The 57671-nt window shown below is 70.5% G+C and carries 37 protein-coding genes (2 of these 37 cut by a window edge); 21 read left to right on the top strand and 16 right to left on the bottom strand.

Going from position 1 to position 57671, the window contains the following annotated elements:
- The 5 genes in view from LXT23_RS35725 to LXT23_RS35705 are tightly spaced (at most 26 nt apart) and all read left to right on the top strand, a layout consistent with a single transcriptional unit that may run on beyond the window.
- A protein-coding gene (locus LXT23_RS35725; protein WP_253984872.1) for a DEAD/DEAH box helicase crosses the window boundary here: on the top strand, nucleotides 1–2870 show its 3' portion. Its footprint begins 82 nt before the window's first position; 2870 of the gene's 2952 nt are visible here — the last part of the coding sequence; its start codon lies off the left edge, out of view; it ends in the stop codon at nucleotides 2868–2870.
- Between the two features lie 9 nt (nucleotides 2871–2879).
- Complete coding sequence (ptsP, locus tag LXT23_RS35720; RefSeq protein WP_253984871.1) at nucleotides 2880–5387, top strand: phosphoenolpyruvate--protein phosphotransferase; 2508 nt, start codon at nucleotides 2880–2882, stop codon at nucleotides 5385–5387.
- Nucleotides 5384–6340, top strand: a complete 957-nt coding sequence (pfkB, locus tag LXT23_RS35715) for a 1-phosphofructokinase (protein WP_253984870.1) — start codon at nucleotides 5384–5386, stop codon at nucleotides 6338–6340. The genes ptsP and pfkB overlap by 4 nt, the downstream gene beginning before the upstream one ends.
- Nucleotides 6341–6366: 26 nt before the next feature.
- Nucleotides 6367–8193, top strand: coding sequence for a PTS fructose-like transporter subunit IIB (locus tag LXT23_RS35710; RefSeq protein ID WP_253984869.1), 1827 nt, complete (start codon nucleotides 6367–6369; stop codon nucleotides 8191–8193).
- 12 nt (nucleotides 8194–8205) lie between these two features.
- Nucleotides 8206–10020 (top strand): DUF885 domain-containing protein, encoded by a 1815-nt coding sequence (locus LXT23_RS35705; protein WP_253984868.1) that lies wholly within the window; start codon nucleotides 8206–8208, stop codon nucleotides 10018–10020.
- A gap of 13 nt (nucleotides 10021–10033) precedes the next feature.
- Here the strand turns inward: LXT23_RS35705 and LXT23_RS35700 are convergent, their stop codons facing one another.
- A complete protein-coding gene (locus tag LXT23_RS35700) occupies nucleotides 10034–11326 on the bottom strand; it encodes a DmpA family aminopeptidase (RefSeq protein WP_407692936.1) in 1293 nt (430 codons plus the stop codon).
- Between the two features lie 121 nt (nucleotides 11327–11447).
- Between LXT23_RS35700 and LXT23_RS35695 the strand changes: the two genes are divergently transcribed.
- The 4 genes from LXT23_RS35695 (at nucleotide 11448) to LXT23_RS35680 (ending at nucleotide 18328) form a co-directional block, all read left to right on the top strand.
- Complete coding sequence (locus LXT23_RS35695; protein WP_253984867.1) at nucleotides 11448–14459, top strand: hypothetical protein; 3012 nt, start codon at nucleotides 11448–11450, stop codon at nucleotides 14457–14459.
- A 107-nt stretch (nucleotides 14460–14566) separates the two neighbouring features.
- Nucleotides 14567–15370 (top strand): hypothetical protein, encoded by an 804-nt coding sequence (locus tag LXT23_RS35690; protein WP_253984866.1) that lies wholly within the window; start codon nucleotides 14567–14569, stop codon nucleotides 15368–15370.
- A 9-nt stretch (nucleotides 15371–15379) separates the two neighbouring features.
- On the top strand, nucleotides 15380–16657 hold the full coding sequence (locus LXT23_RS35685; RefSeq protein WP_253984865.1) for a PKD domain-containing protein: 1278 nt from the start codon (nucleotides 15380–15382) through the stop codon (nucleotides 16655–16657).
- 201 nt (nucleotides 16658–16858) lie between these two features.
- On the top strand, nucleotides 16859–18328 hold the full coding sequence (locus tag LXT23_RS35680; RefSeq protein WP_253984864.1) for a S28 family serine protease: 1470 nt from the start codon (nucleotides 16859–16861) through the stop codon (nucleotides 18326–18328).
- A 35-nt stretch (nucleotides 18329–18363) separates the two neighbouring features.
- Here LXT23_RS35680 and LXT23_RS35675 read toward each other — a convergent pair whose 3' ends face one another.
- Entirely contained in the window at nucleotides 18364–20997 is a 2634-nt protein-coding gene (locus LXT23_RS35675; RefSeq protein ID WP_253984863.1) for a putative Ig domain-containing protein, read from the bottom strand.
- A gap of 195 nt (nucleotides 20998–21192) precedes the next feature.
- Here LXT23_RS35675 and LXT23_RS35670 point away from each other — a divergent pair, with 195 nt between their 5' ends.
- From LXT23_RS35670 to LXT23_RS35655, 4 genes are read left to right on the top strand one after another with little or no spacing between them, the layout of a single operon-like run.
- Nucleotides 21193–22596 carry a 3' terminal RNA ribose 2'-O-methyltransferase Hen1 gene (locus tag LXT23_RS35670; RefSeq protein WP_253984862.1) on the top strand — a complete coding sequence of 468 codons (1404 nt, stop codon included), beginning with the start codon at nucleotides 21193–21195 and terminating at the stop codon, nucleotides 22594–22596.
- Nucleotides 22593–25148, top strand: a complete 2556-nt coding sequence (locus LXT23_RS35665) for a polynucleotide kinase-phosphatase (protein ID WP_253984861.1) — start codon at nucleotides 22593–22595, stop codon at nucleotides 25146–25148. Before LXT23_RS35670 ends, LXT23_RS35665 begins: the two co-directional genes overlap by 4 nt.
- Nucleotides 25149–25181: 33 nt before the next feature.
- Nucleotides 25182–27776, top strand: coding sequence for a hypothetical protein (locus LXT23_RS35660; protein WP_253984860.1), 2595 nt, complete (start codon nucleotides 25182–25184; stop codon nucleotides 27774–27776).
- 30 nt (nucleotides 27777–27806) lie between these two features.
- The gene (locus LXT23_RS35655) at nucleotides 27807–28301 is read left to right on the top strand and encodes a YciI family protein (RefSeq protein ID WP_253984859.1); all 495 of its coding nucleotides are present in this window, start codon (nucleotides 27807–27809) and stop codon (nucleotides 28299–28301) included.
- Between the two features lie 52 nt (nucleotides 28302–28353).
- Here the strand turns inward: LXT23_RS35655 and LXT23_RS35650 are convergent, their stop codons facing one another.
- The 5 genes from LXT23_RS35650 to LXT23_RS35630 all read right to left on the bottom strand — a co-directional run bounded on the left by LXT23_RS35650 (nucleotide 28354) and on the right by LXT23_RS35630 (nucleotide 31399).
- Nucleotides 28354–28704 (bottom strand): DUF2019 domain-containing protein, encoded by a 351-nt coding sequence (locus LXT23_RS35650; RefSeq protein ID WP_253984858.1) that lies wholly within the window; start codon nucleotides 28702–28704, stop codon nucleotides 28354–28356.
- Nucleotides 28705–28791: 87 nt separating this feature from the next.
- A complete protein-coding gene (locus LXT23_RS35645) occupies nucleotides 28792–29154 on the bottom strand; it encodes a DUF2019 domain-containing protein (protein WP_253984857.1) in 363 nt (120 codons plus the stop codon).
- The gene (gene sitA5 / locus LXT23_RS35640; protein ID WP_253984856.1) at nucleotides 29151–30437 is read right to left on the bottom strand and encodes a SitA5 family polymorphic toxin; all 1287 of its coding nucleotides are present in this window, start codon (nucleotides 30435–30437) and stop codon (nucleotides 29151–29153) included. Before sitA5 ends, LXT23_RS35645 begins: the two co-directional genes overlap by 4 nt.
- Nucleotides 30438–30536: 99 nt before the next feature.
- Nucleotides 30537–30953 (bottom strand): cupin domain-containing protein, encoded by a 417-nt coding sequence (locus LXT23_RS35635; protein ID WP_253984855.1) that lies wholly within the window; start codon nucleotides 30951–30953, stop codon nucleotides 30537–30539.
- A 62-nt stretch (nucleotides 30954–31015) separates the two neighbouring features.
- Nucleotides 31016–31399, bottom strand: coding sequence for a hypothetical protein (locus LXT23_RS35630; protein ID WP_253984854.1), 384 nt, complete (start codon nucleotides 31397–31399; stop codon nucleotides 31016–31018).
- Between the two features lie 251 nt (nucleotides 31400–31650).
- Here LXT23_RS35630 and LXT23_RS35625 point away from each other — a divergent pair, with 251 nt between their 5' ends.
- Nucleotides 31651–32865: an AI-2E family transporter gene (locus LXT23_RS35625; RefSeq protein ID WP_253984853.1), complete on the top strand. Its 1215-nt coding sequence runs from the start codon at nucleotides 31651–31653 to the stop codon at nucleotides 32863–32865.
- Between the two features lie 97 nt (nucleotides 32866–32962).
- On the opposite strand, the gene LXT23_RS35620 is transcribed toward LXT23_RS35625, so the two are convergent.
- From LXT23_RS35620 to LXT23_RS35605, 4 genes are all read right to left on the bottom strand, one after another.
- On the bottom strand, nucleotides 32963–36532 hold the full coding sequence (locus tag LXT23_RS35620; protein ID WP_253984852.1) for an endopeptidase: 3570 nt from the start codon (nucleotides 36530–36532) through the stop codon (nucleotides 32963–32965).
- Between the two features lie 264 nt (nucleotides 36533–36796).
- Nucleotides 36797–38293, bottom strand: a complete 1497-nt coding sequence (locus LXT23_RS35615) for an ArnT family glycosyltransferase (protein ID WP_253984851.1) — start codon at nucleotides 38291–38293, stop codon at nucleotides 36797–36799.
- 94 nt (nucleotides 38294–38387) lie between these two features.
- Complete coding sequence (locus LXT23_RS35610; protein ID WP_253984850.1) at nucleotides 38388–41285, bottom strand: hypothetical protein; 2898 nt, start codon at nucleotides 41283–41285, stop codon at nucleotides 38388–38390.
- A gap of 61 nt (nucleotides 41286–41346) precedes the next feature.
- Complete coding sequence (locus LXT23_RS35605) at nucleotides 41347–41856, bottom strand: hypothetical protein (protein WP_253984849.1); 510 nt, start codon at nucleotides 41854–41856, stop codon at nucleotides 41347–41349.
- Nucleotides 41857–42064: 208 nt separating this feature from the next.
- Here LXT23_RS35605 and LXT23_RS35600 point away from each other — a divergent pair, with 208 nt between their 5' ends.
- Both LXT23_RS35600 and LXT23_RS35595 read left to right on the top strand, forming a co-directional pair.
- Nucleotides 42065–43669 carry a xylulokinase gene (locus tag LXT23_RS35600; RefSeq protein WP_253984848.1) on the top strand — a complete coding sequence of 535 codons (1605 nt, stop codon included), beginning with the start codon at nucleotides 42065–42067 and terminating at the stop codon, nucleotides 43667–43669.
- A 20-nt stretch (nucleotides 43670–43689) separates the two neighbouring features.
- Nucleotides 43690–45219: a pyridoxal phosphate-dependent decarboxylase family protein gene (locus LXT23_RS35595; RefSeq protein ID WP_253984847.1), complete on the top strand. Its 1530-nt coding sequence runs from the start codon at nucleotides 43690–43692 to the stop codon at nucleotides 45217–45219.
- Nucleotides 45220–45227: 8 nt separating this feature from the next.
- Here the strand turns inward: LXT23_RS35595 and srmL are convergent, their stop codons facing one another.
- On the bottom strand, nucleotides 45228–46382 hold the full coding sequence (srmL, locus tag LXT23_RS35590; protein ID WP_253984846.1) for a PheS-related mystery ligase SrmL: 1155 nt from the start codon (nucleotides 46380–46382) through the stop codon (nucleotides 45228–45230).
- Between the two features lie 303 nt (nucleotides 46383–46685).
- A complete protein-coding gene (locus LXT23_RS35585) occupies nucleotides 46686–47501 on the bottom strand; it encodes an SDR family NAD(P)-dependent oxidoreductase (protein WP_253984845.1) in 816 nt (271 codons plus the stop codon).
- 99 nt (nucleotides 47502–47600) lie between these two features.
- On the opposite strand from LXT23_RS35585, the gene LXT23_RS35580 reads away from it, so the two are divergent.
- Together LXT23_RS35580 and LXT23_RS35575 are read left to right on the top strand one after the other, a co-directional pair.
- On the top strand, nucleotides 47601–48497 hold the full coding sequence (locus LXT23_RS35580) for a LysR family transcriptional regulator (protein ID WP_253984844.1): 897 nt from the start codon (nucleotides 47601–47603) through the stop codon (nucleotides 48495–48497).
- A 578-nt stretch (nucleotides 48498–49075) separates the two neighbouring features.
- On the top strand, nucleotides 49076–51343 hold the full coding sequence (locus tag LXT23_RS35575; protein ID WP_253984843.1) for a hypothetical protein: 2268 nt from the start codon (nucleotides 49076–49078) through the stop codon (nucleotides 51341–51343).
- Nucleotides 51344–51523: 180 nt separating this feature from the next.
- Here the strand turns inward: LXT23_RS35575 and LXT23_RS35570 are convergent, their stop codons facing one another.
- Entirely contained in the window at nucleotides 51524–52684 is a 1161-nt protein-coding gene (locus LXT23_RS35570; protein ID WP_253984842.1) for a serine/threonine protein kinase, read from the bottom strand.
- Between the two features lie 309 nt (nucleotides 52685–52993).
- On the opposite strand from LXT23_RS35570, the gene LXT23_RS35565 reads away from it, so the two are divergent.
- The 3 genes from LXT23_RS35565 to sitI6 all read left to right on the top strand — a co-directional run bounded on the left by LXT23_RS35565 (nucleotide 52994) and on the right by sitI6 (nucleotide 56657).
- The gene (locus LXT23_RS35565; protein WP_253984841.1) at nucleotides 52994–53923 is read left to right on the top strand and encodes a DUF2381 family protein; all 930 of its coding nucleotides are present in this window, start codon (nucleotides 52994–52996) and stop codon (nucleotides 53921–53923) included.
- Nucleotides 53920–55716 carry a serine/threonine protein kinase gene (locus tag LXT23_RS35560; protein WP_253984840.1) on the top strand — a complete coding sequence of 599 codons (1797 nt, stop codon included), beginning with the start codon at nucleotides 53920–53922 and terminating at the stop codon, nucleotides 55714–55716. The genes LXT23_RS35565 and LXT23_RS35560 overlap by 4 nt, the downstream gene beginning before the upstream one ends.
- A 131-nt stretch (nucleotides 55717–55847) precedes the next feature.
- Entirely contained in the window at nucleotides 55848–56657 is an 810-nt protein-coding gene (sitI6, locus tag LXT23_RS35555) for a SitI6 family double-CXXCG motif immunity protein (protein ID WP_253984839.1), read from the top strand.
- 31 nt (nucleotides 56658–56688) lie between these two features.
- Here sitI6 and LXT23_RS35550 read toward each other — a convergent pair whose 3' ends face one another.
- Both LXT23_RS35550 and LXT23_RS35545 read right to left on the bottom strand, forming a co-directional pair.
- The gene (locus tag LXT23_RS35550; RefSeq protein ID WP_253984838.1) at nucleotides 56689–57435 is read right to left on the bottom strand and encodes a dienelactone hydrolase family protein; all 747 of its coding nucleotides are present in this window, start codon (nucleotides 57433–57435) and stop codon (nucleotides 56689–56691) included.
- Nucleotides 57436–57481: 46 nt separating this feature from the next.
- Nucleotides 57482–57671, bottom strand: partial view of an iron-containing alcohol dehydrogenase gene (locus LXT23_RS35545; protein ID WP_253984837.1) — the final stretch only. The gene runs 977 nt beyond the window's last position; 190 of the gene's 1167 nt are visible here — the last part of the coding sequence; its start codon lies off the right edge, out of view; the stop codon is at nucleotides 57482–57484.

Raw genomic sequence — 57671 nt, 5'->3', positions numbered from 1 at the left:
GCACCGGCGCCGTCGTGCTCCAGGCCCAGAAGGCCGGGGAGCTGGAGCTGAGGGTGCGGGCCAAGGGCCGCCCGGTCGCCCTCACGGTCGTCCTGTATCCGAACGACGACGCCTGGGAATGCGACTGCCCCAGCCTGGTGGACCCGTGCGAGCACGTGGTGGCGGCGGCCATCTCCATCCAGCAGGCGGAGAAGCAGGAGACCCCGCTGGAGACGGCGGCCGCGCGCTGGTCCCGCGTCGTCTACCACTTCACCCGCGCGGACGGAGGGCTGCAGCTGCACCGCTCCCTCGCGCACGCGGACGGGAAGGAGGAGCCGCTGGAGGGGAGCCTGGCCTCCGTGGTGGCCCAGCCCGCGAAGGCCGCCACGCTCCAGGTGGAGCAGGCCGACCTGCTCACGGACCGCATCCTGGAGCAGCGCCGCACGCGCGGCACGCTGGCGCCGGAGACGCTGGAGGCGGTGCTGAAGGTGCTGGAGAACGCGCGCAACGTGCTGCTCGACGGGCGCCCGGTGGCCGTGTCGGACGAGGTCGTCGTCCCCCGGGCGCTGGTGGAGGACCGGAACGGGCAGCTCGTGGTGACGGTGACGAAGGACCCGCGCGTCGTCGAAGTCGTCAGCCCCGGCGTCGCGCTGTTCGGTGACGCGCTGGCCCGCCTGGGCGAGACGTCGATGACGGGCGCGTGGCTGCAGAACCTGCCCATCGTCCGCACGTACGCGTCCGAGCAGGTGGGGGAGCTGACGTCGAAGGTGCTCCCTGAGCTGGGCCGGCGCATGCCCGTGGACATGCGCAGCCGGCGCCTGCCGCCGCTGGACCGTGACCTGCGGCCGCGAATCCTCTTGGAGCTGAACCAGCTGGAGTCGGGGCTGTCCGTGCTGCCCACGCTCGTGTACGGCGCGCCGCCGTCGGTGCGAATCGACGCGGGCCGCATGGTGTACCTGCGCGGCGCGGTGCCGCTGCGCGACGAGGCCGCGGAGCAGCGGCTCATCCACCAGCTCCGGGACGAGCTGAACCTGGTGCCCGGCCGGCGACTGACGGTGCAGGGCCCGGAGATGGTGCGCTGGGCGGACAAGCTGCGGCGGTGGCGCGGCGACCTGGCCGGCGACGCGGCGGGCGTGGTGAGCCCGGACGTGCGGCTGAGGCCGTTGCTCCAGGTGGACTCCGCCGTCACCGGCAATGGCGTCCCCGACGTGCGCTTCACGCTGGAGTTCCAGGTGGAGGGCGCGAAGGGCGAGGTGAAGGCCGTGGACGCCGCTGCCGTCATCCGCGCGTGGACGGAGGGGCTGGGGCTGGTGCCGCTGGACGGCGGTGGCTGGGCGCCGCTGCCCCGCGCCTGGCTGGACAAGCATGGCCAGCGCGTGGCGGACCTGCTGGCCGCGCGGCAGTCGGATGGCAAGGTGTCCAACCACGCCCTGCCGGAGCTGACCGCACTGTGCGAGACGCTGGAGCAGCCGCCTCCGCCAGGGCTGGACCGGCTGGCGCCCCTGGTCCAGGGCTTCGAGAAGCTTCCGGCCCCCGTGCTTCCTGGGGACCTCGTCGCGACGCTGCGCCCCTACCAGCTGCAGGGCGTGAGCTGGCTGGGCTTCCTCCGGGGCGCGGGGCTGGGCGGAATCCTGGCCGACGACATGGGCCTCGGAAAGACGCTCCAGACAATCTGCGCGCTGGGACCGGGCTCGCTCGTGGTCTGCCCCACCAGCGTGCTGCCGAACTGGGCCGCGGAGCTCAAGCGCTTCCGCCCGTCGCTCAAGGTCTGCGTGTACCACGGGCCTGGGCGCGCGCTGGATGCGTCCGCCGACATCACCCTCACGACGTACGCCATCATGCGCCTGGATGCCGCGGTGCTCGGGGCGAAGACGTGGGACGCGCTGGTGCTGGACGAGGCGCAGGCCATCAAGAACCCGGACAGCCAGGTGGCGCGCGCGGCCTTCGGCCTGAAGGCCGGCTTCCGGCTGGCGCTGAGCGGCACCCCGCTGGAAAACCGGCTGGAGGAACTGTGGAGCCTGATGCACTTCACCAACCCCGGCCTGCTCGGCGGACGGCGCCACTTCGCGGACAAGGTGGCCCAGCCCATCTCCGAGGGCCGGCCCGGGGCCGCGGAGGGACTGCGCCGGCGCATCCGGCCCTTCGTCCTGCGCCGCCTCAAACGGGACGTGGCGCCCGAGCTGCCGCCGCGCATCGAGTCGGTGATGCACGTGCAGCTGGATGAGCGCGAGCGCGCCGTCTACGACTCGGTGATGGCGGCGACGCGCAAGGAAGTGGTCGCCCTGCTCAACGAGGGCGGCAGCGTGCTGAAGGCGCTGGAGGCGCTGCTCCGGCTCCGCCAGGCGGCCTGCCACCCGGCGCTCGTCCCGGGCCAGCGGGCCAACACGTCCTCCAAGGTGGAGACGCTGGTGGACGCGCTGGAGACGGCGGTGTCGGAGGGCCACAAGGCGCTGGTCTTCTCGCAGTGGACGTCGCTGCTGGACCTCATCGAGCCCCAGCTCAAGGCGACGGGCATCGCCTTCGAGCGGCTGGACGGGACGACGGTGAACCGCGGCGACGTGACGTCGCGCTTCCAGTCACAGGAGGGCGCACCCGTTCTGCTGATGTCGCTCAAGGCCGGCGGCACGGGCCTCAACCTCACCGCGGCGGACCACGTCTTCCTGGTGGACCCGTGGTGGAACCCGGCGGCGGAGGCCCAGGCGGCGGACCGGGCGCACCGCATCGGTCAGGAGCGGACGGTGATGGTGTACCGGCTCGTCTCGCAGGGGACAGTCGAGGAGCGAATCCTCGGACTCCAGGAGAAGAAGCGCGCCATCTTCGAGGCGGCCCTCAGTGACGCATCCGCCGCGACCGCCATCACCCGTGAGGACCTGCTCGAGCTGTTCTCCTGAGGAACGCCAATGCTGACACTCACCAAGACGCATGTCCGCCTGGGGCAGTCCGCCGCGAGCAAGGCGGAGGCCATCCGCCTCGTCGGGCAGACCATGGTGGAGGCGGGCTTCATCGAGCCGGGGTACATCGACAGCATGCTCCGGCGCGAGGGCGTCTCCGCCACGTACCTGGGCAACGGCATCGCCATCCCCCACGGCACGCCGGACGCGCGCGACCTGGTGAAGCGGACGGGCGTGGTCGTCGTCCAGTTCCCGCGCGGCGTGGACTGGGGCAAGGACGGCGCGGCCCGGGTGGTGGTGGGCATCGCCGCGCGGTCGGATGAGCACCTCCAGGTGCTCGCCAACCTCACGGGCGTGCTCGGGGACGCGGCGAAGGCGGAGGAGCTGGCGCGCACCCGCGACGCGGGCCTCATCGTCGTCACGCTCAATGGCGCCTCCGCCGCTCCGGAGCCCGTGGCCTCCACGTCCCCGCTGGCCACCGAGGGGCCCTTCATCCAGGTGACGTCGCCCGCGCCGCATGGCATGCACGCGCGACCGTCCACCGCGCTCGTCGAGGTGGCGAAGCGCTTCCGCTCGGACATCACCGTCCACTACGGGCAGAAGTCGGGCAGCGCGAAGAGCCTCATCTCCCTGCTCCAGCTCGGTGCCACGGGTGGGGCGCCGCTCATCATCACCGCATCGGGAGCGGACGCGGAGGCGGCGCTGGGTGCCATTCGCGCGGCGTTCGAGGCCGGCCTGGACGAGGAGGTGTCGCTCCGGCCCGCCGCGTCCGCCGCCGCTCCCGCCCCGGCGGCGCGGCTGGACTATGACGGGCAGATGGTGGCGGGCATCTCCGCCTCTCCGGGCATCGCCTCCGGGCCGGCGTGGCTCTTCCAGCACGAACGGCTGGTGGTGGCGGAGAAGGCGCCCGACCCGGCGCGCGAGCACGAGCGGCTGGCGCAGGCGCTGGCCGGCGCCATCGCGGAGCTCCACAACCTGCACCAGGAGTTCTTCAAGAAGGCCGGCGCCACCCGGGCCGCCATCTTCAAGGCCCACCAGGAGCTGCTGGACGACCCGGAGATGGTGACCGAGGCGGGCCGCCACATCGACGGTGGCGCGAGCGCCGGCTGGGCGTGGCGGCGCGTCTACGAGGAGCGGGCGGAGGCGCTCGCCCGGCTCCCGGACCCGCTGCTGGCCGGGCGCGCGGGCGACCTGCGCGACGTGGGCCGCCGCGTGCTGCGCATGCTGGCGGACGTGGTGGAGGGCGTGGCGACGCTGCCGGACCACCCGGTGGTGCTGCTGGCCGAGGACCTGGCCCCGTCCGACACCGCGAAGCTGGACCCGGCGATGGTGCTGGGGCTGTGCACCGTCGGGGGCGGGGCCACGTCGCACACGGCCATCATCGCCCGCTCGCTGGACATCCCCGCCGTCGTCGCCGCGGGGCCGGCGGTGCTGGACCTGGTCAACGGCGAGGACTGCATCCTCGACGGGGACGGGGGCGTCCTGGTGCTGAGGCCCTCCGCGAAGGACCAGGCGCGGGCTGCGACGTGGCGCGAGCGCGTCCGAGAGCAGCGCGACGCGGAGAAGCTGGACCGGTACAAGCCCGCGATTACGCGGGACGGGCGCCGCGTGGAGGTCGCCGCCAACATCGGGTCGGCGAAGGACGCGCAGAAGGCCGTGGACGCCGGTGGCGAGGGCGTGGGCCTGATGCGCACGGAGTTCCTCTTCCTCCAGCGCGAGGACCCGCCGGGAGAGGACGAGCAGTACGAGGCGTACCGCACCATGGTCCGCGCGCTGAACGGGCTGCCCATCATCCTGCGCACGCTGGACATCGGCGGCGACAAGCACGTGCCCTACCTGTCGCTGCCGGCGGAGGCCAACCCGTTCCTCGGCGTGCGCGGCATCCGCCTGTGCTTCGAGCGGGAGGACCTGTTCCGCACGCAGCTGCGCGCCATCCTCCGCGCGTCGAAGGAGGGGCCGGTGCGCATCATGTACCCGATGGTGGCCACGCTCGCCGAGCTGCGCAGGGCCAAGGCCATCACCGAGGACGTCCGCCGCGAGGTGGGCGCGGCCCCGGTGGAAACGGGCATCATGATCGAGGTCCCCTCGGCGGTGATGCTGGCCGACCAGCTCGCGAAGGAGGTGTCCTTCTTCTCCATCGGCACCAATGACCTGACGCAGTACGTGCTGGCCATGGACCGCGAGCACCCGGTGCTGGCGCCCCAGGCGGACGGCGTCCACCCGGCCGTCCTGCGCATGGTGGACCTGACGGTGAAGGCCGCGCGCGGGGCCGGCATCTGGGTGGGCGCGTGCGGCGGCGTGGCGGGAGACCCGGCGGGCGCCATCACCCTGTCCGGGCTGGGCGTCAGCGAGCTGAGCGTCGCCATCCCCACCATCCCCGCCATCAAGGCGCTGCTGCGGAGCGTGTCGATGAAGGACCTGGAGACGGTGGCACGGCAGGCGCTCGCCTGTGAGGGCGCGGCCGAGGTGCGGGCGCTGGTGCGAGGCCTGCTGGCCAGGGCCGGGGAGGGCGCATGACTCCCACGAGGCCCGGCATCGTGACGGTGAGCCTGAACTCCGCCATCGACCAGACGCTCGACTGTCCGGGCTTCACGGCGGGCACCGTCAACCGCGTCGTCTCCGAGACGCGCACCGCGGGCGGCAAGGCCATCAACGTCGCCGCCTTCCTCGCCGGAGGGCCCACCCCCGTCACCGTGGCGGGCATCCTGGGCCTGGACAACACCCACCTGTTCGACGCGCTCTTTCGCGAGCGCGGCATCCACGACCGGCTCCTGCGCCTGCCCGGCTCCAGTCGCGTCAACATCAAGGTGGTGGACCGGGAGGGGGGCGCAGTGACGGACCTCAACCTTCCCGGGCTGAAGGTCTCCGACGAGGCGCTGCAGCGACTGCTGGAGAAGCTGGAGGGGTTGGCCCGTGACAACGGCTGCTTCGTGCTGGCCGGCAGCCTGCCGTCCGGTGTGCCGGAGGACGTCTACGCCACGCTGACGGCGCGGCTGCGCGCCCGCGGATGCCTGGTGGTGGTGGACACCAGCGGCGCGCCGCTGCGCCACGCGGTGGGGGCGAAGCCGGACTTCGTGAAGCCCAACGCGCACGAGCTGTCGGAGCTGCTCGGGCGCCCGCTGCCTGACAGGGCGGATGTGGTCCGCGCGGCACGGGAGCTCCACGCGACGGGGATTGGCCTGGTGGTGGTGTCGCTGGGAGGGGAGGGCGCCATCTTCGTCGGGGCGGAGGGCGCGCTGCTGGCGGTGCCTCCGCGCGTGGAGGTCGCCAGCACGGTGGGGGCAGGGGACGCCATGGTGGCTGGCGTGCTGGCCGCGCGGCTGGCGGGGGGCTCGCTGGAGGCGTGCGCACGGCATGGCACCGCCTTCGCGGCGGGCAAGCTGGCCCAGGTGGGGCCGGTGCCGCCGTCCCCGGAGCGGGTCAAGGCGTTGAGGCGTGAGGTGGTCATCCATTCCCTGGGCAGCGGCTGAGCCCGGACGACGAGGACGCAAAGACCATGGCGAAACTGGTAGCCGTCACCGCCTGCCCCACGGGAATCGCCCACACGGTCATGGCGGCCGAGGCGCTGCGCCGCGTGGCGGCGCTCAAGGGACACGACATCGCCGTGGAGACGCGGGGCTCCGAGGGCGTGAGCGCGCCGCTGGACCCGGCGGCCGTGGCCGCGGCGGACGTGGTCATCGTCGCGGCCGACATCACCGTCGACGAGAGCCGCTTCCAGGGCAAGCAGATCATCCGGACCTCGACGGCGCTGGCCATCCGGGAGACGGGGCACATCATCGACGAGGCCGTGGCGCGCGCGGCACGTTCCCCGGCCTCCACGCCCCCCGTCGCCGCCTCGACGGAGCTGTCGGTGGCGACCGCCACGCCGGTGACGGTGCTCCCGAAGCCCGCGCCGGTGCCCGGTGGCTCCGGCCGGCTGGTGGCCATCACCGCCTGCCCCACGGGCATCGCCCACACCTTCATGGCCGCCGAGGCGCTCACGCGCGCCGCGAAGGCGAGGGGCTACGACATCAAGGTGGAGACGCAGGGCTCGGTGGGCGCGAAGAACACGCTGACGGCCGAGGAGATTGCCGCCGCCGACGCGGTCATCATCGGCGCGGACACGCACGTTTCCACCGATCGCTTCGCCGGCAAGCGGCTCCTGAAGACCTCGGTGGGAGAGGCGCTGAAGCAGGCGGACTCGGTGGTGACGCGGGCGCTGGCGCTGCCGGCCCCGCCCGCGGGCGCCAGCGCGGCGGAGGCGGTGGTGGAGTCCGGGGCCCGTCCGAAGGGGGAGCCCTCCGGGCCCTACAAGCACCTGCTGACGGGCGTGTCGTTCATGCTCCCGTTCGTGGTGGCGGGCGGGCTCGTCATCGCGCTGTCGTTCATCTTCGGCATCGAGGCCTTCAAGGAGGAGGGCACACTCCCCGCGGCGCTGATGCGCATCGGCCAGGCGGCCTTCTCGCTGATGGTGCCCGCGCTGGCGGGCTACATCGCCTACTCCATCGCGGACCGGCCGGGGCTGGCGCCGGGCTTCATCGGCGGCATGCTGGCGGGGCAGCTCGGCGCGGGCTTCCTGGGCGGCATCGTCGCGGGCTTCCTCGCGGGCTACGTGGCGCGCTGGCTCCGCGAGCACATCCGCCTGCCCGCCAACCTGGAGGGGCTCAAGCCCGTCCTCGTGCTCCCGCTGCTCGCCTCGCTCGTCGTCGGGCTGCTGATGGTCTACGTGATTGGCGCGCCGGCCGCGGCCATCATGAACGGGCTGACGGGGTTCCTCACGGGGCTGAGCGGGACGAATGCCATCCTGCTCGGCCTGCTGCTGGGGGCGATGGTGGCGGTGGACACGGGCGGGCCCGTCAACAAGGCGGCCTATGCCTTCGCGGTGGGCCTGCTGGGCTCCAACACCTTCACGCCGATGGCCGCGGTGATGGCCGCCGGCATGACGCCACCGCTGGGCCTGGCCCTGGCGACGGTGGTGGCCCGCAGCCGCTTCACGCTCCAGGAGCGCGAGGCCGGCAAGGCCGCCGCCGTGCTCGGCCTGGCGTTCATCACCGAAGGGGCCATTCCCTTCGCCGCCAAGGACCCGCTGCGGGTGATTCCCTCCATCGTGTTCGGCTCGGCGGTGACGGGGGCCCTGTCCATGTGGTTCGGCTGCGCGCTGCGGGCTCCCCACGGCGGCGTGTTCGTGCTCGCCATCCCCAACGCGGTGCAGCCGGTGGGCCTGTACCTGGTGGCCCTCCTCGCGGGCACGCTGGCGACGACGCTGGCGCTCATCGTGCTGAAGCGCCCGCTCCCCGAGGAGCCGGTGCTGGTCTCAGGTGAGCCCCCGCGCATCCCGGGGTAGAACGGGGCCCGAATGACTGGACTGCGCGCAGCACTGCTCCTTGCCCTGGGGTTCCTCGCGATGCTTCCTTCCACCACCGACGCCGCCCAGAAGCGCGACGCCACCGCCACCGCGCTGCACGCGCTCATCCAGCGCGAGTGGCAGTACCAGCTCGAGCACAGCCCCACCTACGCCTCCGTGCAGGGGGACCGCCGCTGGAACGACAAGTGGGATGACCTGAGCCTCGAGGCCATCGAGGCGGACCACCAGCACAACGTCCAGGTCGTCGCGCAGCTGAAGAAGCTGGACAGCAAGAAGCTCTCCGCCGCGGACCAGCTCAACTACGACCTGTTCCTGCGCGACTACGCGCTGTGGGTGGAGGAGCACCGCTTCAAGACGCACCTGATGCCGGTGACCCACATGGGCAGCCTCCCCGAGGGCATCAAGCAGCCCCCGGGCATCCAGACGGCGTACCAGCTCGCGGACACGCTGCGCTTCGACACCGTCCAGGACTACGAGGAGTGGACCACCCGGCTGAAGACCTTCGGCACGTACGTGGACCAGGTGATGGCGCTGATGCGCGAGGGTCTGCGCGAGGGGCACGTCCACCCGAAGGTCGTCCTGGGTCGGATGCCGCCGCAAATCGAGAAGCAGCTGGTGGACGACCCGGTGAAGAGCGGCTTCTACAGCCCCTTCAAGCGCTTCCCGTCCAGCATTCCCGCCGCCGAGCAGCAGCGGCTGGCCACCGCCGCCCGCGCCGCCATCTCCCAGGGCGTGCTGCCCGCGCTGAAGCGCTACCACCAGTTCCTCACAGGGGAGTACGTGCCGAAGGGCACGGAGCAGGTGGGCAGCTGGCAGCTCCCGGACGGCGGCGAGCGGTATGCCTTCCTCGCCCGCAAGTACACGACGACGGAGCTGACGCCCGAGCAGATCCACACGCTGGGGCTGGCCGAGGTGAAGCGCATCCGCGCGGAGATGGAGGCGGTGAAGACGAAGGCGGGCTTCCAGGGCACGCTGCCGGAGTTCTTCCGCTTCCTGCGCACGGACCCGCGCTTCTACTACCGCACCGGGGACGAGCTGCTGATGCGCTACCGCAGCCTCGCCAAGCGCATCGACCCGCTGCTGGTGAAGCTGTTCAAGACGCTGCCCCGGCAGCCGTACGGCGTGGAGCCCACCCCGGAGGCGATGGCGCCGGACGTGACGACGGGCTTCTACTACCCGGCCGCGACGGACGGCTCTCGCCCTGGCACGTACCTGGTGAATCTCTACCGCCCGGAGACGCGGCCGCGCTGGGAGATGGTGCCGCTGACGCTGCACGAGGCGGTGCCCGGCCACCACCTGCAGACGGCGCTGGCCGTGGAGCAGACGGCCATGCCCGACTTCCGCCGCTTCGGCTACCACGTGGCCTACGGCGAGGGCTGGGCGCTGTACTGCGAGACGCTGGGCGACGAGCTGGGCCTCTACGACGACCCGTACGACAAGTTCGGCCAGCTCGCGTACGACATGTGGCGCGCGGTGCGGCTCGTCGTCGACACGGGCATGCACGTCAAGCGCTGGACGCGGCAGCAGGCGCTCGACTTCTTCATGGAGAACTCGCCGCGCCAGGAGCTGGACGTCACCAACGAGGTGGACCGCTACATCGCCTGGCCGGGACAGGCGCTGGCCTACAAGATTGGCCAGCTGCGCATCCGCGAGCTGCGCACCCGCGCGGAGCGCGAGCTGGGCGCGCGCTTCGACCTGCGCGAGTTCCACGACGTGGTGCTGCTGGACGGCTCCGTGCCGCTGGACGTCCTGGAAGGCAAGGTCCAGGCGTGGGTGGCTTCGCGGAAGGCCGCCGCGAAGCCCTGAGCGCCGTCCAGCGTCAAGGCGTGCGCTTCGGCGTCGCGGGCTTCTGGGGCTCGCGCGCCGGGGCGGGTGACAGCCGCCCGTACTTCTTCATGGCCTTCACCAGCCGGTCCTGGGGCAGGGCGAAGACGCGGACGCCCTTGGCGCCCGTCGTCGTCTCGGCGGCGAGCATGGCGTTGAGGATGGCCTCCTGCGTGGCCTGCACCGTGGCCTCGAAGAGCGGGGTGATGTGGTCGTTGTCGAGCATGGCCACGCTGGCGATGCGCGCCTGCGCGGCCGGCTTCAGCCGCTGCGTCGAGAAGGCGAGGAAGATGTCGCCCGAGTAGTTCTCCCCCAGGCCCCCCATCTTCCCGAGGCCCAGCGAGACGCGCCGGGCGATGCGCTTCAGCTGGTGCGGCAGCAGGGGCGCGTCCGTCCCGACGACGATGATGATGGAGCCCGCGCCCTCGTTCAGCGTCGGCCGGGTGACGCCGCTCGAGGCCGGGCAGGCCACCATGTTCCCGATGAAGGGCCCCTCCGGCTTCCGGGCGCCCACGTAGCAGGGCCGCAGGTCGGTGAGCTCCTCGCCCACCGGCACCCCCTCCACGGAGAGGAGCCGGCGCGCGCCGTAGTTGCACTGCACCAGCACGCCCACGGTGTGGCCGCCCTCGGCGTCGGGCAGCTTCCGGGAGGCGGTGCCGATACCGCCCTTGAAGCCGTGGCACATCATCCCCGTGCCGCCGCCCACCGCGCCCTCCGGGACGGGCCCGCCGCGAGCGGTGTCGAGCGCCTGATGGGCATGCTCGGCCTTCACGTGGAAGCCGTAGATGTCGTTGAGGAAGCCGTCCCAGGTCTCCGCCACCACGGGCAGGCCCAGGTCCCACGCGAGGTCCCGCTTCATCGCCCAGGTGATGACGCCGTCACGCACGGCGCCGATGTCGTTGGTGTTCGTCAGCATCACCGGCCCGGATAGCTGGCCCGACTCTTCCACCCAGTGCGTGCCCGTCAGCTCGCCATTGCCATTGAGGGCGAAGGTCGCGGCGAACACCGCCTCGGCGACGCCATCCTTGCCGCGAGGCAGCACGGCGGTGACGCCCGTCCGCACCGCGCGCTGGCCCGGCTCGCCGCGGTCCTCGCCGGAGATGAGCGTCGTGTGGCCCACCTCCACCCCCGGCACGTCTGTGATGGCGTTGTTGGGGCCAGTCCTCCCGCCGAAGGTGATGCCCAGGTCCCGGGCGCGGGGCTTTGCCTTCGCGGGGGCGGGCTGCGCGAGGCCCGCGCTCGCCAGGGTCATCGAAAGACAGAGCAGGACGGAGGGAAGAGCACGCATGCCGACTTCCTACACCAATGGCACGGGCGCCCATGCGCAAACGATGAGGAACGTGGTGGGCCTCAGCGGGTATCGTTCCGCCACCTCCCCTGTGCACGCTTCTCCGCGAGAAAGCCTTTCCATGCGTCTCATTCCCTCCATGGCCCTCGTGGCCCTGTCGCTCCTGGTGACCGCCGGGTGCGGTGATACTCCCGAGCCCATCGACCCTCCCGACTCCTCCTGTGGACCGGTGACCTGCGCGGGCTGCTGCGCCGAGGGTGTCTGCACGGCCGGCAATACCTTCCGGCTCTGTGGCACGGGCGGCGCCGCCTGTGGGGCGTGTGACCCCGGGGAGGAGTGTCAGGCGGGCGTCTGCTCGGAGCCCCAGGGGCAGCCGGATGGCGGAGCGGACGGAGGGGCTGACGGTGGTGCGGATGCCGGGGGGATTCCCGATGCGGGCGACACCGACGCGGGCCTGCCCGACGCGGGGCCCCAGGACACGTTCCTCCGCTTCGAGCCGCGCGGTGCCCGGCCCGTCGTTCCCGAGCCCAATGACCTGTTCATCAACCCGGGCACGGGCCTGGTGACCCTGCCGGTGGACCCGGGCACTTCTCCCGCTCAGCAGGAGTTCACGCGCGACTACCTCAACACCCTGGATGGCTTCCCGCTGTCGACCGTTGGCGGTGTCGAAGTCTCGGGCGAGCTCGACCCGCTCACCGTCACCGATACCACCGTCCGGCTGGTGAGAATCCAGGGGCCGGCCCCGGCCTCGGCGCCGGTGATCGGCTACAACCCGGACACGAACCGCATCTCCATCATCCCCCCGAGAGGTTGGGGCCGGGGCTCACGGTACGTGGTGGCGGTGCTCGGCGGCGAGCAGGGCGTGAAGGATGCACAGGGGCGGGCTGTCGTCGGCAGCCAGGCCTGGCAGTGGGTGCGCTCGGCCACGTCGCTGGTGGATGGCTCGGGCCGCAGCACGGTCTCCGGCCTGCCGGATGGGGATGCGCAGCAGCTGGAGCAACTGCGCGTGCTCTACGCGCCCCACCTGGCCACGCTCGCGGGCCAGGGCATTGCTCGCGAGGATGTGGCGCTGCTGTGGACCTTCACCACGGTGGGCCGCTCGGAGGTGAGCTTCGACCTCACCAACTTCGTTGCCCCATACCCCAGCAACCTGTTCCTGGCGGCCAACGGGACGGGGCTGAACCTTCCGGTGCCCAGGGCCTCGGAGAGCCCGTTCCTGAACGCGCTCTATACCGGCCTCAACACGCTGGATGGGTTCTCCACCACGGCGCCCATCGTCTCCGAGAACAGCCCGACGCAGGGGGCGCTGTCCTCCGGGCGCCTGGACGCGGCCTCGCTCGCGGACGGCACCCGGTTCGTGCGGCTGGGAGGCGAGGGCGTGGCGCCCTCCGTGACGGCGTGCCTCGACTGCACCTCCAGCCTCCATCCCGACGGCACCCGGCCGTCCAATCCCCAGGAACTCCAGTGGGTGCCGCAGCTGCCCCTGGAGGAGCGCACCACCTACGCGGCCGTCGTCACCACGGACCTGAAGGACACGGAGGGACGCCGCGTCATCCCCTCGGTGAACTGGGCGATGGTGCGGCTGGCGGCCCCGCTCGTGGATGCCCAGGGCCGGAGCACCCTGACCGGCCTGCCGGACGCGCTCGCGGTGGCCCTGGAGCCCATCCGCCTGGGGCAGAAGCCCGCCCTGGACCAGCTGGTGGCGCTGGGGCTGCCCCGCTCGCGCATTGCGCTGGCCACCGTGTTCCGCACCCAGACCACCCGGGAGTCCCTGGTGGCGCTCGCCGCCGTCGCCAACGACGTGCCCTCCGCGCCCGTCTACGTCGAGGACCGGTCGGTCACGATTTCCCACTTCGGCGTGCCCCATGACCGCCTGGGGCGGCTGTTCGACATCGGGATTTCCAACGCCAACCTCCTCACCGCGCCGGACGGCTCCTTCGGCACGCCGCAGGTGGCGCGGGCGGAGGTGGTGCTGACCGTCCCGAACACGCCCATGCCCGCGGCGGGCTGGCCCGTGGTCCTCTTCGCGCATGACTACGGGGGCAGCCGGTACCACCTGCTCCACATCGCCAACGCGCTGGCGCGCGCGGGCTTCGCCGCCGCCGCCATGGACCTGCCCCTGCATGGCGAGCGCAGCAGCTGCGCGGGAAGCCCGCCTCCGTACGACAACGACAATGCCTGCGCGAATCCGGGCAGTGAGGCGTGCGACAGGAACCCAGGGTCACCTTCCTACGGCCGCTGCGTGGCGAGCGGCTCCGGCGAGCGCGCGGTCTGCTCCACGTCGCCAGAAGGGCTGCACGGGGATGTGTTCTGTGGGGCCATCGGGCAGGGGCGCTGCCTGTCCACGGGCTCCGGCCAGGGCCTGTGCGAGGGCGGCTCGTTCATCGCGACGTCGCAGGCCCCGCGGCAACCCGCCATCTCCGGCTGGAACATGCTCCAGCCCACGAGCCCCTTCGCCGTGCGCGACAACCACCGGCAGGCCGTCGTCGACCTGACCCAGCTCGTCCGCGTGCTCCGCAGCCCGGAGCTCGCGTCGGGGCTGGGAGGCGTGAAGCTGGACACCTCGCGGCTCCACCTGGTGGGCGCGGGGCTGGGCGGCACGGTGGGAGCGCTCTTCCTGTCCGTGAATCCCGACGTCCAGCGCGGGGTGCTCAACACGCCGGGGACCGACCTGCAATCGCTGCTGCTGACGTCGCCCGCGCTGGCGGGCCAGCGGGCCGCGTATCTCGCGCTGCTGGCCTCGCAGGGACTCACCTCGGGGACTCCGCGCTTCGACGACGTGATGCGGCTGCACCGCCAGGTGTACGACTCCGCGGACCCGGTCAACGTGGCGCGGGCGCTGAAGGACCGCGCGGGCGTGCCCCCGGGACGGGATGTGTTCATCCAGTACATCGCGGGGGACCAGCTCATCCCCAACCCGCTGACGGAGCGGCTCATCGCCGCGGCGAACACCGGAGCGCAGAACGTCTGCCCTGCCTACAAGTGGGACGTGGCCTCGCTGCCCGAGCAGGTCCGTCACTCCTTCCTGCTGTACCGCGTGGGCGACGGGGCAGTGGCGGACGCCGCGCAGCAGCAGGTGGCGTCCTTCCTGTCGACCGGGGGGGTGGACCTGCCCGCCGTGGGTGCGCGCTGACCGAGGGCCCGAAAATCGACGGTCCTCCCGGGGACGGCTGACGGGCGGGGCCGGAGGCACGGTAGCCTCCGGCCTCCCTCGACGTCTCCACTCCCGGGAGCGCCTGCATGAGTCGCGGTATCCGCACCGTCGTCATGTCGTTGGGCCTGGTCCTCGCGCTGTCGGCCCCCGTGGCCCGTGCCGATGGCCTCTCCGTCATTCCCTACGGCGACAACTGCTGGGGCACCGGCACGGACGCGGACCGGGACGGGCTCAATGACGACTGCGAGTACCAGCTCGCGAAGTGGTTCATGCCGCTGTTCTGGTTCGACAGCGGCGAGAGCGGCACCGCCCGCCGGCCGTACTACGCCGTCAAGAGCGAGGCCTTCGCCACCCGCACGCTGCGCATCTTCTACCTGGACACCTTCTACGAGGACACCGGCGTCACCACCGGCCACGACGGCGACCCGGAGTTTCAAATCTTCGAGGTGCACTACTCCGGTGGGCGCTGGTACCTCGACTGGGCCTACCTGTCCGCGCACCGCAAGAGCGCGTGTGACTCGTCGGCCTGGTACTCGTTCGACCAGCTCGAGTACGACCTGAGCGACTCGCGCAACGGCTACCGCGGGTGGCCCGTCCTCTACATGGCCGAGGACAAGCACGCCGCCTACAACACCCTGTCCACGTGTGACAGGGGCTGCTTCTCCCAGGACTTCTGCAGCCGCACGACGTCGCAGTACCTCGACACCACGGCGAACAAGCTCGCCTCGCGGAACGTGGGCTCCACGGCCGTGCCGCTCATCAACTCCGTGGTCCTCAACGGGAAGACGGAGCGGCTGCTCGACGACGTGGAGTTCAAGGGCTGGGATGACCAGTGGTACCGGCCCAACTCCCAGGGCTACCGGCGCCACCTCAACGACTTCGGCTTCTGACGCACGCCCATGTCACCTGTTGTCCCTGGAAGTCGCAAAGGCAGGAGCCGTGCCCGCGTCATCGTGGGCCTGGTGTCGGGTGGGGTGCTGCTGGTCGTGGGCCTGGCGCTGGTGGTGCCCCGGGAGGTAGAGCCGCCGCTCCGGCCCACCAGCCTGGGCACCGTCGTGGCGGCGCCCGTGCGCGCGGCGGAGGTGGCTCCGAGCCCCGCCATCCGTGCGCGGCTGCGGCCGCCGGCGCACGCGCTCGTTCCGCCCGCCGCGACGGGCGAGGCCCTCTCCGAGGCGCTGAACGAGGAGCGGGTGGTGCTGGCGTCGAGCGCCGTCATCGAGGGCATCGACGCGGACCGTCCGTGGGTGTGCGCGGGTGAGCCGATGATGCTGTCGGCTCGCGTGGGAGGTGAGGCCGAGCCGGGCGCCGTCCAGCGGTGGGTGTGGCCGGGCGCGGAGGCGGGGGCGGAGCTGCAGCCCGGCTCGCGGCTCCAGTGGCGCGCTCCGGCCACTGCGGGCCGGTACTTCGTGCGCTTCCAGCTCTGCAAGGACCTGGGGGGCCGGCGCGTGGGCGTGCTCGCGGAGCAGCTCGTCGGCATCGACGTGCGCGCGTGCGGAAAGGGGGAGGGGCAGGCCGATGCGCTGCGCATCGAGGTCACCCAGCGAGGCAGCGGAGACTTCAGCTTCCAGGCGGTATCCCCGAACGCCTCCACCTCGTACGTGTGGGACTTCGGGGACGGAAATGCCGCGCTGACGAAGAGGCCTGCGGCGACGCATGGCTATGCGACGCAGGCACTGGGTGCACACGACGTGCGGGGATTCACTGTGAGGCTGTCCGCCCGTGGGGCGCGAGGCGAGCAGACCGCGACGGCATTCGTGCTGGTCCGGGGGCAGCCGCCGCCGGATGCGCCACCCCAGGCGCGCCTGAAGGTCGAGCGAGCGGCCGGGGCCTCCGTGGCGGAGGTCTGGCGGAGCGAGGTCCAGGTCGACGTGCTCGAAGGCGGCGACGTCAGCTGGGAGCGCGTGGAGCGGCTCACCGTCAGCTGGGATGACCAGGTGGACGTGCGCACCCGTGCGTGGCGCGAGGTCATCACCGTGGCGGAGGACCTGGGCCGTGGAGGCTTCCGGGGACACGTCACCGTGCTTCCCACCGAGGTGCGGCCAGAGGTGAAGCAGGTCATCGACTTCCTCCATGGCCGCGACGCGACAGGGCGGGAGGTGGCGCTGTCCTGGGCCGCCTACAAGGCCGAGCCCATGGGCCCGGCGCCTGGCACCTCGGAGCGGCCGCCGCCGAAGTAGCGCGGCGGGCGGTGGGCAGCGTCTTGCGGCGCGGCGTGCTGCCGCGGGCCCCCTTCGGCACGGCAGCTTCCTGCTCCTCGCCGTCAGGCCCTTGCCAGGCTCGGGGCGATATGCCGCCGAGGCCGCTGACGTTCTGACGGCGGGTCGCGTCGAGGGCGATGCATCCGGCTCCGCTCGGCCGGCGGCCCCGGAGACGTCACCATGAGTGGGACAGCATTCCTCGCCCGCGGGGCCTCGGCCCTGGCGGTCGTGTTGCTATTGCAGGCCTGTGGTGGGAGTGCGCCCTCGGAGCCTGGCCGCTCCGAAGACCCGGGCGCGTCCCGGGCCTCCGCGCTGGAGTCGGAGGACCTCGGGGAGCAGCTGCGCGCCGTCCCGGGGCTCACCGTGCTGCTGGACGTGTGGCTGTCGAACACGACGAAGGACACGCGCTTCTTCATCCTCGACTACGAGCAGCCGGCGGACCACCAGCGCCCCGAGGGCGAGCGGTTTCTCCAGCGCATGACGCTCCTCTACCGCTACCGGCCGGGGCCCACGCCGGTGGTGCTGCACACGCTCGGTTACGCGCTGACGCCCACGCCCACCCAGAGCGAGCCCACGCGGCTGCTGGCGGCCCACGAGCTGCGCGTCGAGCACCGCTTCTTCGGCACCTCGCGCCCGGCCTCCCACGACTGGAAGCGGCTCACCATCGAGCAGGCCGCGGCCGACCACCACCGCATCGTCCAGGCGCTGCGCCCGCTGCTGGGAGACGGCCGATGGCTGAGCACCGGCATCAGCAAGGGCGGCCAGGCGGCCACCTACCACCGCCACTTCTACCCGGACGACGTGGACGCCACCGTCGCCTATGTGACGCCCAACGTGCGCGGGGAGACGGACGTGCGGGCCGTGCGCTTCCTCGAGACGGTGGGCACCGACGCGGACTGCCGCGAGCGGCTCCGGGCCATCCAGCGGGCCGCGCTCACCCGGCGCGAGGAGCTGCTGCCCTTCGCGGCCGGGGTGGCGGCGAGCAGCGGCGCCACCTTCGACGTGCTCGGCTTGGACCGGGCGCTGGAGTTCTCCGTCCTGGAGCTGCCCTATTACTTCTGGCAGCTCGGGAGCCAGGCCCTCTGTCCGACGATTCCGGCTCCGGACGCGCCCGCCTCGGCGCTCTTCGACTTCGTCCAGCGCCGCACGTTCTTCACCGACAGCTTCGGGGACGCGGGGCTCCAGTCCCTTGCGCCCTACTACTACCAGGCGGCCACGCAGCTCGGCGCGCTGCGCTACGCGGAGCACCACCTGCACGGGCTGCTGCGCTACCCACGGCAGGACCTCCCCGCCCACCTGCCGCCGCTCGGTGTGCGGAAGCGGTTCGACGTCACCGCCATGCTGCGCGTGGGGCACTGGGTGCGCCACGCGGGCCAGCGGATGCTGTTCCTCTACGGCGAGGACGACCCGTGGTCCTCCGCCCCCTTCGAGGTGCGCGAGTCGAATGATGCGCTGCGCTTCGTCGTGCCCCGCGGCAACCACGGCGCGCGCCTCATGCAGCTCCCCGAGCCCGAGCGCACCGCCGCACTGGAGCGCCTCTTCCAGTGGGCTGGCCTGGCTCCGTCCGCGGCCCGACAGGGCCTGCCCGTGCATGAGGCCGACACCCGGCTGGAGGAGGGCTTCCTCGAGCCGTCGCACCGGCCGCTGTAGTCCGGACAGGGCGGGGCCGCCCGGAGCGGGCCGCGTCAGAACTCGGTGCCGTCCTGACGTGTGCCAGGGGACGAGGGCCGCCCGGAGGGCAGGTCGGTGTGCGGGAGGAATTCCGCGTCGAAGCTTCCATCCACGCTCCGATTCCTGGACACGCCCTCCACGCTGCCCTGATAGCCGTGGTGGTCCACCAGGCTGCCGTCTGGCGCCCGGATGCTCACGCTGTCGTCGTTGCCCAGGCCCAGCGTTCCGCTGCTGGCGGCCGCCGCATTGGTCCTTCCGGCCGGCAGCGCGGCGGCTCCACCGAAGACGACGTAGGCCTTGCGCGGGCCCAGCTTCAGCCCCGCGGGGAAGACGTGCCGCGCGTTGCTGGTGCCGTCCCACAAGGTCCAGCCGCCAAGGTCCATGGTGAAGGAGCTCGCGTTGACGACCTCGATGAACTCATAGGCGGAGTTGGGCGGGCCATTGGCGCCGGGTTCGTCCGCGAGGAACTCGTTGATGAACACCCGCGCGGGACCCCGGCGGACGGTGATGGGGTCGATGTTCGTGTCGGTGCGTGCCGGGTTTGCCACGTCCACGACGCGCACGTGCACTCTCACGGAGTCGAGGTCCGGCAGTGTCCACGCGTAGCTGCCATTCACCGCCGGCACCGAGGAGGCCAGCACGTCCCACTGCTCACCGCCGTTGAGGGTGGCTTCGACGCGGACCTGGCCCAGGCCGAAGGACGTCCAGGTGATGGGGAGCACGGTGCCGGCCTGGTACGCGCCTCCCAGGGGCGACTTGAGCCGGAGGAAGGGGCCGGTCTCCGCGCTGAAGGCATAGCGGCTGAGGACGGGGCGGTGGTCGCTCACGCGGTTGAGGACGTCGGGAATCTCGTTGTCCGCGTACAGGACGCGGGCCGAGCCGGCGACGTACCGGGCGGCCACCTCGTTGCTGGCCAGCGTGTGGTCGACGACGTTCTCGAAGCCGATGGTGGTGTCGTCTCCCGCGAGCGACAGCTCCCGGGTGATGAAGGTGTAGCGCTCGGCGTCGGACACCAGGTCCTGGTAGGGCGTGGGCAGCGGCGTGCCGGAGCCCGGGTCCAGGGAGATGGACTCGTCCACGTCGTCGTTCCAGTCACCCAGCACGAGCACGTGCCGCGTGGGCAGTTGCTGGTCCAGATACGTCTTGAGCGCTGCGCTGGCGCGCTGGCGCGCGTCCCGGGGGCCGGTGGGGTCGGAGCTGTTGGCCCGCATGTGGACGACGATGACCACCAGCGGCGTCTCCACGCCCTGAACCTCCGTGGTGAAGTCCACGCGCAGCGGCGGGCGGCTGCTGAAGTCCGCGAGCTGGTCCGTCAGGATGAGGCGCGCGCTCTGGAACGTGAGCGAGCTGTCGTAGAGGATGCCCGGCTTCTGGCTGCTGTTGCCGTAGGGAGACGTGCCGCCGGAGACGAAGGCGGTGTTGTTGGCCAGGAAGCCGCTGAAGCCGGGGAGCTGGGCCTTGAGCGTGTCGAAGTCGGCCGTGTCCACCATCTCCACCATGCCCCAGACGTTGGCCCCGGCGTCACGCATCACGTCGCGCGCGTAGGCAATCTGGAGGTCGTCGGAGGTGCCGCCGTCCGAGGCGGAGTTGGGAGGACCCTGCGTGTCGGAGCCGAAGTAGGTGAGGTTCCACTGGCCCACGGTGAACACCGGCGAGCCCGAGGTTCGCACGGTCAGCGTGAACTCGCGCGAAGTCGTCTGGGCGTTCACGTCCTGCGCGGTGACGACGAACGTGACGGTTCCCTCTTCAGCGGGCGTTCCGGAGATGACGCCCGAGGGGGAGAGGGTGAGCCCGGCGGGCAGGGTACCGACAGAGACGCTCCACCTCAGCGGTGCGAGTCCACCCACAGCGGTGAGGGTGAGCTCGTAGGGCTCGCCCCGCGTGCCCTGGGTCAGCACGTTGGTGGTGATGGCGAGGCGCAGCTGGACGGTGAAGCTGACGGCGCGCGTGGCCGTCACTCCGTTGGCGTCCGTGGCGGTGACATTGGAGGAGAAGGTTCCGGCCTGGCTGAGCGTGCCCTCGAGGACGCCGGCCGGCGTCAGCGTCAGGCCCGGGGGCAGCGTGTCGGCAGTGAAGGAGAAGGGCCCCTTGCCTCCGGACACCCGGAACGTCAGCGACACGTCGTCGCCCACGGAGTTCTGCTGGCCAGGCACCGCGGCGAGGTCAGGAGCCGCGTAGGTGGTGAGCGAGACGGGCCCCCGGACGGAGACACCCGTGGAGTCCCGCACGCTCACGGTCAGGGCTTCTCCGCCGACCGTGGCCGGAGTGCCGGACAGCACGCCCTCGAGGGAGAGCGTCAGGCCGGCGGGCGGCGTTCCCGTCGCCAGCGTCCACTCGTAGGGCGGAACACCGCCGACCGCCGCAAGGGTGGCCGAGTACGCCCGGCCCGCGTACCCATCCGGCAGGATGCTCGACGTGACGGCGAGGTCCGTGCCCGCGTCGGTGCCCGCATCGGTGTCGGGGCCCGCGTCCGTGTCGGGGCCCGCGTCCGTGTCGGGGCCCGCGTCCGTGTCGGGGCCTGCGTCCTGCTCGGAGCCGGCATCCCGGGTGACTCCGCTGTCCACCGGTCCGGGGGTGGGGTCGGGGTCGGAGCAGGCGGAAAGCAGGAGGAGGACGAGCAGCGGCGCGAGCGCGCGGGGGGACGACATGGACGACTCCGAGGGGCTGGGAACGACGTTCGAGGCGCGCGGCGACTTTAGTCGGTTTCGCCCAGGGCCGCGCCGCACCTGTCAGGACCGTGCCGGACCCGGCGTCTGCGGCCCGGGCCGCGCCGAGACGTGCTGCTCCCGGGCCTCCGATTCCACCTGGCCCCACTGCTGGCGAAGGCCAGCGTCTGGACCTGAATGCTCCTGACCCTCTCGACGACCCACGCGCCCGCGACCGACCTGGGCTACCTGCTGCACAAGAGCCCGCACAAGGCGCAGTCGTTCGCGTTGCCCTTCGGAGAGGGCCATGTCTTCTACCCGGAGGCGACCTCAGAGCGGTGCACGGCCGCGCTCCTGCTGGAGGTGGACCCGGTCGCGCTCGTGCGGAGCCGCAAGGGGCCTCCGGGTGAGGGCGGAGCGCTGGAGCAGTACGTCAACGACAGGCCCTATGTGGCCTCGTCCTTCCTGAGCGTGGCGCTGTCGCGCATCTTCGGCGCCGCCATGTCTGGCCGCAGTCGCGAGCGTCCCGAGCTGGCCGCCCAGCCACTGCCGCTGACGGCCCGGCTGTCCGTGCTCCCCTGCCGGGGAGGCGAGGGCTTCCTCCGACGCCTCTTCGAGCCGCTGGGCTACACCGTGACGGCCACCCGGCACGCCCTGGATGAGACCGTCCCGGAGTGGGGCGCCAGCCGGTACTTCACCGTCACCCTGGAGGGGCTCAAGCCGCTGGGCGACCTGCTCAGCCATCTGTACGTGCTCGTGCCGGTGCTCGACGACGACAAGCACTACTGGGTGACGGAGGACGAAATCGACAAGCTCCTCCGCCATGGCGAAGGGTGGCTGGCGGCGCACCCGGAGCGGGAGGCCATCACCCTTCGCTACCTGCGCCACCAGCGCGGCCTCGCACGAGAGGCCCTGGACCGGCTCGCGGCGGTGGAGGAGGCCGGCGAGCCCGAGGCCGTCGAGTCCGCGCGCGATGAGGAGGAGGCCACGCTGGAGCGACGCGTGAGCCTGGACGAGCAGCGCCGCGAGGCCGTGGTAGCCGTCCTGGTGGAGCATGGCGTGACGCGCGTGGTGGACGTGGGCTGTGGCGAGGGCAAGCTGCTCAAGGCGCTCCTGAAGGAGCGGCGGTTCACCGGCATCACCGGTATGGACGTGTCCATCCGGGCCCTGGAGCGGGCGAAGGAGCGCCTGGGCTGGGAGCGGCTCCCGGACCTACAGCGGCAGCGGCTCCAGCTCCTGCACGGCTCGCTGGTGTACCGCGACAAGCGGCTCGCGGGGTACGAGGCCGCCACGGTGGTGGAGGTCATCGAGCACCTGGACCCGCTGCGCCTGGCCGCCTTCGAGCGCGTCCTCTTCGAGGAGGCCCGGCCTGGCGTGGTGGTGCTCACCACTCCCAACGCGGAGTTCAACGTGCGCTTCGAGGGCCTGGCCCCGGGGCGCTTCCGGCACCGGGACCACCGCTTCGAGTGGACGCGGGCGGAGCTCGAGACGTGGGCGCGGGGCGTGGCCGGGCGGTGCGGCTACGGCGTGCGCTTCTCCCCGGTAGGTCCGGTGGACGCGGAGGTCGGCGCTCCGACCCAGATGGCGGTGTTCACGCGATGAAGCTCTCCCTTCCCGAGCTGTCCCTCGTCCTGCTCGTCGGTCCGTCCGGCGCCGGCAAGTCCACCTTCGCGCGCCGGCACTTCCGGGAGACGGAGGTGCTGTCGTCCGACACGTGCCGTGGGCTCGTGGCCGACGATGAGAATGCGCAGGACGCCACGGTGGACGCCTTCGAGGTGCTCCGCTTCGTCGCCGCGAAGCGGCTGGCGCGGGGGCTCCTGACGGTCATCGACGCGACCAACACGCAGCCGGAGGCGCGCAAGCCGCTGGTGGCGCTGGCCCGCGAGTACCACGTGCTGCCCGTGGCCCTCGTCCTCGACGTCCCGGAGAGGACCTGCCACGCGCGCAACCAGTCCCGGCCGGACCGCCAGTTCGGCGGGCACGTGGTCCGCAGCCAGCTCCAGCAGCTCCACCGCTCCCTGCGGGGCCTGGAGCGCGAGGGCTTCCGTCACGTCCACATCCTGAAGCCCGAGCACCTGGATGCGGTCCAGGTGGAGCGACAGCCGCTGTGGAACAACCGGAAGCACGAGACGGGGCCGTTCGACATCATCGGCGACATCCACGGCTGCCTGGACGAGCTGCTCGCGCTGCTGACGCGCCTGGGCTACGCGGTGTCGCGGCGCGAGGTCGGCTTCGACGTGCGCCCTCCGGAGGGCCGCAAGGCGGTGTTCCTGGGTGACCTGGTGGACCGGGGCCCGGACATTCCCGGCGTGCTGCGGCTGGTGATGGGCATGGTGGAGGCGGGCACGGCGCTGTGCGTACCGGGCAACCACGAGACCAAGCTGCTGCGGAAGCTGCGGGGCAAGGACGTGAAGCTGTCCCATGGCCTGGCGCAGACGCTGGAGCAGCTCGAGCGCGAGCCGCCCGAGTGGCGCGCGAAGGTGGCGGACTTCATTGATGGGCTGGTGTCGCACTATGTGCTGGATGGCGGGCGGCTCGTCGTCGCGCACGCAGGGCTGAAGGAGTCGATGCAGGGGCGCGGCTCGGGGAAGGTGCGTGAGTTCTGCCTCTACGGAGAGACGACGGGCGAGACGGACGAGTACGGGCTGCCGGTGCGTCACGACTGGGCCGCCGGGTACCGAGGCAAGGCGATGGTGGTGTACGGCCACACGCCGGTGCCCGAGGCGGAGTGGCTGAACAACACCCTCTGCGTGGACACGGGCTGCGTCTACGGCGGCAAGCTGACGGCGCTGCGCTACCCGGAGAAGGAGCGGGTGTCGGTGCCCGCGGCGCGCGTCTACTGCGAGCCGGTGAAGCCGCTGGGGGCGGTGGCGCCCATGCTGCCGGCCGTCTCCGCGCAGCAGCAGCATGACGACGTGCTGGATATCGAAGACGTGCTGGGCAAGCGCATCGTCAACACCCGGCTCATCCAGAGCGTCACCGTGCGCGAGGAGAACGCCACGGCGGCGCTGGAGGCGATGAGCCGCTTCGCGCTGCACCCGAAGTGGCTCGTCTACCTGCCGCCCACCATGTCTCCGCCGGCCACGCGCCGGGAGGCCGGGCTGCTGGAGCACCCGGCCGAGGCCTTCGGCTACTACCGGCACGAGGGCGTGGTGAAGGTCATCTGCGAGGAGAAGCACATGGGCTCGCGGGCCGTCGTCGTGGTGTGTCGCGACGCGGAGGTGGCCCGGCGGCGGTTCGGAGTCACCGGGGGCGAGGTGGGCGCCTGCTACACGCGGACCGGGCGGCGCTTCTTCAACGACGTGTCACTGGAAGCCGCGTTCCTGGCCCGGCTGCAGACCGCCTTCGAGCGCTCTGGCTTCTGGGAGGAACACGGCACCGACTGGGCCTGCCTGGACTGTGAGCTGATGCCCTGGTCGCTCAAGGCTCAGGAGCTGGTGAAGGAGCAGTACGCGGCGGTGGGGTCGGCGGCCCGGGCCTCGCTGGCGGAGGCGCTGGCGGGGTTGGAGCAGGCCGGGGGCCGGGGCGTGGAGCTGGGCGACCTGGCGCTGAGGTTCGAGGACAAGGTGCACAGCGTGGACCGGTACGTCGCGGCGTATCGCCGCTACTGCTGGCCGGTGCAGTCGCTGGAGGGTGTGCGGCTGGCTCCGTTCCACCTCCTGGCGACGGAGGGGGCCGTGCACGTGGACAAGGACCACGTGTGGCACCTGGAGACGCTGGCGAAGGTGTGCCGCGCGGACGAAGGCCTCTTGCTGGCGACGCGCTACCGCGTGGTGGACCTGTCGGACGCGCAGTCCGTGGAGGAGGGCACCCGGTGGTGGGAGGCGCTCACGTCAGCGGGCGGGGAGGGGATGGTGGTGAAGCCGCTGTCCTTCGTCGCGCGTGGCGGCAAGGGGCTGCTCCAGCCGGCCATCAAGTGCCGGGGCAAGGACTACCTGCGCATCATCTACGGCCCGGAGTACACCGCCATGCCGAACCTGGAGCGCCTGCGTGAGCGGGGGCTGTCCACCAAGCGCTCCCTCGCGCTGCGCGAACTGGCGCTCGGCATCGAGTCGCTGGAGCGGTTCGTCCGGAAGGAGCCGCTGCGCCGCGTCCACGAGTGCGTCTTTGGCGTGCTCGCGCTGGAGAGCGAGCCGGTGGACCCCCGGTTGTAGCGGGCAGCGACTCGTGGGAGGAGTGGACACGACATGCGCCGGTGGGTGTGCATCCTCAGGGAACCGTCGGGACTGGTGGCCCTCGTCGTCTCCGACGGGGCCGAGGGCCTTTCCCGTGTCCCACTGCGGGAGCTGACCGACGCCGAGGCCCCCGGCCGGGCCTCGCTCCTGGCTTCGTGGGACGCGCTGGGGCAGGCGCGTGGAGCGACGGCTGACACGCTGGTGCATGTCCTCTGGGTGTTGCTGAGCACGGCGCCAGGGGATGAGGCCCCCTCGCGTTCGCTGGGGCATCCCTGGGTGGAGCCGCCCCCCGCGCCGTTCCGCCGGACGGCGGCCCACCCACGTGGGTACCGGGGCACGCTCCATCAGCCGCCCAAGCGAAGGCAGCCGGAAGTCCTCGACGTGCGGCCGTACCTTCTCCACCGCCGCGACATCCAGGCGTTGCTCCAGGCCCTGCGGCCCTGCATGGAGGAGGCCGTGGGTCGCCTGGTGGAGTGCGGGTGGTCCGAGGCCCGGCTGCGGCGTGTCGTGGCTGCGCTGGAGTCCGCGGGACGCGCGGAGGCCGCGCTCGTCTACCACCATGGCTACACCGACTCGCGAGGCGCGGAGCTTCCAGCTTCCTTCGTGCGCCTGGGGCAGTTGCTGAGGGACGCCCCAGAGAGCAGCTTCGCGCGCCTCGTGGCGTTGCGTGGAAGGCTGGGCATCGATACCCAGCCGGCCGTCCTGGTGGCCGCGGCGCGACTGCTCCTTCGCTGGGACGCGACGCGAGGCATTGCCTGGCTGGAGGTCGCGGCGGGGCTGAAGCCCGAGTCCCAGGTTCCCCTGCTCTCGGCGCTCCTGGAACCCGGGGTGGAGCGCGCGGAGGCGAGCGCGTACGACCTGGACGTGGAAGTGCTCGTCGAGCGCGCGTTCGTCTGGCGCGTGCAGTACCTCCAGGGGCTCGCGGCCGGGTACTCGCGTGACTATCTCGCGAGCGGGTTCCGGCTCCTCACCGTCTGGGGCTTCGGCCCCCTGGGGTGGCTTGAGTGGCCCGCGAAGAGCGGACGGGTACCGGAAGCGTGCCTCATCCAGCTCGGCGACCACCTGGAGTCCGGGCTCGCCTCGCTGCCCATTCTCTGGGCGCTGTGCGGCGACCTTCCAGGCTTCGCGGACGTTCTCGAAGTCATTCCCTGGACGGAGCTGACACCCGCGGCCGCCTACGAGCTGGTGGAATTGCTGACGACCCTCTGGGACACGCGTGTGGAGCGCGAGGCACGCCTTCGCTGGTGGAGTGCGGCCCGCCGTGTCCTGCCCACGCTGCTCCAGCAGCTTCGCCGAACGCCCGCGAGCCATCAGGCCCGCTGCGTGCACATGTTCTGCAACGTGGTGGCGGTCGGTCCTCCCGCCTGGCTGGTGCCTGAGTATCAGGTGCCCACCGTGCTCGCGTTCTCGGAGCGCGTGTGTCGCGCACCGTTCCAGGAGGTGGACCGCCTGTCCTTCGCGCTGGAGGCCCTGCTCGTGCACCCGGAGCAGGACGTGCGCCAGCGCCTGCTGACCTGCTCCGAGCGCAGCCTGCTCCGGTTCGAGCACTGCTGCGCCCGAGGGAGCCTGGCCGGGCTGGTGGGAGACGGGATGGCCCTGCTGGCTCCCCGGGACGCGAGGCTGGTGCTCGATGCACTCGAGCGCTTCCCCGACGTGCTTGGGCGGACGGCACAGTTGCTGGGCACGTTGCGCCACCACGTGGGGCGCGAGCTGCTGGCGGACTTCGCCCGTCATCCCCTGGTGAGAGAGGACCCCTTTGCCCTGCCTCCGGCGCGGATGGTCTCCCTGCTGCGGGAGCACTGCGCGGAGGGCGTGGAGAGCCCGCTGCCGAGGAAGGCACGGCTTGCGCTGGAAGAGGGCCGCGAGCTTCCACCCGGGCAGCTCGCGAGAGCGCTCCGCGTCGCCTCCGAGCAGCTTCCCCGCCTGCGACTCCAGCTCCTCGCGCGAAGGGTGCTGGATCGCCTGCGCGGCGCGCTGCCGGCGGATGCCCGGGACTCACGTGTCCGCCACGCATTGCAGATGGCGAGCCTCATCGGTGACAACCGGCGGGCGCTGCGACGGTTGCTGGCGCGCTGGTTCGCGGGGGAGCGGGACTTCGTGACGCGGCATCCCCGCTCTCGGGAGTGGTTCGAGCGCCATCCCCGGGTGGACGCGGGGCGCTGGCTGACGGGGCTGGTGCTGCGGCGGGAGGTGCCCGGAGTGGGGCAGGTGACGCTGGCGCTCGAGCAGGATGCGCTGGAGGCGCTGCGACTGGGAACGCTGGTCGGGAGCTGCCTGGGCCTCAATGGGAGCTGCGACTACTCGGCCGCGAGCGTGGTGCTGGACGTGAACAAGCGGGTCCTCTACGCGCGGGACTCACGAGGGCAGGTCCTGGCCCGACAGCTCCTGGCCATCTCGAAGGACGACACGCTGGTGCCATTCAATGTGTACCCGGAGCGCACGCCGCCGGCGCTCCAGGCGCTGTTCCTCGACTACGACCTGGCCTTCGCCGAGGCGCTCGGGTTGCCGCTGTCTGACGGGCCGTACGAGCCGGAAGTGGAGAACATCCTCTCCGACTCCTTCTGGCATGACGGCGCCTGGGAGCTGGGCGGGCCCGAGGACGCCTGAGGCCGGAGGTGTGCGTGCTATGCAGCCGGCATGCGAACCCTGCTCTCCGTTCCGGTCCTCTTCGCCGTCGCCACGGGCTGTGCCACCACGCAAGGCGCCAACCCTCCCGCCGCCGAGCCCGCTCCCGCAGCGGCGCCCGCCGCCAAGGCTCCGGCCAAGGAGTTCTCGATGCGCACCTACTACATGGCCTTGCTGCGCCGTGGGCCGGCCTGGACGAAGGAGCGCACGCCGGAGGCCATCGCGGACGGCAAGGGGCACATGGCCAACATCGAGCGGCTGGCGAAGTGCGGGAAGCTGGTCATCGCGGGGCCCTTCAACGTGCCGGCCGAAGCGCCAGCGGACTCCCTGGCCGGCATCTTCATCTTCGACGTGGCCACCCACGAGGAGGCGCTCGCCCTCACCCAGCAGGACCCCGCCGTGAAGTCCGGCCGCTTCACCATCGAGGTGCTGCCCTGGTACGGCCCCACCGGCCTCACCTATGAGGGGCACATCCCCGCCGACCCCAATGTGTCCTGCATGCAGTGATGTGGGGGACTGCCGGAGCGGGCATCACCCTTGGCCCGGAGGTCTCGCACGGTCATGCAGGGTCCAAGGCCCAGGTGCCTTCCTCCCACCGCTTCAAGGCCTGCTGCGCCTCGAAGGGGACCAACCCCTTGCCTTTCGCGGCTTCTTCCAGAACGGCCTTGGCCTCCTCCGTGCGATGACGGAGAAGGAACGCCGCCGCTGTAACGCGGACATCCATGCGTGGATGTTTGAGAAGAGCGGCAAGCGCATCGCGTCCTGTATCTCCAAGGGCGCGGAGTTGGTCGAAGACCGCGAGGTACTGATCGACATGCCTGTTCGCGGCTTTCGCGTCTCCCAGCCAGCCAGCCTCTGTCTCTGCTTGCACATGGCGGGCGAACTGCTCGACCAGGTCTTCGAGCTTCATCACCAGACTCCATTCTGGATGTTCTCGATGGCCTGCAACCCGAAGGCGCGCTGAGTCTTGTTCCCGCGCGAACCGGTTGATGTGGACTCACGGAAACTTGAGTGTGCCCTCGCGCCACGCCTTTAGCGCGTACTCGGCTGGTGTCCGGATTGGTCCTCGGCGGGCCGCAAGCTCCAACAGAACAGGTTCTCCCTGCTCTGGTGCGAACTCCAGCGCGTGTGCCGCCGCACATGAGCGGACGTTCTCGTTCTCGTTCGTCAACAGCGAGAGAAGAAGGGATGCCGCCGCTCGCCTCCGGAGTTCACGGTAGGCACTTGCAATCCTGTCGTGGGCGCGATTGGCCGCGCGATGGTTCGCAGCGGCCAGCGCCTGTCCGTAGGCAACCGCCGCCTGCTCGTACTCTTGGACAAGCTCCTCGATGCTCGCCCTTTGGATGTTGCTGACCTTCATGGAATGACTCCGTAGCCTTGGAGGACCGTCACGCCGAACTTGCGTTGGGCTTGGAAGGATTGACCGCTCAGCCATTGCCGCACGGTTTTCCCGCCTGTGAAGCGAGGGTCTTTGGAAGAGTAGTACGCACTGATCTTCCGGTGAACTCCTTCATTAATGGCAACCACGTTCTCGGTGTTGTGCAGGGAATGAGGCCCGAATCGCTCCACATTGCCCGGCGTCTGCTCGACGATGTGGTGCCAGTTCTTGCCGGGTCCCGCTGAGCCCAGCGCACTCCTGAGGCCGCTGAACGAGCCCCAGGACCTGAGACCGACGGGACTGACTCCCGCTGCGGCTCCTCGCGAGCCCCGGGCCGTCATGGCGACCGCCGTGGCAGGCAGGGAGATGACGACGGTGCTTCCTTCAACGGCGACCGTACTCACCTGTCCGACGTTTCCCAGGTGGATGCCTACCCGTGAAGCCCCCGCCGCCGCAGCCTCCAGGTACCGGGGCAGCAGCGACAGCCTCGAGGCCAGCACAGCAGCACCCCCGGTCATGCCGTGACTCAGCACCATCGTGACCGCGAGGACGAAGACGCGCGCCACTTCCGGCCCCACCCGGTTGGCGAAGCGCTGGCCGGCCTGGTCCAACTCCGTCCACGTCGTGGCCCGGTCGGTCGACCCCTTCAACTCCCGGCTTGCGTCCACCACCTCCAGAAAGATCTCCACCCCCAGGTAGATCAACAGGACTGCTGAGACGATGGCCGCCGCCTTGGTAAACACCGGCTCGGGATTCGCAGCCAGGACAGCCCAGGTGATGAGGCCCGTGGCGATGACGGTGTAGAAGAGCTGGGGGGCCAGGGTCTTCTCCACCGCCTTGGCGATGCTCGCTTTGAGCGGCTCGAGCGACAGGCCCAGGGCAACCCCCAGCTTGTCCCATTCGCCCAGGCCCATCCCGTCATCGAGCAAGGAGAGGCAGTTGTCCCGGAGCCTGCCCGGCGCACAGAGGCCGCCGAAGCTCTTGCTCATCAGGCGCTGCCATCGAGTGTCCGCACCGCTCCCGGAATAGGTCGCGCGCACCAGCCAGCCCTGGTGGGGAGCCCGGAGTGCCAGGGGCGCATCCAGCACCAGCTGTGTCAGTGCCGCCGCGAAACCCTCCGCGTCCACCCTCACGGACTTGTTCGAGGAGGTCGGCTCGTACTCCAGGGGCGCGCCCTGGCCCGTGTCGAGACGTACGAGACGTGGGTGGGTGCACGCATTGAGCAGAGCACAGAGCAGGACCACAACGCCCAGACGGGTTGCCATGCGCCCCTTTCTAGACCGAGGAGGGCGCGCGTCTACGGAAAGGTACAAAGCGCGGAAGCGCCGCTGAACCAGGGCACCTCCACCCGCTGAGCCATGCCGTCAGTGGATGCCAGGCGCCGGCTCGCCGGCGCCCTCGTACCGCGGGCTCTCCGCCTCCGGCCGCGCGTACTGGGACATGCCCTCGAAGTCCACCATGGTGCAGGGCTTGTCGCCCACCACCCATGCGTCGTGCCCGGGAGGAATCAGCGCCATGTCTCCCGGCCCCAGCTCTCCCTGAGTGCCGTCATCCATGGCGATGACGAGCCGCCCGGAGACGACGTAGCAGGCGTGCGCGGCCTGGCAGCTCTCCGTGCCCGCGAGGGGCCGCACGTCCTGGGACCACCGCCACCCCGGCTCGAAGACGGCGAAGCCCACCGTGCCGCCACCTTCGAAGTTGATGATGTCTGCGTGCCCATGCGCCACGAAGGGGCGGCGCTCGTCGGGTGACGAGAAGTGCTTGATGATGAGCTCGCTCATGGCGCGTTCCTCCACTGTGTTCTCCAGTGGAAGTTAGGGGCGCATCAGGCCCCTCGCAGCGCTCAGGCGAAGAACTCCAGGTGCATCGACATGCCTGCCTCGAACTCGGGCGCCTGCCGCAACTGCTCCAGCACCACCACCGTGCAGTGCAGCGTCACCTGCGGCAGCGAGCCGGGCTCGCTGACCCACCGCACCGCGCTCATCAGGTGGCGCGCCTGGAGGAACCCCAGCACCGCGTCCCGGAACCGGCGGCTCTCCTCGACGTCCTTCGCGTAGAGGTCCTTCCGGTCCAGGAGCGCCGGGCGAGCAGCCGCTCGCCCGCTTCCACGCCGCGACAGCGACCGGGACGGTCTCGGGCTCTGCCGGGGTAGGACGATGGCTTCGATCCACATCGCGTCTCCCTCCGCGTGCTCGCCCGTGGGGCTGGCTTGAAGATTATCGGACATGGAGCGGCCAGGTTTCTCAGGCTCGTATTCGCCCGGAAGGGTGGGGCCGCTCCACCCCCACGGCACGGGTGGGCCCACTGGCCCCCGCTCGGTCCTTCGGAATGACGCCGTGCGTCCGAAGGCCCGACCGCCCGGCTGCTCTCCAGCAGGCCGCACAAGCGCTGATGGCAGCAGGGGTTTCCAGCGGAGGGCGGGGAAACACCCCCAGAGGGTGCCTGCCGTGCGGCCCGCCACTTCCTACCTTGAAGGGCATGAAGGCCTCGCGTCGGCAGCTTCCGGTCTACGTGCCCCCGCGCACTGTCTGGTCCGTCGGGCTCCAGGTCCTGCTCCTGGCCGTGTGCTGGCTGGCGCTGCGCCGGCTCTACCCCATCCTCACGCTGCTGGCCGTGGTGCTGCTGCTCTCCATCGCGCTGGACCCGCTGGTCCGGCGCCTGGAGCGCTGGGGGCTCAAGCGCGGCTTTGGCGTGGCCATCGTCGCCCTGCTGCTGCTCGGGGTGATGGGCGTGCTGGTGGGCACGCTGGTGCCGATGCTGGTGCAGCAGATTCAAGCCCTGGCGCAGTCCATGCCCGGACGGCTGGAGCAGCTCGCCCAGGCGGGGTGGGTGAAGGAGCTGAACACCCGCTACAACCTCAACCTCCAGCCGGAGGACCTGGTCCGCTTCGAGCCCGCGGACGTCGCGGGACGCGCCATCGACGTCCTCTCCTCGACGCTGGGGCTGGTGGCGGCGGGGATGACGGTGGTGGCGCTCACCGTCTTCAGCCTCGTCTTCGGGGAAGACCTCTACGAGAGCATCCTCCAGTGGGTTCCACCGCGGCGCCGCCCGCGCGTGCGGCTGCTGGTGGGCCGGATGAAGCAGGCGGTGGGCAACTACGTGGCGGGCACCCTGCTGGTGATGACCATCGGCGGCACGGTGGCCGCGCTCGTCGCGCTCATCCAGGGCGTGCCGTACTTCCTGGCGCTCGGGCTGGTGGTGATGCTGCTGGGCGTCATCCCCGTCATCGGCAGCGTCATCAGCGCGGTGCTGGTGAGCCTCACCACGCTGGCCACCGTCGGGCTCAAGTCGGCCCTCGTCGCGCTGGCGGTGTTCATGGTGTACCAGCAGCTCGAGTCCAACGTGCTGGGCCCCGTCATCCAGCGGCGCGCCATCCGGATGAACCCGCTGCTCATCTCCATCGTCGCGCTCATTGGCGGCGGGCTGGCGGGGCTGGCCGGCGTGGTGCTCGCCGTGCCGCTGGCCGCGGCCGCGCAGGTGCTCGTCCAGGAGGTGCTCAGGGACCGGCGCGACGGGTGGAAGCTGGCGCACCGGCACGAGCAGGCGCAGCACGAGACGGGCCGCGGCGCGGTGGAGGAGGGCCTCCTGTTCGCCGGGCCCCTGGATGAGCCCAGGCCGGCACCGGAGGGCCGCGCGTCGGTGCCGCCGAAGCCCGGGCCTTCCGTGCCCGGGGACCCGCACGCCCCGCACTGAGCGCGGCTGCCCCGAAAAGCAGAAGGGCCCCCGGAGCACGTCCCGGGAGCCCTTCGTCTCAGTCAGGTGTCACGCCGGTCCAGTGCCCGGCGGGACGTCAGCGGTCCGCCGGAGCCGAGCGGCCCTGCGCGGTGCCCTTCTTGCCCGCCGACGTGGCCGCAACGGACGCACCGACGCCGAAGACGACGTCGTCGCGGTCGTTGTAGCTGCCGGTGGTGCACACGCCGGCCGCGCCGCCATAGCGGAACGACGTGCGGATGGCGTGCGTCCCGGCCGTGGCGCCCAGGGTGAAGGTGTGCGTGAACGTCCGCGCCCCCGCCGCCGTGCAGGCTTGGGCCGTGGTCAGCGCCGTCCAGGCCGGAGCCGCCGCGTTGGTCGTGTAGTACAGGTCGAACTGGTCCGCCGTGCCCCAGCACCAGACTGTCGCGGACACCGTCACCTGCTTGCCCACCGCGAAGTTGCCGTTGTCCACCGTGCGGATGACCACCCGGTCGATGCTCTCGTCGGAGTGGTACGAGCCGGTGCTACCGTCCGCGCACGAGTCGGCAATCGTGTTCGGCGCGTTGGGCTCGACGCCGCCGGACATGGTGCCGCGGCCGTTGACCGCCGTGGCGCCCGTGTCGCAGCCGCACACCGTGCCGCACGTCGGAGCCTGGCGGGTGGTGTCGAAGGCGGCGATGGCCGGCGTGCAGACGCTGGTGGTGGTGAAGCTGTTCGTGCCGCTGTAGGCGCTCGCGCCGCAGCTGTCCGCCGCGCGGGCCCGCCAGTAGTACACCGTGCTGCTGTTCAGCGCCGGCGTCACCGTCCAGGTGCTGGAGGACAGGGTGGTGCTGGAGCGGACCACGCTCGTGAACGCGGAGTCCGTGGCGACCTGCACCTCGTAGCGGGTGGCGCCCGTCACGTCGCTCCAGTCGAGCGTCGCGGCCGTGCCGATGCCCGTGGCGCCGTTGGCCGGGGAGACCAGCGTGGGCGCCGCCAGGGCGACGCAGCCACGGGTGGTGAACGAGGACGCGGACGTCCACGCGCCCGTGCCACCGCACGAGTTCCGGGCGCGCACGCGCCAGAAGTACGCGGTGTTGGAGGCCAGCGCGGGAGACACCGTCCAGCCGCTCGCCGTCAGCGTGGTGGCCGTGGCCACGACGTTGGTGAAGGCGGAGTCGGTGGCGACCTGGACCTCATACGTGGAGGCACCCGACACGTCGCTCCAGTCCAGCACCGCCGCGGGCTCCACGCCCGTGGCGCCGTTGGCCGGCGTGGTGAGGGTGGCCAGGCCCGGCGCGGTGCAGGCCGGCGTGGCGCAGGTGCACGCGCTGGCGCGGCCGTAGCAGGCGCTCGAGGAGGCCGGCACGACGGAGTAGCAGTACTGGCGGCCGTTGGCGACCTCGGTGTCCGTGTAGCTGGTGCCCGACACCGTGGCGACCTTGGCCTTGCCGAAGTCACAGCCGGCGAAGCCCTCGGTCTTCATCACCCAGTACTCGGTGGCGCCGGGAGACGACGTCCAGCTCAGGCCCACCTGGCCGTCGCCGGGGGTGGCCGTCTGCGTGGGGGCGGCCGTGGGGCCGGAGGCGCAGCCGCTGTTGACGGGGGCCGGCGTGCTGCAGGCGATGTTGTGGCGGTTGTACGCGGCGTAGATGGCCGTCATGTGCGGCGTGCCGTCGGCCAGGTTGCCGTTGTCGTCATCCGCCGCCAGCCACTGCATGTAGCCGTTGGTGGCGCCGCAGCCGTCGGACGTGCCGGCGGTGCAGTTGCAGCCGTGCCACGTGCCGATGTTGCCGCTGCCCTGGTAGAACACCTTGTTGCCGACGATGAAGGCGGTGTTGGAGTCGTAGTTGAACGGCGCCGCCGCCAGGTCAATCGTCACGAGGTCCCAGGCGGCCTGGCGCGCGGGCGAGGCGGCGCAGTGCACCTGGCGGCCGCAGGGGCCGGTGCTGGCGCTGCACATGGGGCACACGAAGTTCTGCGGGGTGGCCGGGACGTTGTTCACGCTGGCCTTCCAGTCCGCGTCACGCACGCCGGAGCACTTGGTGTTGCACCAGGACTGGCCGGAGACCTGCGCCTCCTGCTGGTTGTAGCCGCTGCCGTCCGGCGTCTGGCCGCAGCCGCGGTTGGTGGTCTGGAAGAAGCCGTAGCCCACGCAGGACGTCTGCAGGCGGTAGATGGCGGCGATGTCCGCGTAGCCCTCGGAGGAGTTGGACAGCGTGCCGTTGGCGTCGAAGTCGTCGATGCCGTGGCCCCACTCGTGGTCGAACACGGCGCCAATCTCACCGGTGTTCCGGCAGCCGCCGCCGCTCCGGTAGAAGTTCACCGACGAGCCGTTCCAGAAGGCGTTGCAGGTGCTGTTCAGGTTGACGTTGGAGACCAGCTGGCTGCCCAGCCAGGTGTTGGCCGGGAGCCAGCCACGGGCCTGCTCGGCCAGCTTGCCCAGCTCGTAGAAGCTGGAGCGCGCCGCGGCGGTGTTGCCCGCGGAGGTGCCGGCGGGCACGGTGCAGTCATGGTCGTTGTTGACGCCGCCCAGGTTCAGGTTGCCCGTGGTGGTGCTGACGCTGATGGCGCCGCAGCTGTCGGCCACGCGGACGTAGCGGCCGGCCAGCGTGGTGGTGGCGGTGCCGGAGGTGTAGTTGTAGATACCCGCGGAGTCCGTGAAGTTGTTGGGGGACGCGACGCCCGTGTTGGCCCAGGGCATCGGCGTGTTGGGCTGCATGGTGCCGCAGACCGTGTTGTCGGCGCAGGTGCCGATGTTGGTGGACGGGTAGACGCCGCCGGTAATCTGCGCGTCGAAGTAGTGGTTGTCGTCCTCGATGGCCATCACCTCGCCGGACTGGGCGTCCACCGTCACCTTCCAGCGCTGGTGGCCGTCCGGGTCCTGGAAGCCGTAGGCGTAGACGAGCTGGTGCTCGTAGCCGGTGCCGACGGCGCCGTTGAAGGCCTCACCGGAGCGGGCGACGGGGGCAATCTCCAGCGCGGGCTGCTGCCACAGCTGCTGCGGGGTGGTGAGCAGGCCGATGAAGCCGTTGCCCGCCACGAGCGCGTCGGCGGGGGCGAACGCGGGGCGGGTGTCGATGCGCGCGTTGTGCCAGGCCTCGGTGCCCAGGAGGATGAGGTTGCCGTGGCTGATGGTGGCGGCCAGGCGCGCGTGGCGCACGGTGATGCCGTTGAGCTGCTGCGGGATGTGCACCTGCCACAGGTGCTCGGCGACCTGCGTCACGCGGGGCGAGCCCAGCTGCATCAGGTCGATGTTGAGCGCGGTCTGGTTGTCCGCGATGAACTTGAGGACCAGGTCCTCGACGACGGAGGCATCCACGTCCGCGACGGAGCGGCCGATGGCCTCACGCACGCCATCGAGCGTGACCTTGTTGTTGAAGCCCTTGCCCGGGATGAGGGGGATGGAGCCCTGCACGGACGTGGGCGCGCCGGTGCGGGGGTCGATGTAGACGTTGAAGTCCTTGCCGTTGCGGGCAAAGAAGTCGTCCCACGCGTCGGCACTGAGCGAGTTCATGCTCTTGCGCGCGGTGTCCAGCGGGACGTTCTGGATGGGCAGGTACAGCTCGGGCTTGAAGAAGGCCTTGCTGGCGACGGCACTCTGGCCCTCGTCGGGCGGCTTGAACGCCCAGCTCGCTGCTGACAGGAGCAGGACGAGACATGCTGCTGACACCTTCGTGTGGCGCATGCGTTGATCTCCTCATAGGGGGCCCGTGGGGAACGGACCCGAGGTGGCTCCAGGGGTGGAGCCCTCAACGCATTAGCGGCCCTGAAACAAAAACTGAATCCTTGTAATTCCCAGTGATGTCCTGGAAACAGGAGTGCCAAGGAAAACGCGGGGTAAGAGTGTTAACTGGAAGACGGGCCCTCGCACGACAGGTGAAACCGGCACTCGCGTGGAGCGCGATTCGGTACGGCAGGGGTGGATTTTTATTGACGTGTAGCCGGGTTGCTACCGCAGCCAGATACGCACCCAGTCGTCCTGGATGAGCTTGCCGCTGGCGCTGTCGGTGCTGCCGCTGGCCATGAAGCCGCGGGGCGCACCGAGTGCGAGAGCGCCTGCCTCCACCCACAGGAGCAACAGCGCTGCGGCGGCGACGGCGGGCAGCCGTGAGGCCAGGGCGGGCCGGCGCGCGGCGAGGACGACGAGAGGCAGCAGCAGCAGGGGTACGAGCACGGGGAAGATGGCGAGCAGCCCGCGCGTGTAGCCGAAGAAGGCGAGGGTGATGAGGGCGCGGTGCAGCAGCACCGCGGTGAAGAGGGCGTAGGTGCGCCACGGTGGGAGCAGCGACAGCACGGCGCCAGCGACGAGCAGCAGGAGCAGCGGCCACTTCAGCCAGGTGCCCTCGGGGACGAAGAGGTCCACCGGCGCGCGGTTGCCGTTGAGGCCGGAGGGCAGGTTGGACGCGCCGAAGCCGAGGCTCAGGCCGTCCAGCCAGCGGTCCAGCTTGGCCACCCAGAGGCGGGCCGCGTCGGCGGGGTGCTCGCGCATCCACTCCAGGCCCCGGGCGTAGCCGTGCAAGAGCAGGTGGCGGTGGGCGGGGTTGGCCACGTCCAGGTGCCCGTCCTGGCCGAGCTGGTTGACGGAGTCCGGGGTGAAGCCGCCGGTAGCCCCGGCGTGGTTGGCCATGGCGAAGTTGATGGGGCCGTAGACGGTGACGGGGGCCAGCTCTGGCAGCGGCTCCAGGCCCGGCGTGCGCGCGTTGAGCTCGCGCAGCACGGCCGCGTTGTGGATGGCCCAGGGGGCCAGCACCAGCGCGGACACCAGCGCCGCCGCGCCCCAGCGCAGTGCCAGCGCGGAAAGCGGCGTCTTCCCCCGGTACAGCCACGCCCAGGCGAGCAGGAAGGGCCAGAGGTACAGGTGCTCGGCGCGGGTGAGCGAGCCCAGCCCCATGACGGCGCCCAGCAGCACGGCGCCACCCCACGTGGGCCCGGCGCGGTGCTGGAGCATCAGCGCGCAGGTGGCGGAGAGGAAGAGGGCGTAGAGCACCTCGTTGCTGTACGTGGTGGAGAGCACCAGCCAGCCGAAGCTGGACGCGAAGAGGGCGGCGCCCAGCAGGCTCCACGCGGTGCCCATCACCCGGCGCCACCACCACCAGGTGAAGGCCACCGTGGCGGAGTTCAGCAGCGCGAGGGCCAGCTTGTACGGGTACGCGCTGCCCTGGGGCTCGCCGAGGACGCGGTAGAGCAGCCCCAGGCACCAGGGGAACAGCGGCGGGTGGTAGGGGAGGGTGGCCTGCGACGGCCTGTCACGCGCCCAGTCGAGCGCGTACGCATGGAAGAAGCGCGAGTCGCCGTAGAAGAAGATGGAGAAGGGCCAGGTCCTGTCGGGCACCGCCTGGAGGAACAGCCAGCGCAGCAGCAGGCTCAGGCCGAACGTCGCGGCGACACCCAGCGCTACCGGGTGCCGCGTGCACAGCTCCCGCGTGCTGATGAAAAGCCGGCGCATTCCACCCCCAGGTCCGGTGCGTACGTTACACAGGCCGGCCTCGCGATGGTGGGCCACCCGTACGCCTTCCGCGTCGACTCCGTCGCGTGAAGAATCACCGCCGGACCCAGCCGAGGTAGCCGGCGCTGTCAGTGTTCCACGTCCTGGGGGGCGTCAGGGGTATCGCCCGCTCGCGAAGCTCTCTCAGGGACGCCGTCCGCTCGAGGTCCTGGAGGCGCACCGCGTACATCCGCTCATACCTGAGCGGGCCGCACATGAGCGCGGGCTCCGTGGCGCCTGTGAGGAGCCCGACGAGCACCCACGCGTCATCCGGGCTGAGCGAGAGGATTCGCACCCCGCTGCGCTGGCGCCACAGCACCTGGGAGGCGCCCGTGAGCAGGTCGAGCCGCGCCAGCGTGGGCTCCGGCACCTCGACGCCCGCGCACTCGGGCGCGTAGCCCTGCAGCCGGTGCAGCACGGCGAGTGCGGAGGGCTCGCGGTGAAGCCACAGCAGCGCCACGCGGTAACGGCTCGGGATGCCCAGTGGCAGGCGCGGCTGGACCACGAGGCCCGCCTCTTCGAAGACCCCCACGGGATGAGGGGCGGAGCTCGCCTCGGCGCGTCCCGGCCAGGAGCCGTGCCTCACGCTGTGCTGACGTCTCGCCTCCCGGAAGGCTTCCGAGCCATCCGGAGAAAGGCTGAGCTTCCCGGAGGACCACCGGCGCAGGACACTCCCGGTGGCCAGGTCGAGCCAGGCGGCGAAGTCGGGCGTGGGGGTGGGCTCGGCCATGCGCGGGGGCAGAGGGCCCTCGGGGCCGCACTCCTCTTCGAGCACCAGCTCCGGCTTCGTGGACCGCCAGCGCACCAGCCTCACCCGTCCACGCAGCCGCTCGTGGGGGATGCGCCGCACGGCGCCCGAGGCCAACTGCACCTCGAACAGCTCCGTGGAGGGACATTGCTCCGTGGTGCCCGGGCCGCCGTGCGTGTGCACCGCGTAGGCCAGGCGGGTGCCGTCGTCGGACCACACGAGCGAGCCCGCCTCCTGCCTCGCCATCCCGGGGGGCGGGGCCCCCAGCTCGACCAGCAGGCGATGCTCCTTCCCATCCGTGCGGACGACGTGCAGCGAGCTCCAGCCGCTGACGTACGGCGGCTGCGATGCGCCAGGCGCGGGGCGAGGAGGGGAGACCCACTCCGCGTAGGCCACCTGGCGGCGGTCGGGAGAGAGCGCCACGGGCGCTGCCTGCATGTGGTTGCCGGCGACCCGGCCACTGGTGGTCAGCCGGCGCTCCACGCTGCTGCCCGGGGTCTGCACGTACAGGTCCCGCGTACCCTTGTCCTCCACGACACGCAGAAGGCCGAAGTCTCCGGACCTCGAGGGTTCGTCCCCTGGCGGCGGGCCCGGTGGCACTCGCGGTGGACGCGCGGGGAGGGGCCAGGGGAAGTCCTCCGTGAGGAGCTCGTAGGCCTCGTGGTGGATTCGCCAGTTGGAGTCGGCGGAGACGCCGACCAGTGCTTCGCGCACGGCGGACCTTCCTCCCAGATGGCGGCTCAGCTCCGGACTCAGGAGCTGCCGGGCGACCTCCTTCGTGATGTGCATGGCCGGCAGCAGCTCGGGAGCATGCTCCGCCACCCAGACGACGAGTGCCTCGGCGCGTGGGCCCTCATGGAGGCCGAGCTTGTCGCGCAGGGGCGCCCGCTGCTCGGGGGAGAGCGGCGCGAGCAGCGCGGGAAGGTCCTTGGCGGGCAGGCCCGCGGCCTCTGGCGCCAGCCGCGAGACATACAGGTCCGGGCACCGGGCCGCCTCCTTCGAGAGCCGCTGGAGCTGCGCGGGCGACAGACGTCGCGGGAGCGCCCGGTCGAGGCTCGCGCAGTCGGACGTGAGGAGCTCCTCGAAGGTCGGGGCCGACAGTCCGCCGTCACTCGCCAGCTCGCGCGAGGCGCGCAGGGCGAGCGCCGCCTGGGGCGTGTGCTGCTCGGCATCGAGGATGAGCCGCGCGGTGACGGGGTCCGACTCCGACGCGGGCAGTGCTCCGGCGGCAACGGGCGTGCCCTCCATGAGCTGGGCGAGCGCCGCGGCGGCGGCCGTCGAGTGGCCGAGCACGGCGTTGAATGCGGACGCGCGCTCGGACGGGCGCAGCGCCATCAGCTCCGCCGCGACGGCCTTCGTGTGCGTTTGAAGCACGCGCTTGTGCTCGGGAGCTTTCCTCGCGAGCGCGAGCAGGGGCAGACACGTGGTGCCCGGGCACGGCGCTGCTCCGGGCGCCAGCAGCCGCCGCAGGCCGGTGCGCACGCCCGCTTCGCCGCAGTGCCTCGACAGGACCGCCTCGGCGAGCGCGCCGCGCTGCGCGAGGGTCTCCGCCGCGCGCTCGCGCTCCTCCTGCGGACGCTCGTCGGTCGCGCACAGCGAGATGAACGGCGCCACGGGCTCGCGCAGCTTCAGCGCCCGCGCGAATGGCCGCGCCGCGTACAGCCGCTGGGCCAGGCCCATGCCTTCGTTCGCGAGGCGCACCATGTCGCTCAGCGCCACATGACATGCATGGGAGGGGGACGGGGGCGGCAGGGTGCAGTCGCGCTCCTGCACTGTCTCGAAGAAGCGAACGAGGGGCGCGAGCTCTCTGGGCGCCTCCTCGCACTTCACCTGGGTCAGGCTCCCGTCGGCCCGCAGCACGCGGCCGTCGCCTCGCAGCTCGAAGCGGGTGCCCTTCCAGGGCCCCACGACGCCCAGTGCCTCGGCGCGGAAGTCCCGCTTTTGTGGGCCGAGCGTCTCGATGCTGTAGATGAAGTGACAGCCTCGCGCGTGCACGGGGTGGGGCGAGAGGGCCTGCGTCCCATCCACGCACTCGTCGGGTGCGAAGCCGATGTGCGCGGGTACCTCCGAGTACCGGTCCTTCTCCTGGAGGTAGGACTTCTGCGCCGTGAAGAGGGCGCGCAGTGAGCACACGGCCTCGGGGGAGTCGGTGGCGGAGGCCGGCGCGGCTGCGAGCAGCCAGAGCGCGGCGAAGGCGCGGAGCATCGCACGAAGGTAGCACGGGGGATTGTGCCCCCCGCGCAGATGCCCTTCACGGCGGAGCCCGTCAGTCGTCGAAGCCGCCACCGCCACCGCTGCCGTCACCGTCGCCCACGATGAGGCCAACGGCGATGAGCGAGCTCAGCGCTCCGAGGACGATGCCGCCGGTGAGCAGCACGGTCTTCCCCCAGCTGAACTCGCGAACGGCCGCCCGCTCCACTTCGCCGAGCGCGACCCTGACGGGCCGGCCGGGACGCTCCACGGGGATGCCCCGGAACTCGACGGCGTCCACGTCCACCTGGAGGTACTTGGACTCCAGCGCCTTGCCCTGGGGGCGGACCAGGATGAGCGGTGTGTCCGCATTGAACTTGTGCGCCCGTCCTTCATCGTCAAGAAGCTCTCGCACGTCCTTGCGCTCGCCGCGCAGGGAGGCGCCGACATCCTCGAGCAGGCTGTTGCGGTCGTCCTTCCAGCCGTCGAGCTGGGCCAGTTCTGATTTGGGGATGTTGTAGGTGGTGGTGCAGCCGGTGCTGGTGGACAGCAGTGCCAGGATGGTGAGCGACGCGCGTAGACGCATGGTGGGCCCCCTCGTGCCGAGGCTGAAGGTAGCGGATGCGGGCCTCGGCGCCCAGGTGGGCACCTCGCGGGCGGGGCGGACCCATGGGTTGTGGAGACGTCACTTTCCCCAGCACCTGGGTGGCGGGTTCTGTTACCCCCTTCCTAGAGTCCGGGCTCGCACAGCGCCGCTCGCCCGATGACTCCTGACCCGCATCCCGGAGGGCCGTGTGTCCCACGCAGGTGACAAGTCCATCCTGGCCATCGACCTCGGCACCTCGGCGGTGAAGCTCGCCGTCGTCACGCTCCGGGGAAGGATTCTCGGGGGCGACGTGGAGCCGCTGGAGCTCTCCCTGCTGCCCGACGGAGGCGCCGAGCAGGACCCCGAGGCCTGGTGGAGTGCCATCGTCCGCGGCACGCGGCGGCTGCTGGAGTCCGGCCGCATCCCCGCCAGCGACATCATCGGCGTCAACTGCAGCTCGCAGTGGTCCGGCACCGTGGCCGTGGACGCGAAGGGCCAGCCCCTGTGCCCCGCGCTCATCTGGATGGACTCGCGCGGCGCCGCGCACGTCAAGCGCGTGGCCTCCGGGTTCATCCCCATCGAGGGCTTCGGCCTGCGCCGCCTGCTCACCTGGATTCGGCTGACTGGAGGGCTGCCGAGCCTGTCCGGGAAGGACCCCGTCGGCCACATCCTCTACCTCCAGGGCGAGCACCCCGAGCTCTACCGGAACACGTACAAGTTCCTGGAGCCCAAGGACTGGCTCAACCTGAAGCTGAGCGGCCGCTTCACCGCCTCGTACGACTCCATCACCCTGCACTGGGTGACGGACAACCGCGACCTGACGCGCATCGCCTACGACGAGCGGCTGCTCCAGATGACGGGGCTCCAGCGGGAGAAGCTGCCGGACCTGGTGCCCGCCGCCTCCGTGCTCGGCCCGCTCCAGCCGGAGGCCGCGCGCGCCCTGGGTCTGAGCGAGGACGTCCAGGTGGTGACGGGCGCTCCGGACATCCTCGCCGCCGCCGTGGGCTCGGGCGCGGTGCGGGACAACGAGCCGCACCTGTGCGTGGGCACGTCGTCCTGGCTGAGCTGCCACGTGCCCTACAAGAAGACGGACGTCTTCCACCAGATGGCCACCGTGCCGTCCGCCCTCCCGGGCCGCTATCTCCTGGCCAACGAGCAGGAGTCCGCCGGCATCTGCCTCACCTTCCTCAAGGACAACATCCTCTACGGCAAGGACTCGCGGCCCGGGCAGCAGGGCGCGGAGGACGACTCGTCCGAGGTCTACAAGCTGATGGAGCGCGAGGCCGGCGGCGTCCCCGCCGGGAGCGACCAGCTCATCTTCATGCCCTGGCTCAACGGCGAGCGCAGCCCGGTGGACGACAAGTCGCTGCGCGGCGGCTTCTTCAACCAGTCCCTGAAGACGACGCGGGCCCACATGGTGCGGGCGGTGATGGAGGGCGTGGCCTACAACTCGCGCTGGCTGTTCACCTACGTGGAGCAGTTCGTGGGCCGCCGGCTGGACTCCATGCGCATCATCGGCGGCGGGGCCCGCTCGCCGCTGTGGTGCCAGATTCACGCGGACGTGCTGGGCCGCACCATCCACCAGGTGGATGAGCCGGTGCTGGCCAACGCCCGGGGCGCCGCGTTCCAGGCGGCCGTGGCGCTGGGGCAGCTCACGGTGGAGGAGATTCCCTCGCTCGTGCCCATCGCCCGCACGTACGAGCCGGACCCGAAGAACCGGGCGCTCTACGACGAGCTGTTCCGCGAGTTCGTCAATCTCTACAAAGCCAACAAGGCCATCTTCGGGCGGCTCAACCGCGCCCGGAGTGCCTGATGGCACGGAAAGGAAACCCCATGGCCCTGCCCGATCCGAAGTCGCTGCGCCTGCTGAACCACGTGCCGCCGCGCCTGCTGTCCGCGGCCGAGCGCTACCTCAAGGCCGTGCCCATGGTGCGCGACCTGCTGTCGAAGGAGACCGACTCGCTGCTGTCCGAGCTGGAGGACGACCTCAAGCCGTACCGGGGCAAGATGCCCGCGTTCGACCACCTGCCGGTGACGGGGCGCTCGCGCGAGGAGGTGCTGCGCGAGCTGCAGGCGCTGGAGTCCCAGGAGGAGTCGCGCTGGCGCGAGGGCAAGGTGTCCGGCGCCGTGTACAACGGGGACTCGGACCACATCGGCTTCCTCAACCGCGTCTACGGGCTGCACTCGCAGAGCAACCCGCTGCACGCGGACCTGTGGCCCAGCGCCACCAAGTTCGAGGCCGAGGTGGTGGCGATGACGGCGAGCATGCTGGGCGCCGACGCCGCCAACGCGGGCAAGCCCCCCGCGGAGCACATCTGCGGCTCCATGTCGTCCGGTGGCACCGAGAGCATCATGCTGGCCATCAAGACGTACCGGGACTGGGCCCGCGCCCGGAAGGGAATCACGAAGCCGGAGATGGTGGCGCCGGCCAGCGCGCACCCGGCGTTCGACAAGGCGGCGCACTACTTCGGCATCAAGATGGTGCGGGTGCCGGTGGGCCCGGACTACCGCGCGGACGTGGCCGCCACGAAGAAGGCCATCAACCGCAACACCATCGTCCTCATCGGCTCGGCGCCGGGCTTCCCCCACGGCGTCATCGACCCCATCGCCGAGCTGTCCGAGCTGGCGCGCAAGAAGAAGATTGGCTTCCACACCGACGCGTGCCTGGGCGGCTTCGTGCTGCCGTTCGCCCGGAAGCTGAACTACGAGGTGCCGCCCTTCGACTTCCGGCTGGCCGGCGTGACGTCCATGTCCGTGGACACGCACAAGTTCGGCTACGCGGCCAAGGGCTCGTCGGTGGTGCTGTACCGGGGCACGGAGCTGCGCTCGCACCAGTACTTCACCGCCACGGACTGGCCGGGCGGCATCTACTTCTCGCCCACGTTCTCCGGCAGCCGGCCCGGGGCCCTCATCGCCGTGGCGTGGGCGACGCTGGTGACGATGGGCGAGCAGGGCTACCTGGACGCCACCCGCCGCATCCTCGAGACGGCGGCGGCCATCAAGCAGGGCATCCGCGCCATCCCCGAGCTGCACGTGCTCGGGGACCCGCTGTTCGTCATCGCCTTCGGCTCGGAGACGGTGGACGTCTTCAAGGTGATGGAGCGGATGGGTGAGCGCGGGTGGAGCCTCAACGGGCTGCACAAGCCCGCCGCGGTCCACCTCTGCGTCACCCTGCGGCACGCGCAGCCCGGCGTGGCGGAGCAGTTCCTGGAGGACCTGCGCGCCGCGGTGGAGCACGTGAAGGCCCACCCCGGGGAGAAGGGGACGATGGCGCCCGTCTACGGCATGGCGGCGTCCGTCCCCTTCCGGGGCCTCGTGAGCGACATGCTCAAGAAGTACATGGACCTGCTCTACAAGGTCTGACGCCTTCGTCAGTGGGAGCGGGCCGCCCACTCCCACGCGGTGCCCCGGTGCAGCGCCGCGTAGATGTCGTCCCGGAGCGTGTTGCACTCGTCGTGGGTGAGCGTGCGATCCAACGCGCGCAGCACCACGCGCAAGAGCACGTTCTTCTGCCCGGCGGAGATGCCCATGCGCTTCACGGCGCCAGGCGGGAGGGCGGAGCAGGGCGTCTCCGAGAGGACCTGCACGCTCTCCACCAGCTCCGCCCGCTCGCCCAGCGCGGCGCGCACCGCGTCTCCGAGCTCCTCGGGCGTCTGCTGCTCGTCGAGCACCAGGGACAAGTCCCTGCGGACCTCCGGCATGGAGGAGACGGGGCGGTAGGGCTCCAGGTCCAGCAACTGCGAGGCGATGCGCGGGTCCGCCGAGCGCAGGAGGCGGATGTCGTCCAGGCCCTTGCGCAACATCAGGATGCGGTCCAACCCGATGCCCATGGCGAGGCCCGTGGTGACGCCTGGCTCCAGGCCGCTCTCCTCGAGGAGGGCGGGGAGCGCCAGGCCGCACTCGCCAATCTCCACCCACTCGTCGCCGTCCCGGACGTCAATCTGGAGCCCGTCCGTGGTGTACGGGTGGGTGGCCGGCGTCAGCTTCATTTCGCGGCCGGGGAGCAGGGCGCGGACCACGGTGGCAATCATGTCGCGGAGGTCGTCGGTGGTGAGCGGTGGGCCCTGGCGGACGCGCCAGAGGTCCATCTGGTGGGGCTCGCCGGTGTGCATCCGGTCGATGCAGTCGCGGCGGTAGGTGAGGCCGGGGCAGGCGAGGAGCACGTCGCGCGGCGGGGCCAGGGCAAGGTGGCGCAGCAGGCCCGGAATCATGGCGGAGGTCTGCGAGCGCAGCAGCGCGGTGTCGCAGACGTAGCGGGTGTAGCGGGCGTCTCGCGCGGCGCCGCCCGGCGGGTAGTGCAGCCGGTCGTAGTTGTCGGCGATGGAGACGACGGGGCTCTGGCGGTGGACCCGCGCGTCACAGCCCCAGGCGGAGCGCAGGGCGTCCAGCACCGCGGCGATGAGCTGCTGCATCGCATGCGGGCCGGCGGCGGGGTCGGTGAGGTCGCGGACGGACAGGGCGCGCCGGAGCTCGTCGGCGCTGAGGATGGAGACGGACGGAGAGACGGCAAGGGTGACGGACGACATGGGAAACCTCTCGGTGTGGCGGATGTAAACGCAGCGGTCTCCGGGACGCCGGGCGGGGAAGCCGCCTTGCGCCGCCGGTTTCGGATGCCCCCCCGGCGAGTTCGGGAGGGCGTCGCGCCTGACGGCGTTCCACCAACGAGAGGGGCGTGCGCTCAGTCCTGCAGCACGGCCTCCCGACTCCCAAACGGGGCCGGGGGGCGGCTAAATCGACGAGCACTCACCACGAGGTACATGCGGACATGATTAACGACGCGCCCCTGTCCTGGCAAGCGCCGGGGCATCGGAGGCGCTTTTCGTTCGTCTTCAGCGCATGCCGGCGATGGTGAAGCCGCCATCCACGGGGAGGCTGTGCCCGGTGATGAAGCGCGCCTCGGGCGTGCACAGCCAGACGGCGACATCGCCCACGTCCTCCGGCTGCCCCAGGCGCTTCGCGGGCGTGTGGGCCACCAGGGGCACCGTCACCGCACCACCGTCGAGGCGGTGGAACATGGGCGTGTCGATGACGCCCGGTTCCACGTTGTTGATGCGGATGCCGTTCGCGGCGACCTCCAGCGCCACGGCGCGCACCATGGCGTCGAGCGCGCCTTTGCTGGCCGAGTAGATGGAAGAGCCGGGAGCGGCGCCCTTCGCCAGCCACGACGAGGTGTTGACGATGGCGCCACCGGTGCCCTGGGCCAGCATGGCCTCGACCTCGTGCTTCACCAGGAGCCAGGTGCCCCGGAGGTTGACGGACATGGTGTGGTCGAAGTCGGCCGCCGTGAGCTTCGTGATGGGGGCCATCACGCCCTCCGTGCCCGCGTTGTTGAACGCGGCGTCGAGCCGGCCGAAGCAGTCGATGGCCCCCTTGATGAGCTTCTCCGCCGCGTCGGACTGGGACACGTCGGTCGGTATGGCCACGGCGCGGCCGTCCGCCTTGATGATTTCGTCGGCGACGGACTTCAGCTCGGCCTCGCGCCGGCCAGCGAGGACGACCGCCGCGCCCTCTCGCGCGAAGGCCAGCGCCGCCGCGCGGCCGATGCCACTGCCTCCACCGGTGACGAGCGCGACCTTGCCCACCAGGCGGCCCTGGCCGGGGAGGGGGCGGTGCTGCTGGGCACTGCGTTCAATCGTCTGGGACATGGGAGCTCCGTGTGCGGGTATGCAACGAAGCTAGGTCGGGTGATTGTGCTGGAGAATGCGCTATGAACGGCATGGGTTGATGAGCCGGAGTCACCAATCATGCGTGGGACGGAGTACGCGGAGCTGGCCGCCTTCGTGGCGGTGGCGCAGGAGCGCAGCTTCCGGCGTGCGTCCGCGCGCCTGGGCCTCTCACCCTCGGCACTGAGCCACTCCATCCGCGGGCTGGAGGAGCGGCTCGGGGCGAGGCTGCTCAACCGGACGACCCGCAGTGTCGCGCCGACCGAGGCCGGACTGCGGCTGCTGGAGCGGCTCGAGCCGGCCTTCGTCGAAATCTCCGGAGCGGTGGAGGCGGTGAACGCCTTCAGCGCGCGGCCGTCCGGCACCGTGCGGCTCAACGTGCCCCGGATGGCGGCGCACATGGTGCTGGCGCCCATCTTCGGCCGCTTCGCGCGGGCCTATCCGGACGTGCACCTGGAAGTCATCGCGGATGACGGGATGGTCGACATCGTCGCGCGCGGCTTCGACGCCGGCATCCGACTGGGCGAGCACGTGCAGCGCGACATGGTGGCCGTGCGCGTGACGCAGGACCTGCGCTCGGTGGTGGTGGGCTCGCCCGGCTATCTCGCGGCCCACCCCGCGCCGCGCACCCCGCGCGAGTTGAAGGGGCACGCCTGCATCGGCTATCGGATGGTGTCGAGCGGGGCGCTCTATCGCTGGGAGTTCGAGCGCCGTGGGGTGGTGCTCGATGTCGCTGTCGAAGGACCGCTCACGCTGGACGACCCGGACCTGACGGTGGCTGCCGCGCTGGATGGAGTGGGGCTGGCGCATGTCATCGAGAGCCGCGTCGCCGACCACCTCGCGGCGGGGCGCCTGGTGCGTGTGCTGGATGACTGGTGTCCGTCGTTCCCGGGGTTCTTCCTCTACTACCCCGGCCGGCGCCAGATGCCGGCGGCGCTGCGCGCGTTGATTGACTTCGTCCAGGTCAAGGGCAGGTAGCGGTATGCCGCGAACCGGGCTCATGCAAGAGGTCCTGCGTGCTTAACCTTACCGTCGTGTGGCGTGCAGCGTTTGCCACCCTCAACACCGACTGGCGTTACACCTGTCACAGACTCTCTTGCACCCTGTGGGATGCCCTCATGAACGCATGAGCAGGCACTGCCGGCTGCCATCGGAACCACTTCAGATCTAAACGGGCGATCACGACTCTCGTTCGACTTCCGGGGACCCAACGAGCTGTTCCCTCGGCGCCCCATAAAGAGTGCCAGCCCGTTCGAGAATTCGCGGTCGGGCGTTTAGTATATCGTGCATTAGGCGTGCGCTCGATGCACCAGTGGGGGAAATCCATGGCGAGGAAAGGCTCAGCAGCGCAGTCCCGTCGACGCATGCTTTTTTGGGGGGGAGCACTCGCGGTCTCGGTGGTGCTCGTCGTTCTCTATGTCGCGCTAAGGCAGCCACCCGACCTACGGCGTGAGATGGCACAGGTCCTGGGGGTTCCAGCGGAGACCCTGTACATCAACATCCCTCCATCGCCCAATCGCTACCCGGGAGGAATCTTCCTCGCGGGAAGGCCATGGATGGTCATCGAGCCGACTCTGGCCCCAGACGCTGCGGGACAGTCGGTCCCAGGCTTCTCGATGACATGGACGCATGCGGACAAGCTCGTAGAGCGTGGCGCGGTCGGCCTTGGGCCTGTGAGCGAGCTACTCCGCCGACATCAGGGGCTCGGGGTTGAGCTGAAGATTTCCGACGCCCAGGTTTTTGAGCTGGCGGCGGGTGAGCTCAAGCGCAAGCTCCTGGGATCAACGGACGCGGTCGCTTCGGCGCAGAAGGGGAATGATCCCATTATCATAACCCGTGCTTGGTCGGGCGTCTTTACGTTCCGCATCCAGGCCAGCGACAAGCTTGACGCGGCTGCCGCCGCCAAGGTGCGCAGCGACGCGAAGGAACTCGCGCGAAACCGAATGGATGTCGAGGTTGATGTCGGAGGGGCCCAGGCCCAGGATGGGGCCGTCCTCGTGAAGCTCACGACACCCGCCGTCTTTGCGTTCGAAGCGGCCGCCGCGTCCTATGTGAACAGCAGCCTCGCAACGAAGCCCCAGGACGTGAAGCTCACTCCGCTCACGGTGCCATCCGAAGAGGCGCCTCACCCGCACGCGTCCTGGCGTCGCAAGGACATCTGGCCGAGGGCACGCCCGCCCTGGGCAATGGCATCCGTATCCTCGGGCTTCTATCCAAACGCCCAACTCCTCACGCAGGCGTGGCAGCCGGAGAGCGCACGGCTCGCACTCTCTGCTTTATCTGAGTACGGGCCGGTACTAACCGAACGGTGGGATGCCACCGCGTCCCGGCCGCTCACCGAAGACGCGCTGCTCGGCTTCGCGGAGACCTTCGCGCGCAAAGCCAAGGACGCCGGGAACCAGTTTTTCGTCTTCTACTACATCGGGCATACCCTCCCGCTGGGTGCTGGAGAGGTCGGTCTGGTCATGGGAACCTATGATCCCAGCCGCTCCGGAGACCCAGGCCCCGCGCAGGTGGTGTCCCTGCGGAAGCTCTATGATCAGCTCGATGCTTCGGGCCTCCCGTTCGCGCTCCTCCTGGACGGGTGCTACGAGGACGGAACGTTTCAGGAGTACGTGTCGGGGCTCGGTTTCACGGCAGACCCGAACAATGACCGGTTGGACTACATAGGGGATGCGGACGTCATCACCCGCGAGCTGAGCGAATACGCCCAGGGGCTGCGGGAGTTCACGGTCGCTCAGCCACATTTCCGCACCGAAAACCTAGTCATCCTGGCTGCCAAGCCGGGGCGGGTCGCTTCAGAGCGGGCTCACCCTCGGTGGGCACTCGAGACCGTGGGGCCTCTCGCGCAGAAGCTCGGATGGTGGATGGAACTGTGGCGTCTCAGCGACTCCTCGCACTCGCTTGCAAAACTCCTCCAGAGGGCGACGGAAATGCGGCAAACGGGCGAGATCTCCGCTGCGGGAAGCATCAGCTGGAGCGACTTCTCGCGGTTCGAGCAGGTCGCGGGCGCGGTGTATCCTGGTCCTGCTGAGAACCTCCTCCTGCCGGTCGAGAGCGTCCAACCCGACGTCCTCGCTGACATCTCGCCCGATATCATCGTCGACTTCGCGAGGGAGCCCACAACCGGAACCCTGCTGTTGAGGGATGGCAAGTTCCGGCTCCTCATGCTGGAGTCCGGTGTTCGCAGCCCCCGCGTCCTCAAACCTGAAATGTTGGCGGTGCTCGGGCAGACCTCCTCTTCCGCCTACGTACAGGACGAGCAGGAACACATGCTGTTCAAGCTCGGGAGCGACCTGCGCCTAATCCCCGTCCTTGAGGGCTCGTTCATCGACATCCTCGGCACAACGCGGGGAGGGGACGAGTTAGTCGCCATCGAGTCCGATTCGACCATCGACACGCCCGACGCCATTTGGCGAATCAATGATGCGAGCGCCTCCAAGGTGGGGCAGATCGAAGCTTCCGACATCACAGATGTTGTTGCAGAAGGGGGAGTCTTCTATTTTGCCCTGCCTGGGAGAGGCGCGATCCTAAAGCGGTCAGGCGAAGAGGAGTCGCTGCTGGCTTCGGGGCTGAGCGAGCCAACCCGGCTCGCCCTTGACGAGCATTTCCTCTACTGCCTCTCTGGAGGAGGGGAGTACCTATACAAGATTCAAAAGGATGGTCAGACAGAGGCTGTGAGGCTTGAGTGGTACCTGGGGTCGCACGGGGGCACCGCGACGGGACGGGCACTTCGCCTCGAAGAAGATGGTCGGCTCCTGCTGGCGAGCGGAGGCGCACTGCTTGGTCTCGACCCTAGGCGGCTCGCATGGCGGAGTCTCTGATGTTGGCGTTCATGAGGAAGCGCGGGAATTTGGACCGTCCCAGGTCCGGCTCAGCGCTTCGGCTTCGGCTTGCGCGCGGCAGCGCTCTCCTCGGCGGCTCGGCGTCGGTAGCTCTGCCTCTCGATAAGGGGGCCACGGGGCGATCCGAGTCAGGGGGGCGGAAGCGGCCAGCCACTGAATCTACAGATAGGAGGGCTCGGTGGAAACAGCGTCCGGGTGCAGCACCCGCGCCGTACCGGGCTCCGCGTCAGCTGCGAGGGCTTCCCCTGCGTCCACCAGCGCAGTGTGTAGCTCCGCCGCGGCTTCCGCGTGGCCGTAGTTCCCGCGTTCATGCAGCAGCTTGCGCATCCGGTTCTCCACTTCCGTCGCGGAGGGGATTCGCTCCGCCGGCTCGCGGCGAAGGAGCCTGGCAAACAGGGTCCGCACGGGGGCTGACAGACCTTGCGTCGCTTTCGCTACATCCTCCATCGTGAAGGTGGCGGCCCGCAGCACGAGCTCCCCCATGTCCGGCTCCGTCCACGCGTCTTGTGCACGGGCGATGGCATCGCCGATTCGTTCCCGGTCATGGTCCGGGACCTTCTGCAGCAACTCGCGCGGCAGCAGGTCCGGCGGGCAGAGCAGGTGACGGCCGGTGGCGAACTCCAGGAGTACCAGCCCGAGGATGAATACATCCGAGCGGGTGTCCTCGGGCTCCCCCAGCAGCGCTTCCGGAGACGTGTAATAGGCATCGCCTCGGGCACGCGGTAGGCGCACGGTGCGCCGTCCCGGAAGCTGGGCCGACGCGAGCCCGAAGTCCGTCAGCTTCGCCTTGCCGCTCAGCTTCACGCGGATGCGGGTGGGGTCAATCGCCCGGTGGACGATGCGCAGCGGCTGGCCCTTTTCGTCTCGGCTGCCGTGAGCATGGGCCAGTGCGCCCGCCACCTGCGCGCCGATGTGGAGCATGAAGTTTTCGGAGAAGTAGCGCCCGCGCCCATGCGCCAGGTTGAGGAGGCTTTCCAGGGAGCGCCCGCTGACGGCCTCCAGGATGACGTGCAGGGTGGTTCTGGATTCGTACAGCCCGTACACGCGAGCGATGTTCTGATGATTCAGGTACGTGGCCAGTTGCACTTCCTCGACCAATCGCATGCGCGCCACCCTGGCGGCATCCGTGAGTGTTGGAAGGCCCAGGGTCTTGATGATGACCCGGCCCAGGTCCGCCTGACCCTTGCCGCGTTTGATGGCCAGGACGATGCGCTCGCCATGGCTGCCGAGGCCCATGTCTTCCACCATCTCGTAGGCGATGCCGTCCCGGCGAAAGAGGACGATTCCCGGCGGGAACGCCGGAGGACGAGAAAACACCATGCGCGGAGCCTCCTGATTGTCGCGCGGAGCGGGGCACCGCGCTTGAACACGCGAAAAGTACCGGTGGGTTGGGTCGGATTTGAACGATGTCCGAGGTCGTGCTTCGACGCTATTGCATCAGGATTGCAATAGGTTCCAAAGCCTACTCCACGGGGCGGAAATGCAAAGAGCCTTTACTCGCGGCACGCCTCCACCTCTGGCCCGTGCGGTGGCGGCGTGTCCTGTCCTCTCCTGTCGGGCGGGCGCAAACGTGAGCACGCAGGGGGCGGGTGCTGTCTGGTACGGTCCAACTCAGGAGGTCATTCCCCCGTGTCACCACTTCCCGGGCTGGTTCTGGCGCTGCTTTCCCTGATGCCGTGGACGGCGGCGGCGCATCCGCCGTCGGAGCGCACCTTGCGCGCCCGCCGCGTCCCCCTGACCGGAGCAGCAGCGGTGGACGTGCGCGTGGCGGCCGGCATTCCCACCACGCTGAACTTCGACGCGGATATCAACCCACTGTCCGTGGCGCTGGAGGTGGGGCTCGTCAAGGTGCTGTCCGTGGCGGCGCGAGCCATCACGCTGACGCCCATCGCGGAACTGGATGGAGCGGTGACGCTGCGCGTGCGCTTCGCGGATGCGTGCTCCGCGCTGGAGCCTGTCTTTTTACTGCGTGCGGACGCGGCGGAAGTGGACACGCAAGTAACGGCCTACCGGGACGCACGCGCGCCGGAACTGTTGCTGGCGCAGGTGGCCGAATTGGAGGCGCACACCGCCGCGTGTGAGCGGGAGGCGGCCACGCTGCGCGAGCGTGGCAGGGCCATCGGCCCGGCCTCCCTGGTGCTTTCAGGTCAGATTGACGGAAACGGGGTCAAGGTTGCCGACGCCCGCTGCGGACCGGGTCCCAGCCCCGGTGGAGTGGAGTGCTCGGAGGGGCAGCGCTTCCTCGCGGAAACATGGGTGGTGGTGTCCGTGTGGCTGCGAAATTCACCGGGGCAGCCGGTGTGGCAGCCGGGCAGGGCGTGGCTCGTGGGCGAGTCCAGCCGCGAGCGCATTCCGGCGCGCGTGGTGGCCCTGGAGCCCGAAGCGCTGGCGCCGGACGCGAAGGGGACACTCGCGGTGGAATTCACCCGCCCGCCCCATCGCCCCGGAGAGGTCTACCGGGTGGAGGTGCGGGAAGCGAAAGGCGCGCGGCACCTGTCCGTTTCGGACGTGACGGTCGATGACGCAGCAACGTCAGGACAGAAGGGGCATGGACCATGACCACGGCGCAACCCCTGGGCTTTCTCAGGCCCGGCGCACTCATTGACTCCTTCCGCATCGTCAAGGCGCTCGGGGAGGGCGCCAGCGGCATGGTGCTGCTGGTGAAGCGGCGCGGGCGGCAATTCGCCCTCAAGCTGGCCCGTTGCCGCGAGGTCAGCGACGACGCGGCGAAAACCAACCAGCGCATGACGCGGGAGCTGGGCTGCCTCATCCACCTGGAGCACCCGAACATCATCCGCGCCCGTGCCTGGGGCCACTTCCCCGACCTGATCGGGGATTACTCCTACCTCGTGCTGGACTACGTGGACGGCTGGACGCTCGCGGAGTGGTTGGAGAAGGCGCGGCCCACCTTCAAGCAGGTGGCACGCGTGTTCCTCAAGCTGGCGGACGCGCTGGAGCATGTGCACCGCCAGGGCGTCTTCCACCGGGACATCTCCCTGTCCAACGTCCTGATCCGCAAGGACGACGGGGAGCCCTTCGTCGTGGATTTCGGAGCGGGCGATTTCGCCAATGCACGGGAATTGACCGAGGGGCCTCTGCCCCCCGGCACCAACCGCTTTCGCGCTCCCGAGGCGGTGACCTTCTGGAGCGACCACCGGTTGGACTTCAGCGCACGCTATCCCTTCCATGCGAAGGATGACCAGTACGCGCTTGCGGTGTGTCTGTACGATGCGCTGACGGACGCGGAAACGGCGAAAGACCCGGAGCAGCGCGCCGCGCGACGCATCACCGTCAACAGCCCCGCCATGGGTTCACCCCCCGTGCCCCGGGCGGTAAACCCGCGCGTCCCCGAGGCGCTCAGCGCCCTGGTGGCCGAGGCCGTGGAGCACGACACGCAGAAACGGTTGCCCACATTGGAAGCCCTTCGCGGCGGCTTGGAAGCGCTGGCCGACGCAGGCGGTGCGGAATGGGGGGCGCCGGTGTTCTCGCCCACCGCAAGCGCGCCGCCGGAGGGCACGGCCTCTCGGGATAGGGGCCCGTGGCGCAAGTTGGCCGCCGCGGGCGCGGTGGTGGTGGCGACCGCTGCGGCCCTTGTGCTGCTACGCGAGCCGTCCCCACCCCCCGACGCGCCTCGCCTCCCGGTCCCCGTGAGCGTCCCGCATGCGCGAGCGCCCGACGCGTCGCCTCCTTCCCCCGCCGCGCCGGCCCCTGCTGAAGTACCGTCATCTGCCCCCGTGGCCCCAGCTCAGAAGGACTCCCCCACCGTGCGTGCCCCCAAGCCTCCCTCGCGTCCGCCTGCCCCGAAGCAGCCCCGGCCCGCCCTCCGCCCCACCTTCACCCCGGAGTTTCTGGCGAAGTGCGCGGGGTACACGCTCGCCGCTCAGCTGGCGGTGGGTTGTCCGGCGCCACAGGTGCGGACGGACCGCGAGGAATGCCCGATGGAAGCTGTCAGGATCATGGAGAAACTGCGGATAAGTCATGACCGGCAGTTCAGCCTCACGCTCGACGTGGTGACCCAGCCCGGCGGCAGCAGTGACCGGGGTGTGTACCGCACTGGGAAGTACATCGGCGCAGTCAACACTCACAGAGGAGGCTGGGTTAAGAGGGGGTGGCGAGTCGAGGGCTATATCTGGACGGAGGGTAAGACCGTTGTGGGCCGCTTCACCAAGATGTTTCCTACAGCCGGGGCCCTTGACGCGGCAGGCGACCCGTTGCCGCCTGAGATTCCCGTCTGCATCGTTCTTGGCAGGAACGGCGGCTTGGAGCCGTTAGAAGGCTCCAAACCCGGAGCCGTCGTGCTACCGCGCTCGGACACCGGCCGGTTCATTCTTCATGAGTGGACGCAACCCTGACGGGCTTGGGCTTTCCCTTCACCTTGTTGACCCCAGGGGCTGTCGGGCGCGTCCGTATCGGATTCACAAAGGACCTGAGGGCGGGCCCTGGAATCAAGCGTTGGTGGGCCCTCCCCCCGGGTACTGACGGCATGCCGCGATTCTTCCAGCTTCTCCTCGGCGACTACAGGCACCAGAAAGGCGGCTACTCCGCCAGGCGCAAATGGCTCCTGCCCGGGGTCAGCTGCCCTGAGTGTAAAGCGACATGGGGTGGAGCGGGCCTCAACTATCCCGCTGTGGACCTCTCGGGCCATCCCGTTGCGAAGACATTGTCGAAGGCCCATCTGGAAGAAGACTTCGAGGAGTTCGAGCGTCTTCGTGAGCAGGTTCGCCCGTTGCTGCCTTCAGGCTTTCCGCTGGAGCCTGGGACCACCTTCGGACCCCTGGTCGGAAAGGCCAGGGGGCCATTCTCCGTGTTCACCCACCAGTACGGGGGCACCCTCCTGGTCCGGTACGACGCTCTCGAACTGTTGCAGGCAGAGGGGATTCGCGGGCTGCGGGGAGTTCCTACGGAGATGGTCTTCCGCCCGAAGGGGCTTCCGGAACTGCTCGACCTGCACATCGAGCCGCGTGGACTGCTGCACCCAGACTGCATCCCGCGCAGTATCCCCTCGCCGTGTCCGAAGTGCGGTCGCCAGGGCTTCAGCCTCCCGAAGCAGCCCATCCTCGACAAGGACTCCCTCCCCAAGAACCTGGACCTTTTCCGGCTGCGCAACTTCGCGACCGTGCTCGTCGTCACCGAGCGTTTCAAGAAAGGAGTGGAGCGCTTCGCGCTCGACGGCCTGACCTTCCGCGAGCTGCCTGTCCAACCTTCCAGCCCCGCAGGACCGCCGACCCGCGCCGCACCCGCACGCAAGCGCACCACGCGCCGTTCGCAGAAGAAGCGCTCCGTCCTCTCTTGAGTGTTGGGCTTGCCCCGGTTGCCGCGCCAGCTCAGCCCCGCAGCGTCCTGCCGAACAAGTCCAGCAGCCTGCGCCAGTGCGTCTCGGCCGTGTCCTTGTCGTACGCGGCCGAACCCGGCACGGAGTAGCCATGGCGCGCACCCGGGTACAGCTCGGACACGTGCTTGACGCCCGACTGCTTCAGCGCCGCGTCCAGCTTCTGGATGGCCTCGGCCGGCATGGAGCCGTCGTTGTCCGCATGGCCGAAGTACAGCTCGCCCTTCACCTTGCCGACCAGCAGGTGGGGGCTGTCGGGCGAGTCCGTGGCCAGCCGCCCTCCATGCGAGGACGCCGCCGCAGCGATACGCTCCGGGAAGTCCGCCGCCATGCGCACCGCGATGCCGCCGCTGAAGCAGTACCCCGCCACGCCCGCCTTCGGGCCCTTCACCGCCGGGTGCTTCGAGAGGAAGTCCAGCTCCGCCGCCGCGTCCGTCTTCAGCGCCTGCGGCGTCAGGGTGCCGATGAGCCCGTAGATGCGCTTGCGGAACACCTCCTCCTCGAACGAGCCCTTGAGGTCGAGCTTCGACGCATGCCCGTTCCGGTAGAAGGGGTTCCGCAGCAGCACCACGTAGCCCTCGGACGCGAGCCGCTTCGCCATCTCCTCGAAGACCGGCCGGATTCCGAAGGCATCCGGAATCATGATGACCGCGGGCCACGGACCCGAGCCCTGGCCCTGCTCGGGCTGGAACAGCTTCGCGTCCATCGTTCCGTCCGCGGTCTTGATGTCGATGTCTTGCATGTCCTCGGTGTCCTTCCAGGCCGGGCCAGTTGCCGGCCGATGCGCGCTACATCGAGCGTGTGGCGATTTCCGTGAGCTCGGCGTCCGTGAGTAACAGGGGGTTGGCCTTCATGCTGCTCGCATTCTTCGCCTTCGCCACCAGCGCCGGGACTTCCGCCGCCGTCAGCCCGTAGCGCCCCAGCCCCGGCACGCGGAGCGCGACGCGCAGGTCCTCCACCCAGGCCAGGGCATCCTCG

The organism is Pyxidicoccus xibeiensis, from assembly GCF_024198175.1.
GTDB lineage: Bacteria > Myxococcota > Myxococcia > Myxococcales > Myxococcaceae > Myxococcus > Myxococcus xibeiensis.
This window is presented reverse-complemented; position numbering and strand designations above follow the sequence as displayed.

Excerpts from the sequence above, each read along its gene's own strand:
- LXT23_RS35550 (WP_253984838.1), bottom strand. The coding sequence starts at position 57,435 with ATGCAAGACATCGACATCAAGACCGCGGACGGAACGATGGACGCGAAG.
- ptsP (WP_253984871.1), top strand. The coding sequence starts at position 2,880 with ATGCTGACACTCACCAAGACGCATGTCCGCCTGGGGCAGTCCGCCGCG.
- LXT23_RS35685 (WP_253984865.1), top strand. The coding sequence starts at position 15,380 with ATGTCACCTGTTGTCCCTGGAAGTCGCAAAGGCAGGAGCCGTGCCCGC.
- LXT23_RS35665 (WP_253984861.1), top strand. The coding sequence starts at position 22,593 with ATGAAGCTCTCCCTTCCCGAGCTGTCCCTCGTCCTGCTCGTCGGTCCG.
- LXT23_RS35675 (WP_253984863.1), bottom strand. The coding sequence starts at position 20,997 with ATGTCGTCCCCCCGCGCGCTCGCGCCGCTGCTCGTCCTCCTCCTGCTT.
- sitA5 (WP_253984856.1), bottom strand. The coding sequence starts at position 30,437 with ATGGCAACCCGTCTGGGCGTTGTGGTCCTGCTCTGTGCTCTGCTCAAT.
- LXT23_RS35595 (WP_253984847.1), top strand. The coding sequence starts at position 43,690 with ATGGCCCTGCCCGATCCGAAGTCGCTGCGCCTGCTGAACCACGTGCCG.
- srmL (WP_253984846.1), bottom strand. The coding sequence starts at position 46,382 with ATGTCGTCCGTCACCCTTGCCGTCTCTCCGTCCGTCTCCATCCTCAGC.
- LXT23_RS35680 (WP_253984864.1), top strand. The coding sequence starts at position 16,859 with ATGAGTGGGACAGCATTCCTCGCCCGCGGGGCCTCGGCCCTGGCGGTC.
- LXT23_RS35690 (WP_253984866.1), top strand. The coding sequence starts at position 14,567 with ATGAGTCGCGGTATCCGCACCGTCGTCATGTCGTTGGGCCTGGTCCTC.
- LXT23_RS35655 (WP_253984859.1), top strand. The coding sequence starts at position 27,807 with ATGCGAACCCTGCTCTCCGTTCCGGTCCTCTTCGCCGTCGCCACGGGC.
- LXT23_RS35560 (WP_253984840.1), top strand. The coding sequence starts at position 53,920 with ATGACCACGGCGCAACCCCTGGGCTTTCTCAGGCCCGGCGCACTCATT.
- LXT23_RS35645 (WP_253984857.1), bottom strand. The coding sequence starts at position 29,154 with ATGAAGGTCAGCAACATCCAAAGGGCGAGCATCGAGGAGCTTGTCCAA.
- LXT23_RS35585 (WP_253984845.1), bottom strand. The coding sequence starts at position 47,501 with ATGTCCCAGACGATTGAACGCAGTGCCCAGCAGCACCGCCCCCTCCCC.
- LXT23_RS35670 (WP_253984862.1), top strand. The coding sequence starts at position 21,193 with ATGCTCCTGACCCTCTCGACGACCCACGCGCCCGCGACCGACCTGGGC.
- LXT23_RS35630 (WP_253984854.1), bottom strand. The coding sequence starts at position 31,399 with ATGTCCGATAATCTTCAAGCCAGCCCCACGGGCGAGCACGCGGAGGGA.
- LXT23_RS35625 (WP_253984853.1), top strand. The coding sequence starts at position 31,651 with ATGAAGGCCTCGCGTCGGCAGCTTCCGGTCTACGTGCCCCCGCGCACT.
- sitI6 (WP_253984839.1), top strand. The coding sequence starts at position 55,848 with ATGCCGCGATTCTTCCAGCTTCTCCTCGGCGACTACAGGCACCAGAAA.
- LXT23_RS35605 (WP_253984849.1), bottom strand. The coding sequence starts at position 41,856 with ATGCGTCTACGCGCGTCGCTCACCATCCTGGCACTGCTGTCCACCAGC.
- LXT23_RS35620 (WP_253984852.1), bottom strand. The coding sequence starts at position 36,532 with ATGCGCCACACGAAGGTGTCAGCAGCATGTCTCGTCCTGCTCCTGTCA.
- LXT23_RS35660 (WP_253984860.1), top strand. The coding sequence starts at position 25,182 with ATGCGCCGGTGGGTGTGCATCCTCAGGGAACCGTCGGGACTGGTGGCC.
- LXT23_RS35575 (WP_253984843.1), top strand. The coding sequence starts at position 49,076 with ATGGTCATCGAGCCGACTCTGGCCCCAGACGCTGCGGGACAGTCGGTC.
- pfkB (WP_253984870.1), top strand. The coding sequence starts at position 5,384 with ATGACTCCCACGAGGCCCGGCATCGTGACGGTGAGCCTGAACTCCGCC.
- LXT23_RS35650 (WP_253984858.1), bottom strand. The coding sequence starts at position 28,704 with ATGAAGCTCGAAGACCTGGTCGAGCAGTTCGCCCGCCATGTGCAAGCA.
- LXT23_RS35700 (WP_407692936.1), bottom strand. The coding sequence starts at position 11,326 with ATGCGTGCTCTTCCCTCCGTCCTGCTCTGTCTTTCGATGACCCTGGCG.
- LXT23_RS35705 (WP_253984868.1), top strand. The coding sequence starts at position 8,206 with ATGACTGGACTGCGCGCAGCACTGCTCCTTGCCCTGGGGTTCCTCGCG.
- LXT23_RS35570 (WP_253984842.1), bottom strand. The coding sequence starts at position 52,684 with ATGGTGTTTTCTCGTCCTCCGGCGTTCCCGCCGGGAATCGTCCTCTTT.
- LXT23_RS35695 (WP_253984867.1), top strand. The coding sequence starts at position 11,448 with ATGCGTCTCATTCCCTCCATGGCCCTCGTGGCCCTGTCGCTCCTGGTG.
- LXT23_RS35635 (WP_253984855.1), bottom strand. The coding sequence starts at position 30,953 with ATGAGCGAGCTCATCATCAAGCACTTCTCGTCACCCGACGAGCGCCGC.
- LXT23_RS35580 (WP_253984844.1), top strand. The coding sequence starts at position 47,601 with ATGCGTGGGACGGAGTACGCGGAGCTGGCCGCCTTCGTGGCGGTGGCG.
- LXT23_RS35610 (WP_253984850.1), bottom strand. The coding sequence starts at position 41,285 with ATGCTCCGCGCCTTCGCCGCGCTCTGGCTGCTCGCAGCCGCGCCGGCC.
- LXT23_RS35615 (WP_253984851.1), bottom strand. The coding sequence starts at position 38,293 with ATGCGCCGGCTTTTCATCAGCACGCGGGAGCTGTGCACGCGGCACCCG.
- LXT23_RS35710 (WP_253984869.1), top strand. The coding sequence starts at position 6,367 with ATGGCGAAACTGGTAGCCGTCACCGCCTGCCCCACGGGAATCGCCCAC.